Source organism: Streptomyces sp. NPDC006385, from assembly GCF_040612485.1.
In the GTDB taxonomy this organism is placed as follows: domain Bacteria; phylum Actinomycetota; class Actinomycetes; order Streptomycetales; family Streptomycetaceae; genus Streptomyces.
In genome coordinates this window covers 56790-113665 of the sequence record NZ_JBEXQG010000011.1, presented here as the reverse complement: position 1 = coordinate 113665, position 56876 = coordinate 56790, and the positions used below count along the sequence as shown (strand labels likewise).

Below are 56876 nucleotides of genomic sequence, written 5' to 3'. Positions count from 1 at the left end.
AGCGACGGGGTGATCGAGACGCGGGGGCGCAACGGCACGTTCGTGGCCGCCGCCGGCTCGGCCGCGGAGCGTCAGTTGGCGTCGGCCGCACAGGAGTACGTGGAGCGGGCGCGGCGCCTCGGACTCACGGAGGCTGACGCGTTGGCGGCCGTGCGGGATGCCCTGCGGGCGGCTTACGGGGGGTAGGGCGTCGGGGCGATGTGCCGTGTCGTTCGGCTGCGGCGCCGTTGTGGCTGGTCACGCGGTTCCCCGCGCCCCTGAAGGGGCGCTGCCGGCAGGGCTGTTCAGGCAGGCGCCAGGTGTCTCGGGGTGCGGGTCGGGCCCAGGCCCGCTCGCTGCGCTGCCCGCGCGAAGGTCATCGCGTCCTCCACTGCCGCCCCCGTCGGGTCGTTGTTGAAGTACGCGTACACGTCCTCGGCCTCGGACCACGTGTCCGCGATGCGGTGGGACCAGGTGTCCAGGGCCTGGCGGCCGTAGTGAGGCCAGCGCCGGGCGCGGCCCTGGTGGAAGCGGACGTAGCCCCAGTCGGTGGTCCGCCACAGCGGGGTCACGGGGCGGGACTCGACGTCGGCCCAGCACAGGGCCGCACCGCGCGCCTGAATCACCTCACGGATCTCCGGCGTCCACCAGCTGTCGTGCCGGGGCTCGACCGCGACCCGCGTACGGGACGGGAAGCACGCCAGGCAGACGTCCAGCAACTCGGCGTCCGCCTTCAGGGTCGGGGGGAGCTGCAGCAGGACCGGGCCCAGGCGGGCGCCCAGGCCCTGCGCGTGGCTCATCAGCCGGCTCACCGGCTCCTCGGGATCCCGTAGCCGCTTGATGTGGGTCAGGTAGCGGCTCGCCTTCACCGCCACCACGAAGTCCCCCGGCACCCGCTCCCGCCACGCCTCGAAGTTCTCCCGGGTCGGCAGGCGGTAGAAGGCGTTGTTGATCTCGACCGTGGCGAAGTGCCTCGTGTACTCCTCCAGCCACCGCCGCATGGGCACGTCGGCCGGGTACAGGACGTCCCGCCAGTCCCGGTACTGCCACCCCGAGGTGCCGACGTACAGCGTCATACGTCCATGAAAGCACCGCGGGCACCCGGCCGCCCGAACGGCGAGGCCAGCGAGGCGCCACAGGTCGAGGCGCTACAGGTACAGCCCGGAGTCCGCCCCTTCCCGCGGCTCCGGCAGCGACGTCGGGGACGTGCCCCGCTTCAGCGCGTACAGCTCCGCGAGGGTGGCGCCCTCACGGCCGACACCCTCCTCGGTGCCCAGCCAGCTCACCGCCTCCGCGCGCGTCAGCGGTCCCACCTCGATGCGCGCCAGACAGCGGCCGGGGCGGACGACGGCGGGGTGGAGGCGCTCCAGGTCCTCGTTGGTGGTGACGCCGACCAGGACGTTGCGGCCCTGGCCGAGCAGGCCGTCCGTCAGGTTCAGCAGCCGCGACAGCGCCTGGCCCGCCGTGTGCTTCGCCTCCCCGCGGATCAGCTCGTCGCAGTCCTCCAGGAGCAGCAGCCGCCAGCGGCCCTTCCCCGCCGCGTCCTCCTCGCCGATCGCGATGTCCATCAGATAGCCGACATCACTGAACAGCCGCTCCGGGTCCAGCACGCAGTCCACCTGGCACCAGTCCCGCCAGGAGCGGGCCAGTGTCCGCAGCGCCGACGTCTTGCCGGTGCCCGGCGGGCCGTGCAGCAGGAGCAGCCGGCCCGCGATGTCCTCCGGGGTCGTCTTCATCAGGCGGCCCATGGCGTCCGCCACCGGCGCGGTGTAGTTGGCCCGCACCTCGTCCCAGGTGCCCGCGGAGATCTGCCGGGTCGTGCGGTGCGGGCCGCGCCTGGGGGAGACGTACCAGAAGCCCATGGTCACGTTCTCCGGCTGCGGCTCGGGCTCGTCCGCCGCGCCGTCCGTCGCCTCGCCGAGCACGCGCTCCGCCAGCTCCTCGCTGGTCGCCGTCACCGTGACGTCGGCGCCCCGGTTCCAGCGGGAGATCAGCAGGGTCCAGCCGTCGCCCTCGGCCAGCGTCGCGCTGCGGTCGTCGTCGCGGGCGGCGCGCAACACCCGGGCTCCCGGCGGCAGGAGGGTCGCACCGGACCGGACGCGGTCGATGTTCACCGCGTGCGAGTACGGCTGCTCGCCCGTCGCGAAGCGGCCGAGGAACAGCGCGTCGACGACGTCGGACGGCGAGTCGCTGTCGTCGACGTTGAGCCGGATCGGCAGAGCGTCGTGTGGGTTCGCAGACATGCGGCCATGATCCGGCACGCGGCGGTCCCGTGCACCCGGTTTCCCCGGCACGTCCCGCCAACGGTCCATGTCCCCCCGTCCTCCGCGCCCCCTGCGTCCTGTTACAGGACTGTGTACCGCCGAAACCTGCCCGAGCCCACGCCACCCCCGTTACCGTTGTCCTTGATGGGACGTCATGGGTGGAATTCGGGGGCACGGCGGTGGCGGCTCACCGCGCTGCTCGGTGTGGGCGTGGCCGCTCTGGCCCTGGTGGTGACCCTGCTCAACACGCTTCCCGGCAACGGCGCGAGCACCGAGGGCACCACACGCGACGGCGACAAGGCGCACGGCACCCCGACCGCCCCGCCGGACGCCACGAAACCCGACGTGGGCTGGGGGTTCACCCACACCCAGTACAGCGCGGACGAGGGCGACGCCGCCGCCGTCGAGCGGGTCGAGAGCCGGCTCGCGGACGCCGGGGGACTGCCGCAGATCCAGCACATCATGGGCTGGGGCGCCGACAACCCCGAGCCGGTCGAGGGGCGTTACGACTTCGAGGCGATGGACCGCCGTATCGACTTCGTCCGCGCCTCCGGCAGCACCCCGGTCGTCACCCTGTGCTGCGCCCCCGACTGGATGAAGGGCGGCAAACCCGGCGTCGACGACACGGACTGGAGCCAGGCCGCCCTGGAGACGGCGCCCGAGCCCGAGCACTTCGAGGACTTCGCCGCGCTCGCCGTGACCGTCGCCAAACGCTACCCGGACGTACGGCACTTCATCGTCTGGAACGAGTTCAAGGGCTTCTGGAACGACGCCGAGGCCCGCTGGGACCACGAGGGCTACACCCGGCTGTACAACCTCGTGTACAGGGCGTTGAAGAAGGTCGACCCGGACATCATGGTCGGCGGGCCGTACCTCGTGATGGACAGCGTCGACCCGCGCGCCCAGGAGGCGTCCACAGCCCTGAAGGGCCCCTGGGGCGCCCTGGACCAGCGCATCGTCGACGCCTTCGGGTACTGGAACAGGCACAAGGCCGGCGCCGACTTCGTCGTGGTCGACGGCTCCAGCTACACCCGTGACGACGAACTGCTGCCCGACGAGTTCGCGGCCACCGACAAGTTCACCGCCGTCAGTCGGTGGGTGCGGCGTCAGACCGGTGACCTGCCGCTGTGGTGGGCCGAGTACTACGTCGAGCCCGCCGACGGCAACGACGACCGCCACGGCTGGTCCGAGGCCCGCCGCGTCGCCGTCCAGGCCGCCGGAATGATCGCCATGGCCAAGGGCGGCGCCTCCTCCGGCTTCTACTGGAATCCGCAGGAAGAGAAGGGCACCGACTGCCCGGGCTGTCTGTGGACGCCGACGGACACCGCGGCCGGCGGCGCGAAGCTGCCGATGTACGACCTGGTCTCACGGTTCGGCAAGGAGTTCGCGCCGGGGACCGACCACGAGACGGTGTCCGTCGCCGCCGCCGACCGGCCCGACGTCCGGGTCCTGGCCACGGACAGGGTGGTCCTGGTGGTCAACACGCTCGACCGGAAGACCAGCACGAAGGTCGACGGCAAGAAGTTCGACCTTCAGGCGTACGAGGTCAAGTGGCTCGAACGCCGAGCCACTTGACCCCTACTTGATCGTCAGGAACCGCTGCACCAGCGAAGCCAGCAGCACCGCCAGCAGCGGCAGCGAGAACCAGAAGCTGCTCTGCAGCCACCGCAGTTGCCGCACACCGGGCGCCACCGCGACCCGGACGATCTCGCGGACCATCAGCAGCAGGATCAGCGCGACCGCCGCGAGCCCCCCGACCACCGACCACGGCGTCCAGGTCACCTGCGGCCCGATCGGACCGGGATCGGCCTTCGGGACCTCGCCCGCCGGCTGCTTCCTGAGCGCGTACATCGTCACGTCGGCGTTGACGAAGACCTTCCTCAGCTCCTGCCGCCTGTCCAGGTTCTGGATCAGCCGCGACTCCCAGGTCGCCGAATAGCCCACGTCCATCCGGAGATAGGTGACCTGACCGCGGTTGATCATCAGGTAGGAGTTCGGGCCGGCGTCCTTCAGCGCCTTCACCAGCCCCGACACCAGCACCGGGTCGGCCGGCGCCAGAGTCGGCAGGTACTCCACCTTCTCCATGTCCCGTGAGCCCCACGGCATCGACGGCGTCACGACGTTGACCGGGTCGTCGCTCAGCCACAGCAGCCGCAGGCTCGGATCGTCATGGGCGTACACGTACTCCATGGCGGCGACCTCGCCGGGCCGGACCCGCTCGAACGGCTCGTTGCCCCACCGGGCCACCAGGAAGCCGCCCATGAGGACCAGGCCCGCCATCAGCGCGGCCAGCGGGGCGAGGCTCACCCGGTCCTTGTCGCGCTCCTTCGCGGTGACGCCCGTGCGCGGGAAGAGGGCGAGTCCGGCGAGCAGGGCCGCGCCCGGGAGGGCGAACATGAAGACCCGGAGTGCCATCTCACCGCCGTACGACTGCATGCCGAAGCCCAGGAACGGCACGAAGGTGAGGACGAGCAGCGAGCGCTCCCGGTAGTGGTGGAAGCGCCGGCGCCACCAGCCCCAGCAGGCCATGGCCATCACACCGCCGGCCAGCAGCACGCGGGTGTACAGCACGAGCTTGTGCGTCGAACTGCCGCCCTCGATCCGGCCGGAGACGGAGGACGACACATTGGAGCCGACGCCGCCGACCCCGCCGAAGAGTTCGTCGAAGTGCCCCGACCAGTACGGCTCGGCCAGGAAACCGATCCAGACCGTCACCATGACGCCGAACAGGATCGGCAGGCCCCGCAGTTCGGACTTGCCGATCAGGACGAGACCCGTCAGCACGCCCAGCATCACGAACGGCGTGAGCTGGTGGGCCGGGACGCTCGCCGCGAACAGCCCGATCACGATCACGAGCAGGACGGCCCGCTGCCGTCGGTCGGCCGGCTCGACCTCGACCTCGCCGGGCCGTCGCTTCGTCCAGATCACGCGCGGCGCCCGGAACCAGACCAGCAGGATCGCCGCGAACACCAGGTACAGCAGATAGGTGAAGCCCTGCGGCGAGAAGTAGTCCTGGCCCACCCAGCCGCTGAGCACGAACACCCAGATGCCGGTCCACTTGGCCCGCCAGCTCGCCCGCATCGAGCGCACCAGCAGGAACATCGGAACCAGGTACAGCAGTTGCATGGCCAGTGGCCACCAGCGGATGACCTCGGTGAGGTCGCCGACCCCGCACGCCTTCGCGGCGAACGCGGCCACCGCGAAGAAGCCCGGCCAGCTCCAGCGCGCGTCCAGGTCGGGCACGGCCGACCCGGTGCGGTCGATGTAGTCGAGGAAGCCGAGGTGCTGCCAGGCCGTCGCGAACCGCGGCTCGGTCTCGATCAGCGCGGGCAGGGAGTGCAGCGACACGACCGTCGCGAGCAGTGTGACCAGCAGCAACGCCTTGTGCTCCCGGCCCAGCCACAGCAGCGAGGCGAACACCACCGCCAGCAGCGCGGCCCCGACCAGCGTCGGCATCGGCAGCACCGAGATCAGCCCGAGCCCGCCCATGCCGTCCAGGTCGGCCTCGCCGAGCCGCAGCGCGGGCACCCAGTACAGCAGCAGCGCCGCGACCAGCAGACAGCCGAGGACGACCCCGAGCCGGGTGGGCAGCAGGCGCTCACGCCAGGTGGGCGAGGGCGCGACGGGCTGTCGTACGGCCTCTTCGTGCATCGGCGTTTCTTCCCGTACGACGGCCTCCTCGCGTTCCTCCGCCACGGCCCCGTCGAACGGCGCGTCCACCTCCGCCGGCCCCAGCGACGCCTCCGAGCCCGGCTCCCGTTCTTCGACCGGCAGCCCCACCTCGGGCTTGCGCGCCCAGGTCGGCCGGTGCTCCGGGCGGACGAGCGGCGTGCCCGTGGGGGGCGTGCCCGGTCCCGGACGGACGTCGGGCCGGCGTTCCAGATGGTCGAAGTCGACGTGGACGCCGAGGGCGAGGGTGTCGCTGTCGAGAGCCCAGGCGGACCCCCGCTTGCGCGCCCCCTCGGGCACCTCGCGTGCCCCCAGGTCGGCGAGATCACCGTCCGGGGCCGCGTCCTCGGGCACTTCGGACGCGGTGGCCCGAGCGGTCCGGTACAGCTTGGGCGCGGCGATCGCGACGATCACCGCGAGGGAGACGATCTCGGCGACCCCGGCACCGGTCAGCCCCATGCGGGGGAGCAGCAGCAGCGTCAGTCCGAGCACCAGGGCGCACAACAGGCCCTGCAGCCAGGCCAGTCCGGCGGTGCGGCTCTGGGCGCGCAGGACCGCGAAGTACGTCTCCATCACGACTCGCAGCAGCGCGCCGACGGCGAACCAGCGCAGCAACGGGGTGGCGGCGTCGGCGTAACCCTGGCCGAAGACGCCCAGGATCCAGGGAGCCCCGAAGAACAGGACCGTGCAGACCGGCACCATGATCCGCGCCATGCGCCGCAGCGCCGCCCGGGTGTTGGCCGCCAGCCGCCTCGGGTCGTGCGAGCCCTCGACCGTGAGGGAGGCGCCCATGTTGATGGCGAGCAGGTTGACCGTGCCGCCGATGGTGGCCGTGATGTAGAAGTAGGCGTTGTCCTCGGCGGAGACCTGCGCGGCCACGATCACGGGGATGAGATAGACCACGGCCAGCGAGAACAGCGACCCGGTGTAGTCGCCCGCCAGGAACCTCCCGATCTCCCTCAGGGACGGCGGGCGGGCGTGCTCCTCGGTCGCCGCCACATGGCGTGGCACCAGGCGCCGGAACACCAGCCAGCCCAGCGGCAGCACCGACACCGCGATCGCGGCCACCCACGACACGAAGACACCGGCGGTGGGGATCGCCACCGCGAAGGCCACCAGCAGACCCAGCTTGACCGCCGAGAACACCGTGTTGCCGACCGGCACCCACACCGCGCTGCGCAGCCCGGTCAGCACACCGTCCTGGAGCGTGAGCAGGTTCCAGGCGATGACGGCCACGACGAAGAAGATCCCGCCCGCCGCCCCGTGCAGGAACCGGTACGACGGCCCCCACAGGTCCAGCGTCAGCAGGAAGACGACCGCGGCCAGCGCCACCACCACGCAACTGCCCGCGTACGTCCGGAAGACGAGCCGGCCGCTCCCGCGTCCCGCCACCGGGATGAACCGCGCCAGCGCCCCCGTCAGCGCCACCGCCGTCAGCCCCGCGAGGAACTTCATCGCGGCGATGGCGGCGGAACCCTGGCCGACCGCGGACTCGGAGTAGTAGCGGGCCGCGGCCAACCAGAATCCGAGCCCCAGCACGGCGGAGATGCCGGTGTTGATCATCAGGGCGTAGGCGTTGCGGAACAGCTGACCGCCCCCGGGGGACCCGCCCATGCCGGGCAGGCGAAGCCGGCGCCCCGACTGCTCGGGCGCCGCCGCGTCGGTCGACGCGGGCTCGGTCGTGGTCGTCGTGTCAGACACGGGAACGCATGGCCTTCCGGCGGACCTGTCGTGCTCTGCGGACCAGGGCGTACCCCTTGGTGAGGGCACGGTCCCCGGCGAAGGCGCGGGCGATCGCACGCCCCTCGACCATCCGCCGGAACTCCTCGACACCGGTGGTGCGGCGCACGGTCAGACGGGTGAGGGCGTACGGCCCCTGCCGCCGCCGCGCGAGACCGTTGTTGACGGCGAGCGCCTGGGCGTACCCCGTCTCGCGCACCGCCTCGCGCACCCGGCGGCTGGAGTAGCCGTAGGGGTACGCGAACGACGCCGGGGCGGTGCCGAGCTGGTCCGAGATGATCTCCTTGCAGAGGATCAGCTCGGAGCGCAGCCTGCCGTCCGGGAGCTGGTCCAGCTGCGGATGCGTGTGGCTGTGGCCGCCGATCTCGACGTCCGCCTCGGCGAGTTCACGGACCTGGTCCCAGTCGAGCATGGTGTCCAGTCCGCCGCCCGTGTCGTGCGGGCCCTTCAGCCAGCCCGTCGAGACGAACACCGTGGCCGCGAAGCGGTGCTTGGCGAGCACGGGCAGGGCGTGCCGGTGCACGCCCTCGTAGCCGTCGTCGAAGGTGATCAGCACCGGCCGCTCGGGCAGCGGCCCGCCCGAGCGCCAGCGTGCGGCGAGATCGGCGGTGGTGACCGGGGTCAGACCCAGGTCGCCGATCAGCGCCATCTGCTCCGCGAACGCCTCCGGCGTCACCGACAGATCGCGGGTGGCGTCGTTCGGCGCGCTGGACACGGCGTGGTACATCAGGATCGGTACGCGCGGCTCGCTCATCTCGATCCCCCCTCGTTGTCCGCTTCCCCCTCCGTCGCCGCCACCGCGTACGTGACGCCGCCCCGGCGCGCCCGGACACTGCCCACCACGTACCCGCCGGCCGCCGTGAGCACCCCGGCGACGATCGCGCCCGCCCGCCCCGCACCGCCCGGCCGGGCCAGCAGGGCGTCCCGCAGCCCACGCGCCACCCCGGCCGGCAGGACCCGGGTGGTGTACCGGCGCTCGGACTCAAGTCCCTTGTCCGCGCCCACACTTCGGGCCACCAGCGCCTTCGACAGACCCTCGGCGTACGTCCGCGTGCGGAAGTACCGGAAGCGCTCACGCGCCTCGGGCACCCGGTGGTGGATCACCGCACGGTCGTCGATCAGCAGGACCGCGTCCGGCCGGGCCCGGGTGAGCCGGATGCACAGCTCCGTCTCCTCGCAGCCCAGCGGCAGCCGGTCGCCGTCCCGCCCGATGCCGCTGGCGAAACCGCCCGCGAAGTCGAACGCCGTACGCCGGAAGGAGGCGTTGCCCCCGAGGACGTTGCGCACCCTCACCCGGCCGTGTGGCAGGCCGCGGTAGGTGCAGCCGACCACCCAGTCGAACTCCTCCGGGAACCAGTCCGGTCGGCGCCCCGACGCCCAGATCGGCTCCGTGCGCCCGCCGACGGCCATCACGCGCGGGTCGGCGTACCCGGCCGCGAAGTGCCGCAGCCAGTCGCGCTCGGCCACGGCGTCGTCGTCGAGGAACGCGACGACCTCGCCGTAGGAGGCGGCGATGCCGGTGTTGCGGCCGGCGGACAGACCGCGAGGGCCCGCGTTGGCGAGCACCCGCACGTCCGTCGCTTCCTTGTACTCCTTGGCCAGCCGGTCCGAGAGCGCCTCGTTGTGGTCGACGACCAGCAGCGTCTCCAGGGCCGGATACGCCTGCGCCCGCACCGAGGAGACCGCCGCGAGGATGTCCTCCCAGCGGTCCTCGGTGTACACGCAGATCACGACGGAGATGTCGGGACCGCTCAAGACGCCTCTCCCCGGACCGAGTCGAGCATCGGCGAGCGGTGGGTCCGGCTGCGCAGGGCACGCCGGTTGGAGCGCTCCTTCAGAATCACCTTGAGCACCCGCAGCCCGTCCCGCACGGCCCGCAGATTGCTCGTGCCGTGGATGCGGAGGTACTCGTGGCTGGGTATCTCCTGCACCTTCAGTCCCGCCTTGACGACCCGGATGTTCATCAGGGTCTCCACCTCGAAGCCGGTGCAGTCGAGGTCGATCTTGTCCAGGCAGTGCCGCCAGAACGCGTTGTAGCCGTAGCAGAGGTCGGTGTAGCGGGCGCCGAACTTGCGGTTGACGGCCGTGCACAGCGCCCAGTTGCCGAGCTTGCGGATCGGCGTCATGTCGTCCGTGCCCCCGCCGTTGGCGAAGCGGGATCCCTTGGCGAAGTCGGCGCCCGAGACGAGGGCGGAGACGTACGACAGGATCTCGTTGCCGTCGGCCGAGCCGTCCGCGTCGACCATCACGATGATGTCGCCGGTGGCCGCCTCGAACCCGGTGATCAGGGCATCCCCCTTGCCCTTGCCGAGCTGCCGCACGACCTTGACGTCCGGCCACAGCTCACGGGCCACTTCGACGGTGTCGTCGGTGGAGTTGCCGTCCACCAGGACCACTTCGTGTATCCAGTCCGGCAGTGTCTTGAAGACGTACGGCAGGTTCTCCGCCTCGTTCATGGCCGGGATCACCACGCTCACCGGCGGCGCGATGGCCAGGTGCGAGGAGACGGGCCGGTACTTGCCGGCTGTGGACGGACCTTGGTCCGCGACCGCCGGGCGCAGAACAGAGCTCATGAGTCTGGTCCCTCTCGTCCGGTGGACCGCCCGCCCCTGGGCGGCCCGGCATTGTGTCCGGTTCGAAAGGGGGGTTCTCACTTCACGGCACGGATGAACGGATCTCCGTGCGCGCACCGTGAGCTGGCATGTGTGGCCGACCACCGGTAAAACCGGCAGCCGGTCGCGCGGCACGACTCGGCGACACGTGCGGACACCGTCACCGAGCACCCCCCTACCGCGCCCCGCGCCGGGACTGTCGCGGTCTTGAGCCCTCCCCTAGAGCCGCGTGCTGACAGTCCGATGCGGGTGAGATGTACGACGGTATTGATGATTGCGACTGTATGGCAAGAGCTGGAACGAGCTCTCACGTTTTTGTTGGTTTGACCGTAACCGGTCGGGTTGGACCGGCCGTTACCGGCGTCCCGAGCGGATCCTCCCCATCTGCTTGAGGAGCCGGTCCGCCGGTTCGAACAGCTCCGGCCGTGCCTGCACGGTGTTGCGCAGCGCCCGGACCGGGGCACGGCGTGCCCGGTGTCCGAACGCGACCGGGTGACGCCGGGTCACCCATCCCTCGGACACGCTCAGCTCGCGTGTCTTCAGGGAGTCCTTGTACTCCTTCTGGCCCCGGCCGAGATCGAGATAGGCGATGCCGTCGGCGGCGGCCGCCTCGGCCATGCGCAGATGCAGCACCAGCCCCGGGGAGTACTTCGAGAACTCCGGGTCGTAGGCCGGGAACCAGCAGGCCAGCACCCGCTCGGTGCGCAGCCCGAAGTGGGCGGCGATCGGCTTGCCGCCGGCGTACAGCACCGACAGGATCCCCGCGAACGGCTCGGAGCGGGTGTGGAACAGCTGCTGCACGAGCCGGGTGATCCACTCGTGCGCGAAGCGGTCGCTGCGCCCGGTCCTGCGGTACTGCGCGGACTTCCAGGCCATCAGCGTGAGCAGGGCGGCCGGGTCGCGCTCGTCGTGCACATACCGCACGTCGTCGTGCTCCCGGCCGAGCTTGCGTTCCCTGCCAAGGGTCTTCTTCGTGAACTTCGGTGATTTCTCGCGGAGTCGGCCGAGATACGCCTCGTACCCCTGGTCGACGTCCATGACCGGGGACGGGAACGTGCCGGTGGCCTCCGCCTCGAACGGCCCCTGGCCCTCCACCAGGTGGTCGAACTCCCACACGGCCAGTCCGCACGCCTTCAGCAGCTCGCGGGCGTCCCAGGTGAACCCGGGCCGGTGCACCAGCCCCTGGGCGTCCGAGAGGCCGAGGCCGACGGCCCGTCCGACCCCGGCCGCCGTTCTCTGGAACGGGAAGAACGCGGCCGGCTCGCCGCCCTCCCGTACGACCGCGATCCGCACGCCGCGCCGGCAGCGGCCGACCGCGAGCGCGAACTCGGGGGAGAGGAAGGGGTTGCCCAGCTCGGGCGAACCCTGGAGATGGGCCTTGGACTGCAAAGAGGTCCACGCCGCCCGGTCGGCGGAGCCGAGCTCGCCGGGGCGGTACACGCTGATGTCCACGTCAGTCAGTCCGCCTTCGCGTCGTACGGCCGCGCAGCCGCCGTACCAGGACCAGCAGGAGAAGGAGAGCACTGATCGCGGTCACCGCCACGATCCCGCCGCGTACCGACCACCGGTGCACGGCCAGCATGCCCTGGGCCACCAGCATGTTGACGACGACCGCGCCCGCGACGGCGGCGACGGTGCGGCCGAAGGGTTCCAGCCCGCGCAGCGCCGCGGCGATCGCCGCGGCCGGCGCCGCGAGCAGGAAGAACAACGTGAACGGGCCGCGCAGCGGCGAGCCCGAGTCGACCAGCGCGAGCACCGCGCCGAATCCCCCCGCAGCCGTCGCGGCGCCCGCGAGCAGCGGCGTCAGGTCCCTCCCCGGTCCTGGTCGCGGCCCTGGTCGCGCCCGCTCGGTGTCCTGAGACGAAGCTGTCTTGATACGTAAGGTCTGCATTGGCGACTTTGCCCCCCGAAGCGCCGGATGCCGGGCTTCAATGTCGCTCAGCGCCGTGTCGGCCGTCAAGATGCGAACGACCTCTTGACGCTGTTCGTGTCCGCGTTCGACGCAGGCGTTCCCCGGAGGCGGCGGGGCCTCCGGGGAACGGTGGTTCAGGTGGTGCGGGGGCAGGTCACGGCACGAGCTTCAGCAGCCGGTTCGGCGAGCCGGCGCCGGCGCCGGTGACCACGCCCGCGGTGGCGCCGGCCGTGAGCGCCGAGGCGACCTGGGCCGGGGTGGCGGAGGTGTGGCCCGCCAGGTACACCGCGGCCGCGCCCGCGACGTGCGGCGACGCCATGGACGTACCGGAGATGGTGTTGGTCGCCGTGTCCCCGGTGTACCAGCCCGCCGTGATCGAGGAGCCCGGCGCGAAGACGTCCAGGACCGAGCCGTAGTTGGAGAAGCTGGAGCGGGCGTCGGTGCTGGTGCTGGCGCCGACGGTGATCGCCTCGGTCACCCGGGCCGGGGAGTACGCGGAGGCGTTGACGCCGTTGTTGCCGGCCGCGACGGCGTAGGTCACGCCACTGGCGATGGAGTTGCGCACGGCCGTGTCCAGGGCGGCCGAGGCGCCGCCGCCGAGCGACATGTTGGCGACCGAGGGACCCGAGTGGTTCGCGGTCACCCAGTCGATGCCCGCGACCACGCCCGCCGTGGTGCCGCCACCGCTGTTGTTCAGCACCCGCACCGCCACGACCTTCGCCTTCTTGGCGACGCCGTAGGTGGCGCCCGCGACGGTGGAGGCCACATGGGTGCCGTGGCCGTTGCCGTCCTGGGCGGTGGTGTCGCCGTCCACCGCGTCGTAGCCGTACGAGGCACGGCCGCCGAAGTCGCGGTGCGTGATCCGGACGCCGGTGTCGATGACGTACACCGTCACGCCGCCGCCGGCGCTGTCCGGGTAGGTGTAGGTGCCCGAGAGCGGACGGGAGGTCTGGTCGATGCGGTCCAGGCCCCAGGGGGCGTTGGACTGCGTGGCGTCCACGTGGACGCGCTGGTTCTGCTCGACCGAGGCCACCGCCGGGTCGGCGGCGAGTCTCCTGGCCTCGGCGGCGGAGAGGGTGGCGGTGTAGCCGTTCAGCGCGGTGCTGAACGTCCTGGTCACCGAGCCGCCGTACTCCTTGATCAGGCTCTTGCCGGCGCTCGAAGCGGCCTTCAGGCGAGCGCTCTTCTTCAGTGTGACGATGTAGCTGTCCTTGATCGCCGTGGGGGAGCCGGCGGCCAGGACCGTGCCCTCGGCCGGGGCGGCCTGGGCGGGAAGGGCGGTGAGTCCGCCCACGAGGGCGGCGGCCGCCAGGCTGGATATCGCGGCGAACCTGAGCTTGCGGTTACGCAGTTGTGCCATGACGAGGGGGTCCTCCTCCAGGCGGCGCGCATCCGGGTGGGACGCGCGCGATGTGGGGGGTGCGCGCGTGCTCGCGCGCACGGCCCGGAACGTCGCGTTCCCGCTCCGGGTCGAGGTAAAGGATCTGTGGTCCCGCCGTGAAGAACAAGGTAGTTGACGAGTCATCAACAATGATGTCATGAACATGAAACAAAATCGACAGTCGATCCACAGGATGCGCCCCTGATCGCCCGGAAAGTCTTGGCATGGACACTTCCCGTCAACACGCGTAGTTGGTACGACGGTTATGGCAGAGATCCTGCTATAGGGAGGTTCCATGAGACGTTCCCGATTTACCGCATACGTCGCCTCGCTCCTCCTCGCCGTCGGCACCGTCCTGACCGGGACCGCCGCGGCGCAGGCCGCCGACACCGCCGCCACCGGCGGCTATGTGGCCCTCGGCGACTCGTACTCCTCCGGCCTGGGAGCGGGCAGCTACCTCACTTCCAGCGGCGACTGCAAGCGCAGCACGAGGGCGTACCCGTACCTGTGGGCCGCCGCGAACTCACCCTCGTCATTCGACTTCACGGCGTGCTCGGGCGCTCGAACGAGTGATGTGACCGCCAGTCAGCTCGGCCCGCTCAACTCCTCCACCTCACTCGTGTCCATCACGATCGGCGGCAACGACGCGGGCTTCGCCGACATCATGACGACCTGTGTGCTCCAGTCCGACAGCGCCTGCGTCTCACGGATCAACACCGCGAAGGCGTTCGTCGACTCGACGCTGCCCGGCAGGCTCGACTCCGTCTACTCCGCCATCCGGACCAGGGCCCCCTCCGCCCATGTGGTCGTGCTCGGCTACCCCCGCTTCTACAAGCTGGGCGTGTCCACGTGCCTCGGCCTGTCCGAGACCAAGCGGCGGGCGCTCAACGACGCGGCCGACTACATCGACGCCGCCACCGAGAAGCGCGCCCTGGACCACGGGTTCACCTTCGGTGACGTACGGCCCACCTTCACCGGGCACGAGATCTGCTCCGGCGACTCATGGATGCAGGCCGTCAACTGGCTCAACATCCCGGAGTCGTACCACCCGACGGCCGCGGGCCAGTCGGGTGGTTATCTGCCGGTCCTGAACAGCGTGGCCTGATCCACCGTCAGACCACTCGGATTCTCCTACGAGGTCGGCTCCTCGGCGGGCGATGGCGAGACCCCGTCCCCGTCCGTCGGGGTCTCCGTCACACAGGTCACCGAGAACGGCACCGAGTCGGACTTCGTCTCCACCGGGTCGCGCACCTCGACGCTGATCTCGTTCTCGAACGTCCCGCTCTCGTCGTACGTGGTCACGAACGCCTTGTCCTGCTTGGTCAGCCCGCCCCCTTCCGGGAACGACAGGGTCTTCCACCCCTGGTCCATGACCTCGCCGTCCTCGGACACCCAGCGGTAGCTGACCTCGGCCGGCAGCCGCCCCACCGTGAACGTCGCCGTGAAGGCCGGCGCCTCGCCGCTCGGCGGCGGACAGGAGCCGGAGTACTCCGTGTTCGCGCCCACCAGCGACACCCGCACGGACTGCGGCGGGGGAGCGGTCGTACGACTGCTGCTCGGGGTCGGGCTCGGCGTCGGGGTCGGGTCCCCGCCGGTGGTGTTCTCGTCCTCGGTCCCGGCCGGCGAAGTCCTGGCCTGCGTCGGGCCGGTGGCGCTCCCGCCTCCCTCGTTCCCGCCGCCGCCCTCGCGGTCGAGGAGGGCGTACGTCAGTCCCGCCACCGCCAGTGCGAGAGCGAGGGCGCCCGCGACCAGGACGGCGGCGGCGCGGCGGTCGCGGCGGGGCCGGTCGGGGGCGGTGTCCCGGGCGGGTCCGGCGGTCGGTGCGGGCCTGGTCGGTCCGGGCGGCGGGACGGGGGCCGTCGGGGCGGTCGGCGTCGGGTGGGCCGCGATCGTCGGCGGGTAGGGCGCGGCCCGGACGCCGCCCGCGCGCGGCGTCCCTCCCGCGCCGACGGTCCGCAGGTCCTGCTCGGCCCGGTCGGCCGGCAGCCGCTCGGCCGGGTCCTTGCGCAGCAGCCCCTCGATGACGGGGGTGAGCGGACCGGCCCGGCGCGGTGGGGGCAACTCCTCGTCGACGATCGCGCGCAGGGTGCTGAGCGGGGTGTCCTGGCGGAAGGGGGAGTTCCCCTCCACGGCCGCGTAGAGCAGGACGCCGAGGGACCACAGGTCGGACTCCGGGCCGGGAGTGCGGCCCAGGGCCCGCTCCGGGGCGAGGAACTCGGGCGAGCCGATGACCTCGCCGGTCATGGTCAGCGCGGAGCTGCCCTCGACCATGGCGATCCCGAAGTCGGTCAGGACCACTCGGCCGTCGTTCGACATCAGCACGTTGGCCGGTTTCACGTCCCGGTGCAGCACCCCGGCCTCGTGCGCGGCCCGCAGCGCGGACAGCACCTCGGCGCCGATGTGCGCGGCGCGCTGGGGGCTCAGCGGGCCCTCGGCGTCCAGGAGCTCGGCCAGCGAGATGCCGCGGACCAGCTCCATGACGATCCAGGGCCGGCCGTCCTGTGTCGCCACGTCGTACACCGTGACGACGTTGCGGTTGGCGACCCGCGCCGCCGCCCACGCCTCGCGCTCCAGCCGGGCGTACATCCGCTCGACCTCCGCAGCCGGCAGCCCGTGCGGCGCACGCACCTCCTTGACCGCGACCTCGCGGTGCAGCAGCTCGTCACGGGCCCGCCACACGGTCCCCATGCCGCCCTCGCCGAGCGGGGACAGGAGGCGGTAGCGGCCCGCGATCAGACGTTCACTGCCCGGTTCTTCGGACACGGGCGTCCCCCATTCGCCATCCGTGCGAATTCTCCACTCCGTCTTATTTCTCCCCAAAAGTAGCTCAGCCGAGTGCGGATGCCGCCCCCTTGAACACCAATCCGATCCCGAGGAGTACGACGAGGAACGCGGATCCCAGTGGTGCGGCCCTGCGCAGGAACGTCGTGATCGGGTGCGCGGTCCAGCGGGGGCGCTTGTCCAGCAGCCGGGCCGCGCCCGTACCCAGCTTGACGACGGCGTACCCGGCCGCGGTGAGGGTCAGGGCGAGCCCGACGCCGTATGCCACGACCAGCAGCAGCCCGAACCACGCCTTGCCGAGCGCCGCGGCGCCGACGAGCACGACGACCGCGGAGGGGCTGGGCACCATGCCGCCGGCGAAACCGAGGAGGATCGTGCCGCGGAGGGTGGGGGCGGTGGGGTGGGTGTGGGTGATGCCGCCGTGGGTGTGGGTCAGCAGGCCGTGGGAGTGGGAGTGGGAGGGGGAGTGGGAGTGGGAGTGCTGGTGGGTGGGGGTGTGGTGGTGCTGGGAAGCGTGGCTGGGCGCGGGCGCGTGGGGCGCCGTCGTGGTGTGCGTGTGCGCGGCGGCCAGAACCGGTTCCCGATCGCGTTCGGGGGTGTGGGTGTGGGTGTGGATGTGCTCGTGGTCGTGGGTGTGCTCGTGCCGGTGTGAGTGACCGTGCCCGCGGATGTGCCACGCCCTGCGGACCAGCGTCACCCCCGCCAGCGTCACCAGCACGCCGCTCGCGATGCCCAGCCAGGTGATGACCGACGGTGCCGCCGCCGATCCGGCCGTGACCAGGACGCCGAGGGCGACCACGCCCAGGGTGTGGGTGACCGTCACCGAGGCGGCCAGAGGCAGGACGTCCTTCATGCGGGCCTGACCGCCGCGGGCCGTCGCGACCGCGGCCATGATCGTCTTTCCGTGGCCGGGGGCGAGCGCGTGCATCGCGCCGAGGAAGACCGCGATGACCAGGGCGAGGGCGGCGAAACCGACGGTGAGGTCCTGGCGGGAGACCAGGCCGTCCAGGGCACGGGTCCAGCGGTCGGCGCCGCGCGGCAGGACGGAGGCGGCGGGGGCGTCCTGCTCCGCCTCGGCGAGGGCCGGTCCGCCGGGGCGCACACGCAGGGACGCGTTCCTGGTGTCGGCGGGGGAGGAGAGCAACTCCTCGGGGTACTCGGTCAGTTCGTGGGAGATCGACTCCTTCGGCACATCCGAGGCGGCGAGGGTCGTCCGGTCGCCGCGCGCCGTGATCTCCCGCCATCCGGGGCCCGCTTCCGCCCCCGCGCCCCGGAAGCCGAGGGCGACCGTGGCGTCCTCGGGCAGCGGCGCCGTCAGCCCGCACTCCACGCGGAGTGTGTCGAGCCCGGCCTGACCGGGCCGCACGCGCGCGTGGCTGCTGTTCAGCGTCAGTGCGACCGTACGGCCGTCCACGGTGACCTCGCTGTCCCGCGCGGCGTCCTCGCACCGTTGCCGGGCCCACGCCACCATGCCCGCCTTCTCGATGTCGGGCCGGGCCTGGGTCGCCGGGATCTCGGCGAGGTCCTCGACATGGTGGACGCGCAGTTCGCCGGGGGCGGCGACGAGGCCGTCGTAGCGGTTGACGGTGAAGTTGCCGAGCGGGTGTGCGCTCGCGGCGGGGGCGGCGAACAGCGCGAGCGCGCAGGTCGTCGTGAGGACGGCCGCGGCTGAGGCGAGCAGTCGACGGGGCGTCACTTGGCCGCCTCCAGGTCCTTCAGGGCCGCACGGGCTTCCCGGGCGCCCAGCGGTGAGAAGCCGGGGTTCAGCTTCAGGGCGGCTCGGAGGTGCTCGCGGGCCTCCTCGGCGTTGCCGTTGGCACGCTCGATCATCCCGCGGTGGTGGAGGAACGCGGCGTTGCGGTAGCCGGTGGCCGTGGCCTCGCGGGCGTACTCCAGGGCTTCCTCGTCCTTGCCGTTGACGTGCAGCGCCCAGGCCAGGGCGTCCGCGGTGTGCACGGTGTGGCGGCGGTTCCACTCGGCGCGGGCGGCGCGCAGGGCGGCGGCCCTGTCGCCGTGGTCGGCGGCCGCGAGGGCGGTGTCGAGGTCGGCGTTGACACCGCCCGCGCGGGCGAGGGCCGTCCAGGCGTCGACGAGGGCGTACTGGTCGTCGGCCTCGCCCTGGTCGCCGGCCGCCTCGTACAGCTCGCCGAGTGCGACGAGCGGGCCGGGCAGGGGGTGGCGGGAGACGACGTCCTTCAGGCCCTCGATCGCGCCGGCCCTGTCGCCGCTCGCGGCTTGCGCGCGGGCGCGGCCTTCGAGGGCGGGGACGTGGTTCTCGTCGGCGGCGAGGGCGCGGGCGTAGTGGGTGAGGGCGGTCTCGTAGTCGCCCTGGTTCCAGGCGAGTTGGCCGAGCTGGGTGGCGACGTAGGCGATGTCGCCGGGGGAGGCGGCGGAGGAGAGTGCCTGTTCCAGCACCCGCCGGGCCGTGTCGACGTCGCCGCGCAGCTCGCGCACGTACGCGTAGCGCGTGAAGACCGGGATGCCCGGGCGGCGGTCGTCCGCGGTGTCGGCGGCCTCGGCGGCGTCGGCGTAGCGGCCGAGTTCGACGAGGGCGTCGATACGGGTGCACAGGGCGCGTTCGCTGTAGGGGTTCACCTTCAGGGCCTGGTCGGCGTACTTCAGGGCGTCCCCGAAGTCGTGCCGGGCGGCGGCCAGGGCGGCGCGGCCGGCCAGGGCCTGGTCGTTGCCGCCGGCCAGCTCCAGCGAGCGCTTGAAGGCCCGCTCAGCTTGGGGGTAGCGGGAGGGGTCGCCCTTGGTGCGGGCCTGTTCCACGTAGGCGAGACCGAGGGTGGACCAGCTGCCGAAGTCCCTCGGCTGGTCGCGGAGATGGGCCTGGAGGGCGGTGATGCCCGCGTCGAGGTCGCCGCTCGCGAGCAGTCCCGGGGCCACGGCGGCCGATGCGGGGATGACGTGCTGGGTGCCGTTGTCGCGGACGGCGCCGAGGGCGAGGGAACCGGCGGTGAGAGCGACGGCCAGCAGGGCGGCGCACCCGGCGAGGTGGAGGGCGCGTCGGCGGCGTCCGGCCGCGGCGGCCCGTCGTACGGCGGCGATGCGCTGTTCAGCGGGTTTCTCGCCCCCGCCGCCCATGCCCGTCCCCTCCTCCAGGGGCTCCGCCTCTTCGACCCCGCCGGGCGGCTCCGCCCCCTGGACCCCGATCGGCCTGAACGGCCTCCTCCTCCAACGCGTCCGGACGGGCTGAAGGAGGCCGCCCGGCGTCGAGAGCTCGCCCCGCCGTTCCTGCCCCCTCGCGGCACTCACCCGCCGCACGGCGGCGATGCGCTCATCGGCAGCGGACTCCCCTTTCTCCGGCTCGCTGTCGCTCGTGCGCGGGGCCATTCCCTCTCCTCGATCGCCTTGCTGTTGACGGAAGTTGTCGCGTCCGACGGCGCGGCCCGCGCCGTGGGGGATGAGTTCTACGCGGGCCGCGCCAGCTCTGTGGGGGCCGAAGGCCCTAGGGCCGGTTGCGAAAGTGGCGCCTGCCGCGCGACGCAACAGGCCCTAGTACGCCCGGTCCCGCATCCGGCGCCACCACATCAGGGCCCCGCCGATCAGCAGGATGCCCAGCGCGCCGGCGCCCGCCGATCCGGCGATCAGGGTCATGTCGTCGGTGCCGCCGGAGGCACCGGCCGGCTGCAGCGCGTCGCCGATCTGGCTGCGGACGTCCGTCGTGCCGTCCGTGCCCTTGGCGAGCGGGCCGCGCGAACCCTCCGTCGGCAGGGCGAGGTACGGGAATGCCTTCTCGAACTCCTTGTCGTTCTTGTCGACCGCGTCGCCCAAGTCGTTCTTCGCTCCCAGCAGTTCACCCTCGACGACCTGGAGCGAGGCGTCGATCACGTCGTCGGTGAGGCGACGGCCGTTCGGGAAGCCCGCGTTGTCGCCGTCGAGGACGCCGAGCCGCTTGGGTTCCGCGGCCGGCTTGATCGAGGTGTTCAGGCGGAGCATCTCGGACGGCGTGACGTGCGGCGGCTGGTTGAGGTCCTTCACGCCCTTGAGGAAGACGTCGACCAGGTCGTCGCGCGGCTCGGCGGGCGCCGGGATCTTGTAGATCGCCTCGATGAGCTTCGGCAGCTCGGGGTTGGTGACGTTCTTCAGGAACTGGGCGTCGTCCCCGGGCGCGGACGCGTTGAACGTGTCCTTGTCCTTGAGGGGGTTCACGACCTCGTTCACCAGCGGGCTGCCCAGACGCGAGACCTGCTGGAAGTGGCCCTGGGCGTTCTTGCGCTGGGTCGTCGACCAGATGCCGACGATCGGCTGCTCCGCCGACTCGGCGATCATGTGGTTCGGGACCTGGAGGGCTATGGAATTGACGTTGTAGCCCTTGAGCGTGTCGTTGCCGACCTCGGAGAGGTTCCCGCCGTACAGCAGGTCGAAGACCCGCAGGTCCAGGAAGAACGGGTCGTCGGCCTGCCCGGCGAACGCCGTGGCGTCGCCCGCGAGCTTGTGGACGGCCTGTTCGCGCAGCTTGGCGTAGTCCGGCATCGACGCCTTGCCGACGTTCGACGGCGCCACCGGGACGTCGTTGGCGATCTTCGTCTTCGACAGCAGCTGCTGGTCCTTGAGCTTGAGCAGCTCGATGTCGTAGGTCTGCGTGATGTTGAGGTCGGCGTCGTCCAGGCTCTCGACCGGACCCGTGTTGTACAGGAACGTCTTCTTGTTCTTGACGTGCGTGTCGAAGGTGAAGCGGTAGAGCAGGTCGCCCTGCGCGTCACCGTTGTTGTCGATGTGGAGGTCGTACTGGGCGTCCTCGGCGAACGTGAAGAAGTTCGGTCCGCCGGCCGGCTCCTCGAACGGGATCCAGTTCGCGATGATCGTCGTCGTGTCCGGCTTGTCCGGGCTGACGAACGCGTACACGTCCGTGTTGTCGTACTGCGGGGTCCCCGAGATCAGCGGGGCCTCCCGGTGGCTGGAGGCGGCGGCCGCCCCCGGTTCCAGCGCGGTCACGCCGGCGGCTGCGAGCCCTCCGGCGGCCAGCGCACCACATACGAGGGTCACGAGTCCCCTGCGTCCCGCACCGCTCCTGGAATTAGGTGTCATGCCGTCCGTCCTCAGTGCCAACTTGCCTGACGCACCCGATTCGGAGCCGTCGCCAGGGTGGATTGGTCGAATCCCAAGCGTTCTTACGGCGGAACCGCGAAGTTGTTTCATCGGCGGGACACCCGCGTTTTCGGGCCCCTGATCCGTAACCCCATCCGGAGGTGTGTGCCGTGCGAATACCTCGTGGGACGGGACGGCCGGGATGCGGTCTTGCTGGAGGGGGAGACGAGTTGGAGGCGGACGAGCTGCTGGTGCTCGTGGCGGGCGGCGACCAGAACGCGTTCGAGCGGCTGTACGGGCTGGTGTCCGGGCCGGTGTACGGGCTCGTGCGGCGCGTGCTGCGCGACCCCGCCCAGTCGGAGGAGGTGGCCCAGGAAGTGCTGCTCGAACTGTGGCGGTCCGCCCCGAAGTTCGACCCCGGACGGGGCAGCGCCCTGTCCTGGGTCCTCACCCTCGCCCATCGCCGCGCAGTCGACCGGGTGCGCAGCGCCCGCGCGGCCGGCGAGCGGGAACAGCGCGAGGCGCTCCGTGCGAACCACCCGGCCTTCGACCATGTCGCCGAGGAGGTCGAGGCAGGTCTCGAACGCGAGTGGGTGCGCCGCTGCCTGGACCGGCTCACCGCGTTACAGCGCCAGTCGGTCACCCTCGCCTACTACGAGGGCTACACCTACCGTGAAGTGGCCGAGCGGCTCTCCCTGCCGCTGGGCACGGTCAAGACCCGTATGCGCGACGGACTCACCCAGCTGCGCAAATGCCTGGGAGGTGTCGCGTGAGCTTCGTCGGCCGCCTTCTGCGGCGCGAGGATCTGCACTCCCTCGCCGCCCCCTACGCCCTCGACGCCCTGGAACCCGTCGAGCGGCTGCGCTTCGAGAAGCATCTGAAGACCTGCGCCGGCTGTGCGGCCGAGGTGCGGGTCCTGGCCGAGGACGCCGTCCGCCTCGCCTGGTCGACGGCCGCCCCGGCGCCGGCCGCGATGCGCGACCGGGTCCTGGCCGCCGTACGCACCACCCCGCAGGAGCCCGCCGGGCGGGAGCAGGCACGCGCGCGTGCCACTCAGTTGCCGCCGCACGTGTGGGGCACCCAGCCGCCGCCGCGCACCCGTGCGCGCGGGGCACGCCCCTTGCTCGTGCCGTTCGCCACGGTCACGGCCGCCGCGGCCCTCGTCGTCGCCTCCCTGTTCGCCGTCCAGGCCGACCGGACGCAGGATCAACTGGACGCCCAACGGGCCCGGGCAAGTGAGATCGCTAACGTTCTCGCCGCCCCCGACGCCCGCGCGACCGCCGGTGAGGACGCGCAGGGCCGCACGATCGGAGTGGTCGCCTCCGCGTCCAAGGGGCGGGCGATCGTCACTCTGAGCGGATACGGCGAGTTGCCGAACGGTCGAGTGCACCAGCTCTGGCTCATGCGCCCCGACGCACAACCGCGCTCCCTCGGGCTCCTCGACGGCGACACGCCCTTGATCGCCTCCGGTCTCGACACATCCGCGACGTCACTGGCTGTGACCGTCGAGCCGGACGGAGGCTCGCCGCAACCCACCAGCCAGCCACTTGTCCAACTCGCCCTGAAATCGGTTGGATTCGGAGAGTAATCGCAGACGAGTTGTCAACACCCTTACGGGGAAGGTGAATCCTGAGACCGCGATACACGAGTGCCCGGCCCAGGCGATAGGGTTAACCTGCCCGGGCCGGGTGGACTCGTACGGGTGGGGAGTGACATGGAACAGATAACAGTGCGCAGCAGGGCCAGGGTCCCTGCGATCACCTGCGGGAGCAGCGCGACCAGTTCGCGCCTCGACCGCCATCTGTCGGTGCTGGCGGGTCCCGCCGTGCCGCAGACGGAGGCGGCCGAGGCGACCTCGCTGATGCGTGAACTGACCACGCGTGACACCACGCAGACTCGCAGCGACCGCGGTGCACGGGTTCGCCGCGTCTCGCTCTTCGCCCCCCTGCGTCGGCTGCGCCGTTCGCTGTTCGGCGGGCGCTGAGTCGCACCGGCGCTCCTGGAGCGACTACGAGGCCCGCGCTCGGTAGGTCACTTCCGCCCCGGCGCCGTATCGCGCTGTCGCCGTCCGTCATCCCCACGGCAGACAGCGGCGCCCCGGAGTACCGCCCGAGCGCGGGCACATCCCCCCGGCTCCCCCCGTCCCGATCCCGCTCATCGGCCACGACCCGCGCCTGACACCTTCGCCGTGCACGGCTGTCGCCGGACGACCGTCACCACTCGGCGACCGTCACCACTCGACGACCGCGCACGGCGACGCGCTCACCCGCCGCTCACCGCTCGCCACGCGCGTACCGGCGTACGGCGAGCGGCGCGAACACCGCGAGCAGTACCGCGCACCACATCCCGACCCAGGTCGTCGCGAACCGGAACAGCGGCAACAGGCCCAAGGCGTCGGCCGCTTCGAGCGCGGACCCCTCGATCCGCCAGCCCACCGCGAGCCCCACCAGCAGGAACGGCACCGTCCCCGCGGCCGTCACGACCAGGTCGGCGGCCGCCTGCCCGAGCGGCACCGCCGCCCGGCTCACCGATCGATCTGGAAGCGGTGTTCAGACGGGCGCTGGAACGGGTGCTGGACGCCTTCGACCCCGACCGGCGTCAGATCAGCGCGAGTTGCCCTTCCGGGCCCTCCTCGGGTCCGTCCAGCACCGACGCCGGCCTGCGGGCCGGCTCCGGGACCGGCAGGACTCCGGCCTCACGGAGGTCGGTCGCCGTGATGGTGGACGTCAGCTCCTGGTCCAGTGGCCGGGGCTCGGCCAGCAGCGCCAGGACCGTGATCAGCTCCAGCAGTTCCGATGTCCACGCCTGCGGCCAGGTCGCCGGGCGGATCGCGGCCAGGGTGCCCGGCTCCGGCTCCGTGACGCGGGCGGTGAACCACTGCTCCAGCACCTTGACGCCGCCCACCTCGAAGTCCCATGCCTCCGGTGGGACCGGTGCGATACGGCCCTCGTCCAGCAACAGGGCTTCCTCGTCCCGGTCGTACGCGAGTGTGAGGGGACGGGAGGGGAGTGGCGCCCGGACGTACGGGCGGCGGCCGCCCGGCAGCTTGGGACGGTCGCCGTCGCGGCGCATCAGCCACAGCGCGCGGTGACCCGACTCCACAGCGAGGGCCCAGAGTTCGGGGTCGTCGGTGAGGGGGACGGTGAGGTCCGGGCGTGCGGTCACCAGCGTCCAGGCGAGGACGTCCAGCGGCTCGACCGGTCCGCCGAGCCGGTCCCGCAGGTGCTCCATGAGACCCGGCGCCAGGTTGGGCTCCGTGCCGCCCGGGCGGCGGTAGAGGGGGCGGACGCGGCCCGGGCGGAGCAGCGGCAGCAGGGAGGTCGCCAGCAGGGCGGAACCTGGCGCCTCCAGGACGAAGACCTGGTGCTCGTCCGCCACCCGCCACAACTCCGGGCGCGCGGCGTCGATCAGGCGGTGGTCCGGGATCAGCCACTGCTCGTCGAACGGGGCGCACAGGACACGCACCGGCTCCGGGCAGGGCCCCGAGGCGCGGACCAGTTTCTCCGTGCGGGTGGACTGGCCGGGCAGCTGACCGACCGCCGAGTGCAGGGTGCGCGAGCGCGTCGGCTCCAGCAGGGCCTCCCGGCCCGGACCGTCGGCCTTCACGAAGGCGTCCCAGCGGGCCTTCAGGGACGCGGCGTCGGGACCCGTCGGCCACCCCCGGCCGAGCCGCGGCGGTGCGACGGACCACGGCATGAGGTCCGCCAGCGGCGGAGCGTCGTCGTGCGTCACGCTGGGCATCGTACGACGTGTCGAGCGCCCCGAGGGGCGCGGGTCTGTGCCGATATGCGGCTCCACGCGTGGGTGCGACCGGCCCCCACCGACTCGCGGGTTCAGCACCGCGCCGCCGGCGGAGCGCTCACGTGGCGTCCAGGGTCACCGTGAAGGAGAAGCGGTCACCGCGGTAGTGGATGACCGCCGCGTCCAGCACCTGCCCGGCCATGTCGTACGTCACGCCCGTGTAGTGCAGGATCGGGCTCAGCAGCGGGACTTGGAGCAGCCGCGCCGTCTCCGGGTCCGCGAGGCGGGCCTCCACGGTGTCCGTGATGCGGCCGATGTCCGCCCCGACGACGTCCCGCAGCACCTTGGTCATCGGCCAGCGGACCAGGTCGTCCAGGTCGATGCGGGCGGCGAGTTCGGGGCGGACGTAGTTGCGGGCGTGGTTGGTGGGCTCGCCCGTCTTCTCGTCGCTGCGCAGGCGGTGGTACGTCGCCAGCTCGTCGACGTCCGGGAAGTACTCGGCGAGTTCGGCCGGCACCGGCGCCTTGCCGTGGTCCAGCAGTTCGGTGGCCATGCCGGACTGCTGGGCCACGATCGCGTCCACCGAGCCGAGCAGTCGCACGGGGGTGCCCCGGCGGGCGTCCGGCTCGATGAACGTGCCGCGTCTGCGGTGGCGCGTGATCAGGCCCTCGTCCTCCAGCTCCTTCAGCGCCTGCCGCATGGTCAGCACGCTCACCCCGTAGTGCCCGGCCAACTGCTCCTCGGTGGGCAGCCGAAGCGGGTCCTGGGGTGAGCGGCCGAGGATCGAGGCGCGCAGCGACTGCGACACCTGGTACCAGAGCGGCAGCTTGCGGTTCAGGACGATCGAGTCCGGGGCGAAGGAGGTCACGGGCCATCCGTACCGGTCGGGAATGCTCAGTGCAAGGGGCGGAAGTGCCGCTCCAGGCCCTGCCAGACGTCGTCGTAGCGCTGTTGCAGGTGTTCCGCCCGGGCCGCGTGCGGGGTGAGCGTCACCGGCCAGCGCGTCTCGAACATGAAGGCGAGTCCGTCGTCGACCTTCTGCGGCCTCAGCTCGGCGGCGCTCGCCTTGTCGAACGTCTCCCGGTCCGGACCGTGCGCCGACATCATGTTGTGCAGCGAGCCGCCGCCGGGCACGAAGCCCTCCGCCTTCGCGTCGTAGGCGCCCTCGATGAGGCCCATGTACTCGCTCATCACGTTCCGGTGGAAGTACGGCGGCCGGAAGGTGTCCTCGCCCACCAGCCAGCGCGGCGCGAACACCACGAAGTCGACGCCGGCCAGCCCCGGGGTGTCCGAGGGAGAGGTCAGGACCGTGAAGATCGACGGGTCCGGGTGGTCGTACGAGATGGTGCCGAGCACATTGAAACGGCGCAGGTCGTAGACGTACGGCACGTGGTTGCCGTGCCAGGCGACCACGTCGAGCGGGGAGTGGTCGTAGGTCGCGGTCCAGAGGTTGCCGCAGAACTTGTTGACCACCTCCACCGGGCCCTCGACGTCCTCGTACGCGGCGACCGGCGCCATGAAGTCCCGGGCGTTCGCGAGGCCGTTGGCGCCGATCGGACCCAGGTCGGGGAGGTGGAAGGGCGCCCCGTAGTTCTCGCACACATAACCCCGGGCGGAGTCGTCCAGCAGCTCCACACGGAAGCGCACCCCACGTGGAATCAGCGCCACATGTCCGGGCTCCCCATGCAGCGGTCCGAACTCCGTGCGCAGCAGCAGTCCGCCGCGCTCCGGGACGATCAGCAGCTCGCCGTCGGCGTCGCTGAAGACGCGGTCCATCGAGGCGTTGGCGTGGTAGAGGTGCACGGCCATGCCGGTGCGCTGGGTCGCGTCGCCGTTGCCGCCCAGGGTCCACAGGCCGGCGAGGAAGTCGGTCCCCGGCGCCGGCTCGGGCAGGGGGTTCCAGCGCAGGCGGTTGGGGTCCGGGACGGATTCCGTGAAGGGGGCCGTGCGGATCCCGCCGTTGTCCATGCGCGTGAACGCCGGATGCGCGGCCGACGGGCGGATGCGGTACAGCCACGAGCGGCGGTTGTGTGCCCTCGGTTCGGTGAACGCCGTTCCGCTCAGCTGCTCGGCGTAGAGCCCCAGCGGTGCGCGCTGTGGTGAGTTGCGGCCCTGGGGGAGGGTGCCCGGTACCGCCTCCGAACTGTGCTCGTTGCCGAAACCGGAGAGGTAGGTCAGCCCTTCCGCGGTCTTCCGCGCGTCCCCGCTCATGATCACTCCCTTGAGATCTGATTCCTATGCATCACCGTAGGATTGCGTTTTCGCGGACGCAAGAGATCGGCCGGACCTCATCCGGCGGGACGACCGGAACCGGACTCGACCCGACTCCAGGGGATCCGACTGTCGGAGGGGTGTTCTAGTCTCCCGGGCATGTCGTGGACGCGGACGCCTCTCACCGCGCTCGCGGTCTGTGTCCTGCTGCTGACCGGAACCGTGGGCTGCGGCTCCGGCGCTGCCCGGGAGCGGGGGGCCAGTGGAGTGCCGCCGTCCCCGGTGGGCAGGGTCCTCGACGACACGGACGGCGACGGGCGGCGCCATCGCGAGGCGGATGAGGGCCACGCGCGGCAGGTGGGCATCGAGGTGCAACCGCCGGCCGGCGCGCAGCCCCGGGCCATGGCCAGGCCCGTCCCGCGCGGCACGCACCACGTCACCGTCCAGCTGCACGCCGACGACGGCACGGTGTGGGCGGTGGACGGCACGCCCGTCGAGAGCACGGCCGACCTCACGGCGTCGGGGGCGGAGACGACCGTGACGCCGACGTCGACCACTTCCGCCGCAGCGCTGAGCGAACCGGGCGCCCGTCCCCGTATCGAGGGCCGAGGTTCACCCGACCGAGCCGGAAAGGCATCATGAACAGCGTGCCCCACCCCGCATCGCTACGCCGGGCGCCCGTGCAGCGGCGCAGTGCCGAACGGCTCACCCGGATCCTCGACGCCTGTGCCGACCTCCTCGACGAGGTCGGCTACGACGACCTGAGCACCCGGGCCGTCGCCCAGCGTGCCGGCGTCCCCATCGGCTCGGTCTACCGCTTCTTCGGCAACAAGCGTCAGATGGCCGACGCCCTCGCGCAGCGCAACCTCGAGCGCTACACCGCCCGCGTCACCGAGCGCCTGGAGCGGACCGGCGACGGAGGCTGGCGCGCGGCCATGGACGCGGTGCTGGACGAGTACCTCGCCATGAAGCGCACCGCGCCCGGCTTCTCGCTCGTCGACTTCGGCAACCAGATCCCGGTCGGCACCCGCGGCGAACCCAACCACCGTGTCGCCGACCGCCTCACCGAACTGCTCTCCGGCTACCTCGGCCGCGAGCCGGACGGCGATCTGCGCCGCACCTTCCTCATCGCCGTCGAGACCGCCGACACCCTGGTCCACCTCGCCTTCCGGATGGCGCCGGAAGGGGATGAGCGGATCATCGCGGAGGCTCGGGAGCTGCTGCGGGCGTATCTGGCTCGGGTGCTGGACTGACGGCGTCACGGCGACGGGTTCGGTCCGGCGGGGTTCGGTCCGGCGGGGTGCGGGGTGCGGGGTGCGGGGTGCGGGCGTCTGGGGACGGCTGTCTGCGCCGGGCGGCCCACCGCGGACGAGGGCTCCCCACCCTCCCTACCGGTCGGTATGCTCGACTGTGAGTCCGCGCGTCATCGCCGCCGCCACCCCTGGAGGGCCCGTGTCCCGCACCGCACTGCGCATCTGCCCCCTGTGCGAGGCCACCTGCGGCCTGACCCTCACCATCGAGGGGACCCGCGTCACGGGCGCCCGCGGTGACCGCGACGACGTGTTCAGCAAGGGGTTCATCTGCCCCAAGGGCGCCTCCTTCGGCGCCGTCGACGGCGACCCCGACCGGCTGCGCACCCCCCTCGTGCGCACGGACGGCGAGCTGCGCGAGGCCACCTGGGAGGAGGCGTTCGACGCGGTGGCCGCGGGGATCCGCCCGGTCGTCGAGCGGTACGGGCCGAACTCGGTGGGCATCGTGCTCGGCAACCCCAACGTGCACACCATGGCCGGCGCCCTCTACCCGCCGGTGCTCATCGCCGGGCTGCGCACCCGCAGCCTCTTCACCGCGTCCACGGTCGACCAGATGCCCAAGCACGTCTCCAGCGGACTGCTCTACGGCGACGCCAACGCGATCCCCGTACCCGACCTCGACCACACCGACCACCTGCTGCTGATCGGCGCCAACCCGCTGGAGTCCAACGGCAGTCTGTGCACCGCACCCGACTTCCCCGGCAGGCTCAAGGCGCTCAAGGCGCGCGGCGGCACCCTCACCGTCATCGACCCGCGCCGCACCCGCACCGCCCGACTCGCCGACCGGCACATCGCCATCCGGCCCGGGACGGACGCCCTGCTCCTCGCGGCGATGGCGTACACGCTGTTCGAGGAAGACCTCGTCGACTTCGAGGACCTCGCGCCCCTGGTGGACGGAGTCGACGAACTCCGCGCGGCGATCGGCGAGTTCACCCCCGAAGCGGTCGCCGACGCCTGCGACGTGGACGCCGGCACGATCCGTGCCCTCGCCCGTGACCTCGCCGCCGCGCCCACCGCCGCCGTCTACGCCCGCATCGGCAGCTGCACCGTCCCGCACGGCACCCTGGCCAGCTGGCTCGTCGACGTCCTCAACGTCCTCACCGGCAACCTCGACCGGCCCGGCGGCGCCCTCTTCCCGCAGGCGGCCACCGACAGGACGCCCCGCCCGGCAGGGCCCGGCCACGGCTTCGCGCTCGGGCGCTGGCACTCCCGGGTGAGCCGGCACCCCGAGGCCAAGGGCGAGCTGCCGCTCTCCGCGCTCGCCGAGGAGATCGACACGGTCACCGACGAGGGCGAGCCGATCCGGGCCCTCGTCGCCGTCGCGGCCAATCCCGTCCTGTCGGCCCCCGACGGCGACCGGCTCGACAAGGCGCTCGGCTCGCTCGACTTCATGGTCAGCGTCGACCCGTACCTCAACGAGACCTCGCGCCACGCCCACGTCGTGCTGCCCCCGCCCCCGCCCGCGCAGAGCCCGCACCACGACTTCGCCTTCAACACCCTCGCCGTGCGCAACCAGGTCCGCTACACCCGCCCCGCCGTCCCGCTGGAGCCGGGCAGGATGGCCGAGACGGAGATCCTGGCCCGGCTGATCCTGGCCGCCACCGGCATGCATGGCGCCGACCCGTCCGCCGTGGACGCGATGGTCATCGACCAGACCCTCGGCAAGGCGGTCAAGGAGCCGCACTCACCCGTGCACGGCCGGGACCCCCGCGAACTCGCCGCGCGGCTCACCGGCGTCGGCGGCCCCGAGCGGCGGCTCGACATGATGCTGCGCCTCGGCCCCTACGGCGACGGCTTCGGCGTACGCCCGGACGGCCTGACCCTGGAGAAGCTGCTGGCCCATCCGCACGGCATCGACCTCGGGCCGCTCGCGCCGCGGCTGCCGCAGCCGCTGAAGACCGTCAGCGGCAAGGTGGAGCTGCTGCCGCGGCCCATCGCCGACGATCTGCCCCGGCTCAGGGCGGCCCTGCGCGAGCGACCCGACGGGCTCGTCCTCGTCGGCCGCCGCCATCTGCGCTCCAACAACAGCTGGATGCACAACGTGCCCGCCCTCACCGGCGGCTCCAACCGCTGCACCCTGCACATCCACCCCGAGGACGCCGAGCGCCTCGGCGTGCGGGACGGGGCGGCCGTACGCCTGAAGGGCGCCGGGGGAGAGGTGACCGCCCCCGCCGAGGTCACCGACGGCGTGCGCCCCGGTGTGGTGAGCCTGCCGCACGGCTGGGGTCATGACCGCCCCGGCACCCGCCTCGGCCACGCCGCCGCCGACCCCGGGGTCAACGTCAACCAGCTCCTCGACGGCAGCCTGCTCGACCCGCTGTCGGGCAACGCGGTGCTCAACGGAGTGCCCGTCGAGGTCGCGCCCGTGAGCTGAAAAGGCTCCGTCCGTGAGCCGCAAAAGCTCCCCCTGTGACCGAAAATGATCAGCCGCTGACCTGAGCAAAGCTCTGACCTGGAGTTTTGCGCTTATTGCTCGCACGTCAACGTCTTGTTAACGCTGCTTGACGGGACCTAACGTCATCGCACCGCCGGCCCTGGTGGGTCGTTCAAGGGCGAACGTTAGGTATCCACTCATGCTGACCATCCTTGGCTTCGCCATGATCGCGACCTTCCTGGTCCTGATCATGATGAAGAAGATGTCGCCGATCGCGGCGCTCGTGCTGATCCCGGCACTGTTCTGCGTCTTCGTCGGGAAGGGCGCCAAGCTCGGTGACTACGTCATCGACGGCGTCACCAGCCTCGCCCCCACCGCGGCGATGCTCATGTTCGCGATCGTCTACTTCGGTGTGATGATCGATGTCGGTCTCTTCGACCCGATCGTGCGCGGCATCCTGAAGTTCGCGAAGGCCGACCCGATGCGGATCGTCGTCGGTACGGCGATCCTCGCCGCGATCGTCTCCCTGGACGGCGACGGCTCGACCACCTTCATGATCACCGTCTCGGCGATGTACCCGCTGTACAAGCGCCTGAAGATGAGCCTGGTCGTGATGACCGGTGTCGCCGCGATGGCCAACGGCGTGATGAACACCCTGCCCTGGGGCGGCCCGACCGCCCGTGCCGCCACCGCGCTCAAGCTCGACGCCAGCGACATCTTCGTCCCGATGATCCCGGCCCTGGCCGTCGGCCTGCTGGGCGTCTTCGTCCTCTCGTACTTCCTCGGCCTGCGCGAGCGCAAGCGCCTGGGCGTGCTGACGCTGGACGAGGTCCTGGTGGAGCAGAAGGTCGAGGAGAAGGTCGAGGAGAAGGAGGCCGAGACGGTGCTGGTCGGCGCCGGTTCCGGTGCGGGGTCCGGTGCCTCCGGCACGGGCAAGGGCGCCGCGGTCACCGGCGGGTCCGGCTCCGGCACCGACGCCGAGGACGCCGAGGACGCCGAGGACGGCGACGCGGAGCGCTTCCAGGTCCTCGACCCGAACCGGCCCACCCTGCGCCCCAAGCTCTACTGGTTCAACGCGCTGCTGACCGTCACCCTGCTGACCGCGATGATCATGGAGTGGCTGCCGATCCCGGTGCTGTTCCTGCTCGGCGCCGCGCTCGCGCTCACCGTGAACTTCCCGCACATCCCCGACCAGAAGGCCCGCCTGGCCGCCCACGCCGACAACGTCCTCAACGTCTCCGGCATGGTCTTCGCCGCCGCCGTCTTCACCGGCGTCCTCCAGGGCACCGGCATGGTGGACCACATGGCCAGGTGGATGGTGGACGTCATCCCCGAGGGCATGGGCCCGCACATGGCGCTCGTCACCGGCGTCCTGAGCCTCCCGCTCACCTACTTCATGTCGAACGACGGCTTCTACTTCGGCGTCCTCCCGGTCCTCGCGGAGGCCGGCGCGGCACACGGCGTCTCCCCGCTGGAGATGGCCCGCGCCTCTCTGGTCGGCCAGCCGCTGCACATGTCGAGCCCGCTCGTCCCGGCCGTCTACGTCCTGGTCGGCATGGCCAAGGTCGAGTTCGGCGACCACACCCGCTTCGTGGTGAAGTGGGCGGCGCTCACCTGCCTCCTCATCCTCGCGGCAGGAATGATCTTCGGAATCATCTGACCCCGACCCCCTTTCTGGGAGGACACGACCATGGCGCCCGGTGGGAACCGCGGCTGGCTGCTCCGCCTCGTCATCGCCTTCAGCTTCGCGCAGGGGGCGGTGTCGATGGCCAGGCCCGCCGTCTCCTACCGGGCGCTCGCGCTGGGCGCCGACGAGCGGGCGATCGGCGTCATCGCGGGGGTGTACGCCCTGCTCCCGCTGTTCGTCGCCGTCCCGCTGGGCCGCCGCACCGATCACGGCCGGTGCGCGCCCCTGCTGCCCGTCGGAGTCGTCCTGATCTCCGGCGGCTGTGCGCTGAGCGGCCTCGCGAACTCCCTGTGGGCCATGGCGATCTGGAGCGGGGTGATGGGCCTCGGCCACCTCTGCTTCGTCATCGGCGCCCAGTCGCTCGTCGCCCGCCAGTCCGCCCCGCACGAACAGGACCGCAACTTCGGCCACTTCACCATCGGCGCCTCCCTCGGCCAGCTGGTCGGCCCGATCGCGGCGGGCACGCTGATCGGCGGCCGGGACATGGCGGGCACCAGCGCACTCGCGCTGCTGGTGGCGGGTGCGGGCGGCGCGGTCGCGCTCACGTCGCTGTGGCGCATAGAGAGCCGTACGACGTCCGAGTCCGGCGGGGAACAAGGCGAACGCGTCCCCGTACGGCGCATCCTGCGCGCCCGCGGAGTGCCCGCCGGCATCTTCATCAGCCTCGCCGTGCTGTCCGCGACCGACATCCTCACCGCCTATCTCCCGGTGGTCGGCGAGCACCGGGGCATCGCGCCGTCGGTGATCGGCCTGCTGCTCAGCCTGCGCGCGGCGGCCACCATCGCCTGCCGCCTGGTCCTCACCCCCCTGCTGCGGCTGCTCGGCCGCACCCTGCTGCTGACGGTGACGTGTCTGCTGGCGGCCATGCTGTGCGCGGGCGTCGCGCTGCCGGTGCCGGTGTGGGCGCTGGCCCTGATGCTGGCGGTGCTCGGCTTCTGCCTCGGCGTCGGCCAGCCGCTGTCCATGACCACGGTCGTCCAGGCGGCCCCCGAGGGCGCCCGCTCCACCGCCCTCGCCCTGCGGCTGACCGGCAACCGCCTCGGCCAGGTCGCGGCGCCCGCGTCGGCGGGCCTGGTCGCGGGCGTCGCGGGGGTGGCGGCGCCGTTCCTGATGCTGGGGGCGCTGCTGCTGCTGTCGGCGGGCATTGCCGTGCGGACGCCGAAGCGGCCCGAAGGGCCCGGAACCGCCCCGCGAGAGCGGCCGAAGCGCTCCGGATTCCGCCGGACGAGCGATCTTTGACGACGCGCCGGGGCCCGGTACGGCGAGTCGCAGTGCATGTGAAGGAGAGTCAGGCGAAGGAGCGATTTGTATGAAAATCGTCTGAATCAGAGGAGCGCGCATGCCGACCCTGACACCCTCACGTACGTTCCGCGCCCGCGCGGGCGCCACTGTCGTCCTCACCGCCCTAGCCGCGGCGGGGGCGTCGTGGGTGGCGGCGCCGACCGCGTCGGCCCAGGCGAACGGCGACATCAGGATCCACAGCGAGGGCATGCCCTACGGCACCCCGGATGACGAGGCGGTGGTCTGCAGGTTCTACCTCGACGCCGTCAACTTCGACACTCTCCCCTCGATCGAGTACACGATCACGCCGCAGCCCCCGCTGCCCAGCGCCGCTACCGTCACCGGCACGATCCAGCTCGCAGGGGGCGCCGGTCACACCGACTTGCTGGGGCTGGCGGACGGGCAGTACATGATCACCTGGACCGTGGACGTCACCAACACCAAGAGAAAGCTTTTCCGCGTCAAGTGCGGCGACAAGCGGGAGGGAAGGCACGGTCCGGAGGGGCGCATCGAGGACCACCGGCACAACGACGAGGGATGGGGACGTGGCGACCACGGCCCGAAGGGAGGCGTGCACGCGGGCGGCGGCGGTCTCGTCGACACGGCGGCGGCGTACGCGCCGGTGACCGCCGCGGCGGTCGTGGGTGGGGTCGCCGTCGGCGGCGTCGTGTACGTCCGGAGGAACCGCCGGCAGACCGATGGTGCCGCGTAGGCGCAGACGCAGGCCCTGGCACCGGACCCGCGCCTATCGCCTCACCAGGACGGCCCTGCTCGCGGTCGTCCTGGTGACGGTGGTGGCCCGGTGCGAGGGAGACGGCGACGTGACCGCGCCGGGAGGACCCGACGGCCCGGACACGGTGGCGGCCGGCCGGGCCCACGCCGCCCCCTCCACCCGCCCCACACCCCCGCCCCGCCCGCTGCCGCGCTCCCGGCCGACCTCCCTGCGCATCCCGTCCCTGGGCATCGACGCACCGATCATCGGCATCGGGCTCACCAAGGAACGGGAACTGGAGACACCGCCGATCGACAAGCCCAAGCTCGTCGGCTGGTACCGGGGCGGCGCCACGCCCGGCGAGCAGGGCGCCGCCATCGCGGTGGGGCACCGCGACACCCGAACCGGCCCCGCCGTCTTCGCCGGGCTCGCCTCCGTGAAACGCGGCAAGCAGATCGAGGCGCGGCGCGCGGACGGCCGTACCGCCGTCTACACCGTGGACCGGGTGAAGGTCTTCGACAAGGCGAGCTTCCCCGACAAGGAGGTCTACGGCCCGACCCGGCGCCCGGAGATCCGCGTGATCACCTGCGGTGGACTCTTCGACCGGCGGTCGGGCTACACCAGCAACGTGGTGGTCTTCGCCCACCTGACCGCGACGAAGTGACCGATGTATTCCCCACGGCGGGCACAATCCGTTAACTTCCGTGACTCACAGGCCCCGTTCGACCCGCACGGGGCCTTCGGACACACGGAGCAGCGGCGCTCCGGACGGCCCCCGGGGGCAGCAGCCATGACACGCGCCATCTCCCTGCACGACGTGAGCAAGTCATACACACGAGGCATCCGCGTCGTGGACCGGTTCTCGCTGGACATAGAGCCCGGCGAGTTCCTCGTCCTCCTCGGGCCCTCCGGGTGCGGCAAGTCCACCGTGCTCAGAATGATCGCCGGCCTGGAGGAGATCGACGAGGGCGAACTGCTGCTGGACGGCGAGTACGCCAACGACCTGCTGCCCGCCGCGCGGCACATGGCGATGGTCTTCCAGAACTTCGCCCTCTATCCGAACATGACCAGCCGCGACAACATCGGCTTCCCGCTGCGCATCGAGTCGCCCGGCGCGGACCACCGCCCTCGGGTGGACGCCACCGCCCGCATGCTGGGCATCGAGGATCTCCTCGACCGCTTCCCCGGCCAGCTCTCCGGCGGCGAACGGCAGCGCGTCGCCATGGGCCGGGCCATCGCCCGCCACCCCACCGCGTTCCTGATGGACGAACCGCTGTCCAACCTCGACGCCAAGCTGCGCAACCATCTGCGCGCCGAAATCTCCGGCCTCACCCGGACGTTGGGCGTCACCACGGTGTACGTCACCCACGACCAGGCCGAGGCGATGTCGCTCGGCGACCGGGTCGCCGTCATGCGCGGCGGCGTCCTCCAGCAGGTCGGCACCCCGCGCTCGGTGTACGCCCTGCCCCGCAACGTCTTCGTCGCCGCGTTCATCGGCACCCCGCGCATCAACCTCCTGCGCGGAGTCGTACGCGCCCCGCTCGACGGCGCGATGACCATCAGCCTCGGCAAGCAGTACCTCCGCCTGCCCGAACCCCTCTGCTTGGACCACCAGTTGCTCCGCGTCCAGCAGGGCCGCGAGGTCATCGTGGGCCTGCGCTCCGAGGCCGTGCGCATCGCCGAGCCGGCGGCCGCGCGCCCCGGTGAGGTGCCGATCAGCGGGCTGGTCGAGCATGTGGAGTTCCAGGGCCACGAGATCCTCGTCCACTTCAACACCGGTTCCCGCCCCGCCCTCGTACCCGACCTCGAGGCGCCGCGCCCCGCCGCACGGTCCACGAGGCGCCGCCGGCGTGCGGGTGGCCGGGACGGCACGGTCCTGGACCGCCTCAGGGACCGCGCGGGCGCCCTGCGGGCCGGCCCCGTGGTGGTCCTCGACCACCCGACCGACACCGGCACCGACTCCGCCCCGCCCGAGGGCCGCCTGCCCGGAGACCTCATCGTCCGCACGACCCCCGACTTCGAACTCCGACACGGCATGCACGTCCCCCTCCTCGTCGACCTGGCCCACCTGTTCGTCTTCGACCAAGACGGCGACCGCATCTGCCCGGCACCGGCTCGGCTTCCGGACTTGGGGGAGTGAGGCTCGCGCGAGCTCTGCGTGGCCCGGGTGGGAGGGGTCCGGGTGTGGCTCGCCTGTTCGGAGGAGTGAAGCCGGAGCGGTATGGCTAGGTATGGCGCATGAATCTGCGCCTCACCCGAACCCGGGCCGTACTCAGCACTGTTGGGCTTCTGCTGGCCGTCGGGGCACCGACGGCGTACGCCACCCTCGACGACGGCGGCACCTCCACGTCGGCGGCGTCCTCGGCACCGTCCCGGGGGGAGCCGTACGTCGAGACGCGGCTCCTCTTCGGCACCGCGCGCCCGGACGGTGGGCCGGCGGTCACCGACAAGCAGTTCATGGCGTTCGTCGACAAGGAGGTCACGCCGGACTTCCCGGACGGGCTGACCGTGCAGACCGGGCGCGGGCAGTGGCGGGACGCGAGCGGGACGATCGAGAAGGAGCGGTCGTACGAGCTGATGCTGCTGTACCCGGTGGACACGGCCGGGAGGAGTGACCGCAAGATCGAGGAGATCCGCCGTGCCTACGAGAAGGACTTCGGGCAGGAATCGGTGGGGAGGGTGGACGACAGGGTCGAGGTCGACTTCTGACGGCCTTCGGACGTCTGTGGAACGGCCTGCTGATCCATCTCCTGTCTCGCGGGGGCGTCTGGCGCTCAAAAACTATCGCCGCTAGTTTATGAGTCGGACGACGACAGCCTCACGACGAGGCGCCCCGCCCGGGAGGAAGCGCGATGAAGGCACACGACGGCATGTACATCGACGGCGCCTGGCGCCCCGCCACCGGCCGGGACGTGATCGAGGTGGTGAACCCGGCCGACGAGCAGGTCATCGGCCGGGTCCCGGCCGGCACCGCCGCCGACGTCGACACCGCCGTGCGCGCCGCCCGCGCAGCCCTCCCGGGCTGGGCCGCGACCCCGCCCGCCGAACGGGCCGCGCGGCTGGCCGCCCTGCGGGACGTCCTGCGGGCCCGCGAGGACGAGATCGCCGAGACGGTCACCGCCGAACTCGGCTCGCCCCTGAAGTTCTCCCAGGCGGTGCACGCCGCCGTGCCGATCGCGGTCGCGGGCTCGTACGCCGAGCTGGCGGCGACGTACTCCTTCGAGGAGAAGGTCGGCAACTCGACCGTGTACCACGAGCCCATCGGCGTCGTCGGCGCGATCACGCCCTGGAACTACCCGCTCCACCAGATCGTCGCCAAGGCGGCCCCGGCGCTGGCGGCGGGTTGCACGGTGGTCCTGAAGCCGGCCGAGGACACCCCGCTGGTGGCCCAGCTGTTCGCCGACGCGGTGCACGAAGCCGACGTCCCCGCGGGCGTCTTCAACCTGGTCACCGGCCTCGGCCCGGTGGCCGGCCAGGCGCTCGCCGAGCACCCGGACGTCGACCTGGTCTCCTTCACCGGCTCCACCGCCGTCGGCCGGCAGATCGCCGCGGTGGCCGGCTCGGCGATCAAGAAGGTCGCCCTGGAGCTGGGCGGCAAGTCCGCCAACGTCATCCTGCCCAGCGCCGACCTGGCCAAGGCGGTCAACGTCGGCGTCGCCAACGTCATGTCCAACTCCGGGCAGACGTGCAGCGCCTGGACGCGGATGCTGGTGCACCGGGGCCAGTACGACGAGGCCGTGGAGCTGGCCGCGGCCGCCGCCGCGAAGTACGGCGAGCGCATCGGCCCGGTGGTCAGCGCCAAGCAGCAGGCGCGGGTGCTCGGTTACATCAAGAAGGGCGTGGCCGAGGGCGCGCGGCTGGTCGCGGGCAGCCCCGAACCGCCGCGCCGGCAGGGCTACTTCGTCGCGCCGGCCGTCTTCGCCGACGTGACACCCGAGATGACCGTCGCGCAGGAGGAGATCTTCGGCCCCGTCCTGTCGATCCTGCGGTACGAGGACGAGGCGGACGCGCTGCGCATCGCCAACGGCACGGTCTACGGCCTCGCGGGCGCCGTCTGGGCGGGCGACGAGGCGGAGGCGGTGGCCTTCGCGCGCCGTATGGACACCGGCCAGGTCGACATCAACGGCGGCCGCTTCAACCCGCTCGCCCCCTTCGGCGGCTACAAGCAGTCGGGCGTCGGCCGCGAGCTCGGCGCGCACGGCCTGGCCGAGTACCTCCAGACCAAGTCCCTCCAGTTCTGAGCCAGCGCAAGGGAGCCACCCCTCATGGCCGTCCGTGCCGCCGTCCTGCCCGCCATCGGTGCCCCGCTGGAGGTCACCGAGATCGACCTGCCCGACCCCGGGCCCGGCCAGGTCCGCGTCCGCCTCGCCGCCGCCGGTGTCTGCCACTCCGACCTGTCCCTGTCCGACGGCACCATGCGCGTCCCGGTCCCCGCGATCCTGGGTCACGAGGGCGCCGGCACGGTCGTCGCGGTCGGTGAGGGCGTCACCCACCTCTCGCCCGGCGCCGACGTCGTCCTCAACTGGGCGCCGTCCTGCGGTGGTTGCCACGCCTGCTCGCTCGGCGAGGTCTGGCTGTGCGCCAACGCGCTGAACGGCGCCGCGAACGTCCACGCCCGTACGGTGGACGGCACCGACCTCCACCCCGGCCTGAACGTCGCCGCGTTCGCCGAGGAGACGGTCGTGCCGGCCGGCTGCGTCCTGCCGCTCCCGGACGGTGTCCCGCTCACCGACGCCGCCCTGCTGGGCTGCGCCGTCCTCACCGGCTACGGCGCCGTGCACCACTCGGCGGGGGTCCGGCCGGGGGAGACGGTCGCGGTGTTCGGGGTCGGCGGCGTGGGACTGGCCGCCCTCCAGTCGGCCCGGATCGCGGGCGCGGCGCAGATCGTGGCCGTCGACGTCTCGCCCGAGAAGGAGGAACTGGCGCGCGCGGCGGGAGCCACCGACTACGTGGTCGCCTCCGAGAACACCGCCCGCGCGATCCGGGGCCTGACGGACAAGCAGGGCGTGGACGTGGCCGTCGAGTGCGTGGGCCGCGCGACCACGATCCGCACGGCCTGGGACTCCACCCGCCGCGGCGGCCGCACCACGGTCGTGGGCATCGGCGGCAAGGACCAGCAGGTCACCTTCAACGCCCTGGAGATCTTCCACTGGGGCCGCACCCTCTCCGGCTGCGTCTACGGCGACTCCGACCCGGCACGGGACCTTCCGGTGCTGGCCGAGCACGTACGCGCGGGCCGCCTGGACCTGGGTGCGCTGGTGACGGAGCGGATCGCCCTGGAGGGCATCCCGGCGGCGTTCGAGAACATGCTGGCGGGCAAGGGCGGCAGGGCGCTGGTGGTGTTCTAGCCGCGCGCTCCGCACGCCCCGGCCGCCGAGCGAGGCCGGGGCCTTCGCCGTGCCCGGCCCGCCTTCCGTGCTCTGTGCAGGCAAACTCCTGCCGCTCGAACCGTTGACGAGCATACCGTCCGGTCAGTACGTTCCCCGGAACCCGAGCCACCCCCCGTTCGGTCCCCGCACCCCCCGGAGTGTGCACGCATGGACACGGCGCCTTCCGCCCAGCCGCTCACCCCTACCGCTCCCGCCGTCGGCAACCGCCGCCGCGTGGCCACCGCCGCGGCTCTCGCCTCGGCCGTCGAGTGGTACGACTACTTCGTCTTCGGCATCGCCGCTGCCCTGGTCCTCGGCGACCTGTACTTCCCGGCCGGCAGCCCCACCGCGGGAGTGCTCGCCTCCTTCGCCACCTTCGCCGTCGGCTTCCTGGCCCGCCCCCTCGGCGGCATCGTCGCCGGACAGCTCGGCGACAAGCGCGGCCGCAAGCCGATGCTGGTCCTCGCGCTCACCCTCATGGGCCTCGCCACCACCGGCATCGGCCTGCTCCCGACGTACGACACGATCGGCGTCGCCGCCCCGATCCTGCTGGTCGCCTTCCGTGTGATGCAGGGCATCGCCGTCGGCGCCCAGTGGGGCGGCGCGATGCTGATGGCCACCGAGTACGCCCCCGAGGGCAAGCGGGGCATCTACGGCAGCTTCGTCCAACTCGGCGTCCCCATCGGCGTGGTGACCGCCAACACGGTGTTCCTGCTGGCCGGAGCGTTCACGACCGACGCCGCGTTCGCGGCCTGGGGCTGGCGGGTGCCGTTCCTCGTCGGCCTGTTCGTCCTCGTGCTCGCCTGGTACATCCACACACGCGTCGAGGAGACCCCCGAATTCCGGGAGGCGGAGAAGAAGCTGGCCGAGCAGGAGAAGGCCGAGCAGTCCTCCCCGCTGCGCGCGATCCTCAAGGACCACCTCGGCACGGTGCTCCTGGCCGGCGGCTCCTTCGCCGTGAACACCGCCACCTTCTACATCATCATCACCGGCGTGCTCGACTACACGACGCGCGAACTCGGTATGAAGCGGAGCGCCGTCCTCACCGTCTCGCTGTGCATCAGCCTCACCCAGCTCGTGCTGATCCCGGCCGCCGCCGCGCTCTCCGACAAGATCGGCCGCATCCGGATCTACGCGCTCGGCGCGGCCGGCATCGCCCTGTGGGCCGTACCGATGTTCCTGCTGATCGACACCGGCTCGCTGCTGTGGCTGGCGGTCGGCACGTTCGTCACGAGCTGCTTCCTCAGCATCATGTACGGCCCCCAGGCGGCCCTCTTCGCCGAGCTGTTCACGCCCGAGATGCGCTACACCGGCGCCTCCCTCGGCTACCAGATCGCGGCCGTGCTCGGCGGCGGCCTCGCCCCGTTCGTCATGGTGCTGCTGCTGGAGGCCACGGGCACCTCGATGGCGGTGTCCGGCTACATCATCGGCCTCGCGGTGATCGCCCTGCTGTCCATCAAGGTCCTTGCGGACAGGGCGCGTTCACGCTGACTCCCGGGCCTGCTCGGGTTGTGGCGCGGCCGCCACGACCCGAGCGGACCGCGTCCGGGACCGCGACACGGCGACCCCCGCCAGGCATAGCGCGCCGCCCGCCAGGGTGAGCGGCCCCGGCACCTCGCCCAGCGCCAGCCACGACATCAGCACGACCAGCGCGGGCACCGCGTACGTGGTCGCGCCCATGCTGCTGGCGGTCGTACGGGCCAGGGCGTACGCCCAGGTGGTGAAGGCGAGCGCCAGCGAGAAGACGCCCAGGTAGACCATGTTGAGCGTCGCGGAGACGGAGGCGTGGGCCGCCTCGCTGATCAACTGCCCGGTGAACGGCAGGCACAAGGCCGCGCCGACCAGACACCCGTACGTCGTCACCTGCAGGGCGCTCGCATGGCCGAGCGCCGGCTTCTGGGCCACGACGCCGCCCGCGTACCCGACGGCGGCGAGCAGGCACAGCACCACCCCGAGCACCGAGGAACCGCCCTCGCCCGACATCGACAGACCCACGGTCACCGCACCCGCGAACGACACCGCCATCCCGGCCAGCAGCCGCGGCGGCATCGGGTCACCGAGCAGCCGGGCGCCCAGCAGCGCTATGAGGATGGGCCCGATGTTCACGACGAGAGCCGCCGTACCGGCGTCCACCTGCTGCTCGCCCCAGTTCAGCACGACGCTGTAGAAGCCGAACCACAGCAGGCCCGATATCGCGATCCCGGGCCAGGCCGCCCTGGGAGGCAGCCCCTCCCGGCGGACGAGGCAGATGCCGCCCAGCACCACGGCGCCGACGAGCAGCCGCCCGAGCGCCAGCGCGCCCGGCGAGTACTCCTCACCCGCGCTGCGGATGGAGACGAAGGCGGAGGCCCAGAGGATGACGCTGACGGTGGCGGCGCCGGCGGCGAGGAGTTCGGTGCGGCGGGGGTTCATCATGCTCCAGAGGCTAGGGAAGCAGGGGTTCGGAAGCTCGCGGATTTCGGCCCGGGTGCCGGCGACGCCCCAAGGGGCGCGGGGAACCGCGCGACTAGCCCCCACCCACCCGCACCCGGCACACCACAGAGCCCCCCACCCCCTGAGCCACCCCCGGAGCCCCCCAGCTCACCGCAGTGCCCCGCCCTCGATACCGAGCAGCTCCCGCAGCGCCCGCTCCCCCGACGGAGTCACTTTCACCGCCCGCTCCGAGCCGATGCGTACGCACCAGCCCTCGCCGAAGGCGTGCCGGCACAGGGCCGCGCCCGCGACGCCCGCGAGATGGGGTCGGCGTTCGGTCCAGTCGAGGCAGGCGCGGGCCAAGGGGCGGCGACTGGAACGGTCGAGGGCGATGCCGGCGGAGTCGAACCAGCCGAGGCCCGCGTCCGTGAGCGCGAACCCCGTGTCCTGAACGAGCAGCCCGCGCACGGTCAGCGCATCGGTGACCGCGATACCGAGCCGCCCGGCCAGATGGTCGTAGCAGGTGCGCCCCCGCGCCATGGCGGACCCCGCGCTGGACTCCCGTAGATTCCGCGGCCGTACCACGGCATCCGGCGCGACCTGCGCGGCCAGATCCTCCACCAGCTGGGCGACCCGCGCGTCGGCCAGCCGTACGTACCGGTGCCGCCCCTGCCGCTCCTCGGTGAGCAGTCCGCCCGCGACGAGCTTGCCCAGGTGCTCGCTCAGCGTCGACGCGGCGACCCCGGCGTGCCGAGCCAGCTCACCGGCGGTCCACGCCCGCCCGTCGAGCAGCGCCAGCAGACAGGCGGCCCGGGTCTCGTCGGCGATGAGTCCGGCGAGCCGGGCCAGCTGCGGTACCTGGGGGTCCCTGGTGGTCATGCGTCCCAGCATGGGGCACGGACACTTCGGCGCCCGCCGAAACGTGGCCAGGGCCTGTTGCGAAAGCGGCGCCTGCCGCGCGGCGTCCTAGGTGGCCCGCCCGAGCCGCTCGTACTGCCGTGCCAGCCCGTCCAGCAGTGCCGTCAGCCCCGTCTCGAAGGCCCGTTCGTCGATCTTCTCCTGCTGCTCGGCGAGGAGGTGCGCCTGTCCGAGGTGGGGGTAGTCGGCGGGGTCGTACGCGCTCGCGTCGTCCACGAAGCCCCCGGCGAACGAGCCGAGCGCCGAGCCCATGATGAAGTACCGCATCAGCGCGCCGATGGACGTGGCCTGCGCCGGCGGCCAGCCCGCCTCGACCATCGCGCCGTAGACGGCGTCGGCGAGCCGCAGCGCGGCCGGGCGGCGGCCGGGACCGCGGGCGAGGACGGGGACGATGTTCGGGTGGTCGCGCAGGGCCGCCCGGTAGGAGACGGCCCAGTCGTGCAGCGCGGTCCGCCAGTTCCGGCCGTCCTCGAACATCGACAGGTCGACCTGGCCGCTCACCGAGTCGGCGACCGCCTCCAGGATCTCGTCCTTCGTACGGAAGTGGTTGTAGAGGGACGGCCCGCTCACGCCCAGTTCGGCGGCGAGCCGGCGGGTGGAGACGGCCGACAGGCCCTCGGCGTCGACGAGTTCACGCGCTGTCGCGACGATCCGGTCGTAGCTGAGGAGGGGCTTGCGCGGTCGGGCCATGGCGCACATAGTAGGGCTGCCGAACGGAAACTAGCAGTGCTAATTTAGCACTGCGGCTTTCGATGTACGGCTCTCAGTGGCCGCCGTCTGTGGGGTGACTCGGCATGAACCTGGAGCTCAGCGAGGAGCAGACCGCCGTCCGGCAGCTCGCCCGTGCCTTCGTCGACCGCGAGATCGCCCCGAACGCCGTCGCGTGGGACCGTGCCGAGGAAGTGGACCGCGCCATCGTCAAGAAGCTCGGCGAGGTCGGCTTCCTGGGCCTGACCATCGACGAGGAGTACGGCGGCTCGGGCGGCGACCACCTCGCGTACTGCCTGGTCACGGAGGAGCTGGGCCGGGGTGACTCCTCGGTGCGCGGCATCGTGTCGGTCTCCCTCGGGCTGGTCGCCAAGACCGTCGCGGCGTGGGGGAGCGAGGAGCAGAAGCACCGCTGGCTGCCGGGGCTCACCTCCGGCGAGTACGTCGGCTGCTTCGGTCTCACCGAGCCCGGCACCGGCTCCGACGCGGGCAACCTCACCACGCGGGCGGTCCGGGACGGCGACGACTACGTCCTCGACGGCACCAAGATGTTCATCACCAACGGCACATGGGCCGACGTCGTCCTGATCTTCGCCCGCTCCACCGACGCGCCCGGCCACAAGGGCGTCTCCGCCTTCCTGGTCCCCGCCGACACCCCCGGCCTGACCCGCCGCACCATCCACGGCAAGCTCGGCCTGCGCGGCCAGGCCACCGCCGAGCTGGCGCTTCGGGACGTACGGGTGCCGGCGGCGGCCATGCTGGGGGAGGAGGGCAAGGGCTTCTCGGTCGCGATGTCGGCCCTGGCCAAGGGGCGGATGTCGGTCGCCGCGGGGTGTGTCGGGATAGCGCAGGCCGCCCTGGACGCGGCCGTCCGCTACGCCGGGGAGCGCGAGCAGTTCGGCGGGCCCATCGCCCAGCACCAGCTCGTGCAGGAGCTGATCAGTGACATCGCCGTGGACGTGGACGCGGCACGGCTGCTGACCTGGCGGGTCGCCGACCTGATCGACCGCGGGCTGCCCTTCGCCGTCGAGTCCTCCAAGGCCAAGCTGTTCGCCTCGGAGGCCGCCGTCCGCGCCGCCAACAACGCCCTCCAGGTCTTCGGCGGTTACGGCTACATCGACGAGTACCCGGCGGGCAAGCTGCTGCGTGACGCCCGAGTGATGACCCTCTACGAGGGCACCAGCCAGATCCAGAAGCTGCTCATCGGGCGGGCCTTGACGGGGGTCTCGGCGTTCTGAGTACCCGGATGAGTACTTCGGCGGATGTGGTCGTCACCGCGACCGCCGACCCTGTTCCCCATGAGTGACACACCGGTCAAGCAGGTCAAGCAGCAGAGTACGGCGGCCTTCTACGGCCAGGCCGTCGCGTCCTTCGCGGTCGCCATGGCCGCCACCGGCATCGGCATCTACCGGCTGAACGCCGACGCCTGGGTGCGCGGCTTTCTCGCGATCGCCGTCCTCTACCTGGTGACCTCGGCGTTCACCCTCGCCAAGGTCATCCGGGACCGACAGGAGGCCTGAGCCACGAGCATCGCGCGGCCGGCTCGTGCGGGCCCCCTCCGACCGCCTCGCTAAGCGCTCGCTCAGTATCGGCGGTATGGTGGTGGCTCTGTCTTCGAGAGGGGCGAGTGAACGATGGGTACGGCGGAGGAGACGGCCGGCGGCGAGACGTCGGCGTGGGGTGAGGTCACGCCCGACGCGGCCCGGCGACTGCTGATCGCCGCCGTGGAGGCCTTCGCCGAGCGCGGCTACCACGCCACCACGACCCGCGACATCGCGGGCCGCGCCGGCATGAGCCCGGCCGCGCTCTACATCCACTACAAGACCAAGGAAGAACTGCTGCACCGCATCAGCAGGATCGGCCACGAGAAGGCGCTGGAGATCCTGCGGACGGCGGCCCGTCGCGAGGGCACCCCGGCCGAGCGGCTCGCCGACGCCGTGAGCTCCTTCGTCCGCTGGCACGCCGGGGGGCGTACCACCGCGCGGGTCGTGCAGTACGAGCTGGACTCGCTCGGCGCGGACGCCCGGGCCGAGATCCTCGCGCTGCGTCGGCAGTGCGACGCCGAGGTGCGCGGGATCATCGAGGACGGCGTGGCGGCCGGCGACTTCGACGTGCTGGACGTGAAGGGCACCACCCTCGCCGTCCTCTCGCTCTGCATCGACGTTGCCCGCTGGTTCAACGTCGACGGCCCCTGGACACCCGACGAGGTCGGCGCGCTGTACGCCGACCTCGTGCTGCGGATGGTGGGAGCGAAGTAGGACCGGCCGGCGTCTCGGGGGCCGCCCGGCGTCTTCGAGCTCAGCGGCGTCCCGGCTGCTCAGCGGCTCGGCTACAGGTAGTACCGCGAGACGGACTCGGCGACGCACACCGGCTTGTCCCCGCCCTCGCGCTCCACGGTGAAGGCGACGGTGACCTGGATGCCGCCCGTCACGTCCTCGACGCCGGTGATGGTGGCGGTGGCGCGCAGCCGCGATCCGACCGGTACCGGGGCCGGGAAACGGACCTTGTTCGTCCCGTAGTTGACGCCCATCTTCACGCCGTCGACCTGGATGAGCCGGGGCCCGAACAGCGGAAGCAGCGACAGCGTCAGGTACCCGTGGGCGATGGTGGTCCCGAAGGGTCCGGCGGCGGCCTTCTCGGGGTCGACGTGGATCCACTGGTGATCACCCGTGGCCTCCGCGAACAGATCGATCCGCTTCTGGTCGACCTCCAGCCAGTCCGTGTACCCCAACTGCTCTCCCACCGCCGCCTTCAGGTCGTCGGCGGACGTGAAGATCCTCGGCTCTGCCATGTCCTGGCCTCTCGCGTCGCGTTGTCCGGATGAGCTATGTCTAAGCAACTGCTTAGCATGCTATCGGGTGGAGTGCCTGTCAACGGACCGGGGCCGTGACGCGGTGGGTAAGTTTGAGGGCGTGCCCCAGATCCCCGAGAAGATTCACGAGCTCACCGTCGGACAGCTCTCCGCCCGCAGCGGCGCCGCCGTGTCCGCCCTGCACTTCTACGAGTCCAAGGGCCTGATCAGCAGCCGCCGCACCTCCGGCAACCAGCGCCGCTACACCCGTGACACCCTGCGCCGGGTCGCCTTCGTGCGGGCCGCGCAACGCGTCGGCATCCCCCTGGCCACGATCCGCGAGGCCCTCGCCGAACTCCCCGAGGAGCGCACCCCCACCCATGAGGACTGGGCGCGCCTGTCGGAGGCGTGGCGCTCGGAACTGGACGAACGCATCAAGCAACTGAACCGTCTGCGGGACCACTTGACCGACTGCATCGGCTGCGGCTGCCTCTCCCTGGACAGCTGCGTCCTGTCCAACCCGGACGACGCCTTCGGCGAGCGGCTCACGGGGTCGCGGCTGATGGCGGAGCCGGGGGGTCGGCAGAAGGGGGGACCGGGCAGGGCCGGGCGGCGGGGGCAGGAGGCCGGGGACCGCTGCTGACACGCTGCGCTGGCTTGGCCGTCGGTCGCCTATGAGCTCGGGCCCTCGGAACCGTTGGCGGCTGCGGGTTGTGGGCGGCCGATCGCGCAGTTCCCCGCGCCCCTGGGGCGCTGCAGGGCCATCGGCCGCCCGGCCGTCACTCGTACTCCGTCCCGCCCTTCCGCGTCAGATACGCCGGACTGACAGCCTTGGCGATCGCCCGCCCGCCCGTCACCGCGCTGTACCGCTCGACAACCGGCCGTATCACCACACCCTCCCGCAGATGCAGCTCCCGCCCCGAGACCGTCTCCCGCCCCGTGGCGACCTCCAGCACCCGCTCGATGTCATACGGCCCCTCGAACAGCCGCGGCACCAAAGGCAGTTCCCCGCGCAGTACCTCCGCCGCGTCCAGCCACCGGACGCGGCCGTCGATCTCCGCGGACACGTCGAACACGGCGTACCCCAACGTCTCCCGGCGCCCGTCGGCCCCGTACGTCAGGTCCTGCACCCCCGCCCCGAACACCTCCCCGAAGATCCCGACCCGCCGCGCCCCCGACCGCTCGGCCACCCGAGCCGCGACCTCGGCGACGCCGTGCCCCCGCACCGCCCGCCAGTACAGGTTGCGCGGGTCCTCCCGCAGCGCCAGTGACTTCGCCCCGAAACCCTTGGAGGACACGTACACCCGGTCCTCGTCGGCGACATACGTCAGCAGGCACGCCGACCCGTGCAACTTCTCGGTCAGCACCACCGGCTCGCCCGGTGTGAAGATGTCCGGGTACCGCTGGATGTTCTCGATGTCCACCCAGGGCAGCAGATCCGGCGCCGCCTCCACCTCACCGTTCATCGTGGGCGGGATCGGCGGCACCCATTTGGTGATCCCGAGCACCGCGGCGAAGTCGGTGCCCTCCGCCGCCGCCCGCGCCAGATCGACGTCGGCCAGCACCTTCGGCCGGCACACGATCCCCTGCGACAACTCACCGCGCAGCCGCACCGCCTTGACCCGGTCCGCCCTGCTCCCGGCCAGCCGCCCGGTCAGCCCCAGCTCCTCGATCAGCGCGGCCGGCAGCACGGACTGCTCGGGGATGTACACGGCCGCGTCACCCGTGCGGTACGTGCCCTTGGCGACGACCGCCCGGTACAGGCCCACCTGGGCCAGCTCCAGCGCGTCGGCGTTCGGATGGTCGTGGACGGTCAGCACTTCGGCGGTGACGCGCAGCGTCGACATCGGGGACTCCTCGGTCTTCCTCAGGTGGGTCTCATCGCCCCCGACTATCCGGACGGCAAAGGGCTGGAGCGACCGGATTAGCGGCTGGTATCGTCGCGATCTTCGGCCGGCGGCTGCGGTGCACAGTCGCGCGCGGAGTCATGACGGGACGCACTCCCATGCCCTCACCTGCCCTTGCCGCCGCTCTCGCGGACATCGACACGGTCTTCAACGGGTTCGCCAGCCCCACGGAGATCGGCTGTCAGCGGTGCTTCCACCCGGACGAGACGGCGTACCTGCGCACGCCGTACACCCGCGTGCCGCCTGATCTGGTCGGCAGGTTCGTCTTCAAGGTCCCTGGCCACTTCGAGGACCACGCCGCAGTGATGCGGCGCCTGCTGCCGCAGGCCGCGCACGCGATGGCCGAGGGCACGCTGGACGGCATCGGCTGGGGGCACCATGGGTTGAGCCGGGTCGACTGGCGTGCCTGGCCCGCCGAGCAGGCGGCCGCCGTCGAGGCGTTCGTGTACGCCTGGTGGCAGGACGTCCTCGCGACGCCCGAGCCGCCGTACCCCGTTGCCGATGTGTTCGAGACCTGCGCCATGATCCTCGGAACCATGACTCCCCTGCTCGACCGTTGGGACAGTCACGCCGTGGCCGACGCCCATCTCGCGACCTGCGCGGCGACGTGGCTGTACGACCTGGACTCCGACGCCTCACCGTTCACCTGGTGGGACCACGACGACGCCCCCGTCATCGCGCAACTCCAGTCCTGGCTCACCCGGCACGCCCCCGCCCGCCTTCGCGCCCAAGGCGAGCCCGACCTGGCCGCACGCACCGAACTCCTCGCCCTGCCCTACGACGACCGCTGGGCCCACCCGTACTGGACCAGCCCCTCGGCCACCAACTGAGCGTTGGAGGCGGCCCGTTCCCCGTCCGGCAGGACCAGCGTGTCCTCCAGGCCGATGCGCGTCGCCAGCCCCAGCCGCCCCGCCAGCCGCAGCACCGGCCACGCGCCTGCGTCCTCCCCATGCAGCAGCACCGGGCGGCCGAACGCCGCCCCCAGGTCTGCGAGCAGCGCACCGGCCGTCACCTCGGCCGTCTCGGCGGACGTGTCCGTCACCTCCGCCAGCACGCGCAGCACCCTCGGCCCCGACGGCGAGGCGGCGAACCGCGCCGCCCCGTCCGTGCCGGACCAGATGCCGGCCTCGACGCCCACGCCCCGTTCCAGCAGCGCGGCCGCCACCTCTTCGGCGCCCCGCTCATGCCAGTTGACGGAGGCGTGGTCCGGCAGCACCGTCCAACTCCGCACGCGCGCCACCCGGGCCACCGGGTCGGGTTCGGCCCAGGCGCCCGTGGTCACCCCGACCGGCACCGACACCCGGGCGCGTATCGCCCGGAGCACCGGCGCGAGCACGCGCGGCGACAGACTGTCCTGTCCGCAGGGGGTCTTGGGATGGACATGGATGTCCGTGGCCCCGGCCGCGACGGCCTCGGCCGCGGACTCGGCCAGCGCCTCCGGCGAGAGCGGCACCGCGGCACCGTCGCCCGCTCCTCGGGGCCCGTTCAGACACACCTGGATCATGTCTCGATGGTGCCGGACGCCACTGACAACGGCGGACGGGAGAACCGAGAGAACAGCGAACCGCTGACAGGAGGGGATGCGTGACAGGAGGGGGTGCGGCATCCCCGGCGCACCCCCGTCGTACTAGGCGGACATGAGCAACCGCCGCTCGCGCCGCGACGCCGCCAGCGCTTCGGGCGTGAGAACCGGACGCGGCACCACGATTCCGCAGTCCGTGCAGACCGGGCCCGACGACGGTTCATGGGCCAGGTCGTACTTCCAGATCAGCCGCTCCCCGCCGCACACCGGGCACTCCGCACCCGGTTCCCGCTCCAGCGCGGAGATCAGCCGGCGCAGCACCTCGGCCAGTGGTTCACGCGGGTGCACCCGGGGGTCGTCGCACCAGGCGACTCCGAAGCCGCCCCAGGTCAGCCGGTGCCAGTCGTCCACACTGCCCGGCCTGCGCAGTCCGTCGTACTTCTCCTTCTTGCGCCGCTCGGCGAACCCGACCTCATAGGCCAGCCACACCGAACGCGCCTCTTCCAGCTCGTCCAACGCGGCCACGAGCCGCGCCGGATCGGGGGAGCGGTCCTCCGGACCGAATCCCGCCCGGGAGCACAAGTGGTCCCAGGTCGCCCTGTGCCCGTAAGGAGCGAACCGCTCAAGGCACTTACGCAGCGAGTAGCGCCGCAGCGCCAGATCGCACCGCGGGTCGCGCACCTGTCTCGCCAGACTCCGGAAACCGGCCATCGCCCTGCACCTCCGTCACACCTGCACCTGTACTTCGGTCACTTCGGCGTTGCCGTACGGACTTCGTACGACGTTGACGAATAGACGTATCGACAGGCGATTCGGCTCCATCCGATTTCCGATGACCTCGATAGCGGACCCTGCGGACCTTGCGGACTCCAAAAAGTGACGCATGTTCATCTTCAATCCCGGGGATACCGCCGGTAACATCCCGGCCCAGCCTCGTCGGTAGGAGCTGCCATGCCACGGCGCACCACGCGCAACGCCCTGGACACACTGAGAACTCCCGGTCGATTCCCCGGGTTCCTGAAGACCGCGTCCATATGCACTCTGATTGCCGGTCTTTTGTCGCCGCTTTCCCAAGCGGCCGTCGCCCCCGAGGCAGCGGCGGCCGAGGCGACGGCCGCGATCGACCACTGCGGGAACCAGTGCTCGGACATCCTGCCGCCGGGCCAGAACGGCAACGCCACCCTCGCCCAGATCCTGCTCAACCAAAGCTTCGGCAGCATGCCCGAACACGCCTCGGACCAGCTGGGCCCCTACGCCAACCTCGCCAAGGGCTACTCCGGCCTCACCAACGCGACGATCAACTCCTTCTTCAACGACGCCTCGTTCGGCGTTCCACCCGACCAGGTCGCCTCCACCGTGAAGCCGGCCGGCCGCACCGACGTGACGATCGTCCGGGACAAGAAGACGGGCGTACCGCACATCACCGGTACCACCAGGTACGGCACCGAGTTCGGCGCCGGCTACGCGGCCGCCCAGGACCGGCTGTGGCTGATGGACGTCTTCCGGCACGTCGGGCGCGGACAGCTGACCTCCTTCGCCGGCGGCGCGCCCTCCAACCAGGGCCTTGAACAGCAGTTCTGGCGCCATGCCCCCTACACCGAGGCCGATCTCCAGGCCCAGATCGACAACGCCGTCGCCTCGAACGGCGAACGCGGGCAGCTGGCCCTCGCCGACGCGAAGGCCTACCTCGACGGCATCAACGCCTACATCGACGCCTCCGACAGCGGCCGCTACTTCCCCGGCGAGTACGTCCTGACCGGCCACAAGGACTCCATCACCAACGCCGGGAAGATCGAGCACTTCAAGATCACCGACATGGTCGCGCTGGGCTCCGTCATCGGCGCCCTGTTCGGCTCCGGAGGCGGCGGCGAGGTCAACAACGCGATCTCCCTGCTGGCCGCCCAGGAGAAGCACGGCGTGGTCGAGGGCACCAAGCTCTGGGAGTCGTTCCGCGAGCGCAACGACCCCGAGGCGGTCGTCACCGTCCACGACAAGAGCTTCCCGTACGCCACCAAGCCCGCCGACCCCCAGGGAGAGGCCCTGCCCGACGCCGGCTCGGTGACCGAGGAACAGCTCGTGTACGACCGTACGGGCAGCGCGGCCGGCTCCGCCGCGGCCGGCGCCTCGACCACGGCGGCCAAGGCGGCCATGACCTCGGCCAAGCGGGGCATGTCCAACGCCCTCGTGGTCAGCGGCGAGCACACCGCCAGCGGTCACCCGGTGGCCGTCTTCGGACCACAGACCGGCTACTTCGCGCCCCAACTGCTGCTGCTCCAGGAGATCCAGGGCCCGGGCATCAGCGCCCGCGGCGCCTCCTTCGCGGGCCTGAGCATGTACGTCGAGCTCGGCCGCGGCCAGGACTACGCGTGGAGCGCCACCACCTCCGGCCAGGACATCATCGACACCTACGCCGTCGAGCTCTGCCAGGACGACCACCACTACCTGTACCGCGGCACCTGCACGGCGATGGAGAAGGTCGAGCAGAAGAACGCCTGGAAGCCGACGACCGCCGACAGCACCCCGGCGGGCTCGTACACCATGCGGGTCTGGCGCACGAAGTACGGCCCCGTCACGCACCGCGCGACCGTCGACGGCAAGAAGGTCGCCTACACCACCCTGCGCTCGTCCTTCATGCACGAGGCCGACTCGATCATCGGCTTCCAGATGCTGAACGACCCGGGCTACGTCCAGGGCCCGGAGGACTTCCAGAAGGCGGTGCAGCACATCAACTACACCTTCAACTGGTTCTACGTCGACTCCGAGCACGCCGCCTACTACAACAGCGGCGACAATCCGGTCCGGGCGGCCGGTGTGGACGCGGAGTTCCCGGTGTGGGCCCGGCCGGCGTACGAATGGCGGGGCTGGGACCCGGCGACGAACACGGCGCGGTACACCCCGCCCGCCGAGCACCCCAACTCCATCGACCAGGACTACTACATCTCCTGGAACAACAAGCAGGCCAAGGACTACACCACCGCACCCTGGGGCGACGGCTCGGTCCACCGCGGCAACCTGCTGGAGAACCGGGTGAAGAAGCTGGTCGCCGCGGGCGGCGTGACCCGGGCCTCGCTGGTGAAGGCGATGGCCGACGCGGGGCTCGCCGACCTGCGGGCCGAGGACGTGGTGCCGGACCTGCTGAAGGTGGTCAACAGCTCGCCGGTCACCGACCCCACGGCCAAGGCGGCGGCCGACAGGCTCCAGGCGTGGGTCTCCGCGGGCGCCAGGCGCACCGAGACGTCGGCCGGTTCGAAGCAGTACGCCCACGCCGACGCGATCCGCATCCTGGACGCGTGGTGGCCGCTGCTGGTCAAGGCCGAGTTCGAACCAGGTCTCGGCAGCGAGCTGTACAGGGCCATGACCGCCAACCTGCCCATCGACGAGTCCCCGTCGGCCGGCCACGGCGCGACCGGCTCGCACGCCGGCAGCTCCTTCCAGTACGGCTGGTGGAGCTACGTCGACAAGGACATCCGGGCCGTGCTCGGTGAGCCGGTGCGGGGCCCGCTCGACCGGAAGTACTGCGGCGGCGGCAGCCTCGGCGCCTGCCGGGACATCCTGGTCAGCACCCTGAAGGAGGCGGCCGGCCGGACCGCGGCCCAGGTCTACCCCGGCGACGACCAGTGCTCGGCGGGCGACCAGTGGTGCGCCGACTCGATCGTCCAGCGCACCCTGGGCGGCATCAAGCACGGCAAGATCAGCTGGCAGAACCGGCCGACGTACCAGCAGGTCGTGGAGTTCCCGTCACATCGGTGACGGTCAGCGGCGGCGGGTCAGTGGATACGGCCCGCCGCCAGCACCAACTGCGCGAGCTCCCGGTGCAGGATGTCGCTGTGCGCACCCGTCGGCGGCCCGCCGCGCCTGACGACCGCCGCCGCGTCGACGTTCACACATCCCGAGGCCGGCAGGGTCGCCCGCAGCGCGTCGGCCAGCTTGAACGACCGCGTCCCCGGCACCGCCTGCACCCCGTCGTGTCCCATCGCGCCCCACTTGGCCCCCAGCATCCGCCCGATGTCCAGGGCGGCGACCCCGCGCGCGTCCCCCGCCATGCGGGAGGCCAGCGGATAGATCGTGGACAGGGCAGTGTCGTGCCGCGAGTGGCAGCACACCAGCGGCCCATCGACGCGGTTGTGCTGACCCTCCAGCACACCACCCGCACGGGCGTCGTGCGGCAGGCGGGAGGCGAACGCGTAGTGCGAGAAGGCGCCTTGGAGCAGCGTCACGGACTTCACCGCGCGCACGCCCTTCGGCAGCCCGCGCAACGCGAACGACACCAGCCGCGCGCCGAAGCTGTGCCCGACGAGATGCACCCGCACGTCGGGCGCACGCGTGGCCAACTGCCCAATCACCCTGCCGAGCCCACGCTCACCGACCGTCCCCGCGCGCCGCTTCATGGCGTAGTACGTCGCCTGCCGCAGCAACTCGTGGGCGCCCTCCCACGGGTTCGGCAACGAGAACGAGGCCGCGCCGTCCGGCGGTCCGTCCGGCGTTTCGAGATACGTCAGCGCCCGCGCGAACTCCTCGCACACCGCCACCACCGGCCCCGAGAGCATCTCCGGCGGACTCTGCGGCACGCCCTCCGCCAGCGTGTCCGCCGCGAACAGTGCCTGCGGCCCCGGCGGCACGACCTCCACCAGTATCCGCACCAGCCGCCCGAACTCCGCCAACTCGGGCTCCTCGCGCGGTTGCTGGTCCAGCAGCCGCGCGATCTGCTCGATCACGGTCGCCCGTCCGGGAAACGTCTCCAGCAGCGCGCGCCGGGTGTCCTTGTCGAGCGTCGGCCGGCGCGGCATCTCGGCCGCCACGGCCCGCGGAAAGTCCGGGATCGGCTCGTCCGAGAACCGCATGGACGGCCAGACCACGCCCACGTACCCGATCCTCGCCGCCGGAGCGAGCCGGGGGATCGGTGCGAAGAAACGGTCGTAGAGTCTGGTCGCCCCGGAACGGTCGCTGTTCCAGCCGTGCGCGAAGACGATCAGGTCACGGACATCGTGCTGTGCCACCCCGGCGAGCAGCCGGTCCCGCCTCCCGGCGTCCGGGTCCCCGTCCGCGTCGAACGTCAGCTCCCAGTAGGGACGCACGCTCACTGCCGGCTTCGCCATCCCAGGCCCCCTCGTCCCCTGTGGTAGTGGTGCGATACGGGCGCATCGTCCTGCTACCGGGCGGGATTGGCCATACGTGCGTCACTCATCCGGGGCGCACATGAGAGGCGCTCATTTGTACAGCAGGTACTTCCCGCGCATCCGCCGGAACGCCGTCAGCTCCTGCTGCCAGTCCGCCGCCACCTCGTCGGCGCTCGCGCCCGCGTCGATCATGGTGCGCACCCGGGTGGAGCCGGTGAGCTTGTCGATCCAGTTGTCCGAGCGCCAACCGAAGCCGCTCCAGACCTCCTTGGCCGTCACCAGCAGCGCGATCCCGGTGCGGACGGGGTCGTAGGCCGCCCGGTCGTGCACATGGATCTGCACGCCGCCGACGGTCTTGCCCTGGAACTTGGAGAAGGTGGGCGCGAAGTACGCCTCCCTGAAGTGCACGCCCGGCAGTTCGAGTCGGTTGGCCGCCGCGGCCCAGCGGCCGTCGATGCCCTCCGCGCCGAGCAGTTCGAACGGCCGCGTCGTCCCGCGCCCCTCCGACAGGTTCGTGCCCTCGAAGAGACAGGTCCCCGAGTACACGAGCGCGGTCTGCGGCGTCGGCATGTTCGGGCTCGGCGGGACCCAGGGCAGCTCCGAGGCGTCGTAGAAGTCCGACCGCCGCCAGCCCGTCATCCGTACGGTCTCCAGCGGCACCGGCGCGGTCAGGAACTCGCCGTTGAACAGCCGTGCCAGTTCCGCGACCGTCATGCCGTGCGCCTGCGAGATGGGCTGCCTGCCGACGAAGGTCGCGAACTCCTTGTGCAGGACCGGCCCCAGGGCGGACCGCCCGGTGACCGGGTTCGGCCGGTCCAGCACGACGAAGCGCTTGCCCGCCAGCCGGGCCGCCTCCATGCAGTCGTAGAGCGTCCAGATGTAGGTGTAGAAGCGCGCGCCCACGTCCTGGATGTCGAAGACGACGGTGTCCACACCGGACGCGGTGAAGATGTCGGCGAGGGGGCGGCCGCTCTTGAGGTACGTGTCGTAGACCGGCAGGCCGGTCGCGGGGTCGTCGTAGCGGCCTTCGGAGCCGCCCGCCTGGGCGGTGCCCCGGAAGCCGTGTTCGGGGCCGAAGACGGCGATGAGGTCCACGCGGTCGTCGGCGTGCATGACGTCGACGATGTGGCGGACGTCGCGGGTGACGCCGGTGGGGTTGGTGACGATGCCGGTGCGCTGGCCGCGCAGGGCTCGGTATCCGGTCGCGGCGAGGTTCTCGAAGCCTGTGCGCGGATGCCCGCGGTGCCGGGGCCGCCCGGCCGCGGAGGCGGGGGAGGCCGTGGTGACCGCTGCTGCCGTTGACGCCGCGAGTAGGGCTCGTCTGGATAGGCGCATGGAGGGCACGGTATTGGTCGCGCGGGATGGGGGGAAGGTGGGGCGTGACCGCACCCCTTCCTTGATACATACCGACCGGTTAGTCTGGCGAAGCCGGGAGAGCCGCAGT

General features: G+C 71.8%; 49 protein-coding genes and 1 pseudogene (1 of these 50 only partly in view). 24 read left to right on the top strand and 26 right to left on the bottom strand.

The features are described 5' to 3' along the window. On the top strand, positions 1 to 186 hold the 3' portion of the coding sequence (locus ABZ078_RS11715; protein WP_356574124.1) for a GntR family transcriptional regulator. Its footprint begins 183 nt before the window's first position; the window shows 186 of its 369 coding nt (coding positions 184–369); its start codon lies off the left edge, out of view; the stop codon is at positions 184 to 186. Between the two features lie 98 nt (positions 187 to 284). On the opposite strand, the gene ABZ078_RS11710 is transcribed toward ABZ078_RS11715, so the two are convergent. Then, positions 285 to 1055, bottom strand: coding sequence for a DUF72 domain-containing protein (locus ABZ078_RS11710; protein ID WP_356574122.1), 771 nt, complete (start codon positions 1053 to 1055; stop codon positions 285 to 287). 72 nt (positions 1056 to 1127) lie between these two features. Further along, positions 1128 to 2222: a DUF5925 domain-containing protein gene (locus ABZ078_RS11705; protein ID WP_356574120.1), complete on the bottom strand. Its 1095-nt coding sequence runs from the start codon at positions 2220 to 2222 to the stop codon at positions 1128 to 1130. A 165-nt stretch (positions 2223 to 2387) separates the two neighbouring features. On the opposite strand from ABZ078_RS11705, the gene ABZ078_RS11700 reads away from it, so the two are divergent. Continuing rightward, positions 2388 to 3818: a xylan 1,4-beta-xylosidase gene (locus ABZ078_RS11700; RefSeq protein ID WP_356574118.1), complete on the top strand. Its 1431-nt coding sequence runs from the start codon at positions 2388 to 2390 to the stop codon at positions 3816 to 3818. A gap of 3 nt (positions 3819 to 3821) precedes the next feature. On the opposite strand, the gene ABZ078_RS11695 is transcribed toward ABZ078_RS11700, so the two are convergent. From ABZ078_RS11695 to ABZ078_RS11665, 7 genes are all read right to left on the bottom strand, one after another. After that, entirely contained in the window at positions 3822 to 7613 is a 3792-nt protein-coding gene (locus tag ABZ078_RS11695) for a lipopolysaccharide biosynthesis protein (RefSeq protein ID WP_356574116.1), read from the bottom strand. Then, a complete protein-coding gene (locus ABZ078_RS11690; RefSeq protein ID WP_356574114.1) occupies positions 7606 to 8406 on the bottom strand; it encodes a polysaccharide deacetylase family protein in 801 nt (266 codons plus the stop codon). The genes ABZ078_RS11695 and ABZ078_RS11690 overlap by 8 nt, the downstream gene beginning before the upstream one ends. Further along, on the bottom strand, positions 8403 to 9407 hold the full coding sequence (locus ABZ078_RS11685; RefSeq protein WP_356574112.1) for a glycosyltransferase family 2 protein: 1005 nt from the start codon (positions 9405 to 9407) through the stop codon (positions 8403 to 8405). The genes ABZ078_RS11690 and ABZ078_RS11685 overlap by 4 nt, the downstream gene beginning before the upstream one ends. After that, positions 9404 to 10225, bottom strand: coding sequence for a glycosyltransferase family 2 protein (locus ABZ078_RS11680; protein WP_356574110.1), 822 nt, complete (start codon positions 10223 to 10225; stop codon positions 9404 to 9406). The genes ABZ078_RS11685 and ABZ078_RS11680 overlap by 4 nt, the downstream gene beginning before the upstream one ends. A 393-nt stretch (positions 10226 to 10618) precedes the next feature. Next, positions 10619 to 11716, bottom strand: a complete 1098-nt coding sequence (locus tag ABZ078_RS11675; RefSeq protein ID WP_356574108.1) for a GNAT family N-acetyltransferase — start codon at positions 11714 to 11716, stop codon at positions 10619 to 10621. A 1-nt stretch (position 11717) separates the two neighbouring features. Continuing rightward, positions 11718 to 12155, bottom strand: coding sequence for a hypothetical protein (locus ABZ078_RS11670; RefSeq protein WP_356574107.1), 438 nt, complete (start codon positions 12153 to 12155; stop codon positions 11718 to 11720). A 175-nt stretch (positions 12156 to 12330) separates the two neighbouring features. After that, positions 12331 to 13536 (bottom strand): S8 family peptidase, encoded by a 1206-nt coding sequence (locus ABZ078_RS11665; protein WP_356574105.1) that lies wholly within the window; start codon positions 13534 to 13536, stop codon positions 12331 to 12333. A gap of 316 nt (positions 13537 to 13852) precedes the next feature. Here ABZ078_RS11665 and ABZ078_RS11660 point away from each other — a divergent pair, with 316 nt between their 5' ends. Next, positions 13853 to 14662 carry an SGNH/GDSL hydrolase family protein gene (locus ABZ078_RS11660; RefSeq protein ID WP_356574103.1) on the top strand — a complete coding sequence of 270 codons (810 nt, stop codon included), beginning with the start codon at positions 13853 to 13855 and terminating at the stop codon, positions 14660 to 14662. Positions 14663 to 14688: 26 nt separating this feature from the next. Here the strand turns inward: ABZ078_RS11660 and ABZ078_RS11655 are convergent, their stop codons facing one another. The 4 genes from ABZ078_RS11655 to ABZ078_RS11640 form a co-directional block, all read right to left on the bottom strand. Further along, the gene (locus ABZ078_RS11655) at positions 14689 to 16320 is read right to left on the bottom strand and encodes a serine/threonine-protein kinase (RefSeq protein ID WP_356574101.1); all 1632 of its coding nucleotides are present in this window, start codon (positions 16318 to 16320) and stop codon (positions 14689 to 14691) included. Positions 16321 to 16384: 64 nt separating this feature from the next. Next, the gene (locus tag ABZ078_RS11650) at positions 16385 to 18034 is read right to left on the bottom strand and encodes a nickel transporter (RefSeq protein WP_356574099.1); all 1650 of its coding nucleotides are present in this window, start codon (positions 18032 to 18034) and stop codon (positions 16385 to 16387) included. After that, positions 18031 to 19674 carry a tetratricopeptide repeat protein gene (locus tag ABZ078_RS11645; RefSeq protein WP_356574097.1) on the bottom strand — a complete coding sequence of 548 codons (1644 nt, stop codon included), beginning with the start codon at positions 19672 to 19674 and terminating at the stop codon, positions 18031 to 18033. Before ABZ078_RS11645 ends, ABZ078_RS11650 begins: the two co-directional genes overlap by 4 nt. Positions 19675 to 19836: 162 nt before the next feature. Beyond that, positions 19837 to 21372, bottom strand: a complete 1536-nt coding sequence (locus ABZ078_RS11640) for a DUF4331 domain-containing protein (RefSeq protein WP_356574095.1) — start codon at positions 21370 to 21372, stop codon at positions 19837 to 19839. 230 nt (positions 21373 to 21602) lie between these two features. On the opposite strand from ABZ078_RS11640, the gene ABZ078_RS11635 reads away from it, so the two are divergent. From ABZ078_RS11635 to ABZ078_RS11625, 3 genes are all read left to right on the top strand, one after another. Continuing rightward, positions 21603 to 22145, top strand: a complete 543-nt coding sequence (locus ABZ078_RS11635; RefSeq protein ID WP_356574093.1) for a sigma-70 family RNA polymerase sigma factor — start codon at positions 21603 to 21605, stop codon at positions 22143 to 22145. Continuing rightward, positions 22142 to 22960, top strand: coding sequence for an anti-sigma factor (locus ABZ078_RS11630; protein ID WP_356574091.1), 819 nt, complete (start codon positions 22142 to 22144; stop codon positions 22958 to 22960). The genes ABZ078_RS11635 and ABZ078_RS11630 overlap by 4 nt, the downstream gene beginning before the upstream one ends. 126 nt (positions 22961 to 23086) lie before the next feature. Continuing rightward, positions 23087 to 23356 (top strand): hypothetical protein, encoded by a 270-nt coding sequence (locus tag ABZ078_RS11625; RefSeq protein ID WP_356574089.1) that lies wholly within the window; start codon positions 23087 to 23089, stop codon positions 23354 to 23356. A gap of 289 nt (positions 23357 to 23645) precedes the next feature. On the opposite strand, the pseudogene ABZ078_RS11620 reads toward ABZ078_RS11625, so the two are convergent. From ABZ078_RS11620 to hmgA, 4 genes and pseudogenes are all read right to left on the bottom strand, one after another. Beyond that, positions 23646 to 23897 (bottom strand): annotated as a pseudogene (locus ABZ078_RS11620) (hypothetical protein); the annotation flags it as partial. A 73-nt stretch (positions 23898 to 23970) separates the two neighbouring features. Beyond that, entirely contained in the window at positions 23971 to 25113 is a 1143-nt protein-coding gene (locus tag ABZ078_RS11615) for a type ISP restriction/modification enzyme (RefSeq protein WP_356574087.1), read from the bottom strand. Positions 25114 to 25231: 118 nt separating this feature from the next. Further along, the gene (locus tag ABZ078_RS11610; RefSeq protein WP_356574085.1) at positions 25232 to 25981 is read right to left on the bottom strand and encodes a GntR family transcriptional regulator; all 750 of its coding nucleotides are present in this window, start codon (positions 25979 to 25981) and stop codon (positions 25232 to 25234) included. 26 nt (positions 25982 to 26007) lie between these two features. Continuing rightward, positions 26008 to 27324 carry a homogentisate 1,2-dioxygenase gene (gene hmgA / locus ABZ078_RS11605; RefSeq protein ID WP_356574083.1) on the bottom strand — a complete coding sequence of 439 codons (1317 nt, stop codon included), beginning with the start codon at positions 27322 to 27324 and terminating at the stop codon, positions 26008 to 26010. Between the two features lie 159 nt (positions 27325 to 27483). Between hmgA and ABZ078_RS11600 the strand changes: the two genes are divergently transcribed. The 12 genes from ABZ078_RS11600 to ABZ078_RS11545 all read left to right on the top strand — a co-directional run bounded on the left by ABZ078_RS11600 (position 27484) and on the right by ABZ078_RS11545 (position 41548). After that, positions 27484 to 27966: a hypothetical protein gene (locus ABZ078_RS11600; RefSeq protein ID WP_356574081.1), complete on the top strand. Its 483-nt coding sequence runs from the start codon at positions 27484 to 27486 to the stop codon at positions 27964 to 27966. Beyond that, on the top strand, positions 27963 to 28577 hold the full coding sequence (locus ABZ078_RS11595; RefSeq protein ID WP_356574079.1) for a TetR/AcrR family transcriptional regulator: 615 nt from the start codon (positions 27963 to 27965) through the stop codon (positions 28575 to 28577). Before ABZ078_RS11600 ends, ABZ078_RS11595 begins: the two co-directional genes overlap by 4 nt. 199 nt (positions 28578 to 28776) lie before the next feature. Continuing rightward, the gene (locus tag ABZ078_RS11590; RefSeq protein WP_356574077.1) at positions 28777 to 31008 is read left to right on the top strand and encodes a molybdopterin oxidoreductase family protein; all 2232 of its coding nucleotides are present in this window, start codon (positions 28777 to 28779) and stop codon (positions 31006 to 31008) included. Between the two features lie 163 nt (positions 31009 to 31171). Next, the gene (locus ABZ078_RS11585; protein WP_356574075.1) at positions 31172 to 32668 is read left to right on the top strand and encodes a citrate:proton symporter; all 1497 of its coding nucleotides are present in this window, start codon (positions 31172 to 31174) and stop codon (positions 32666 to 32668) included. A 30-nt stretch (positions 32669 to 32698) separates the two neighbouring features. After that, positions 32699 to 33934, top strand: a complete 1236-nt coding sequence (locus tag ABZ078_RS11580) for an MFS transporter (RefSeq protein ID WP_356574073.1) — start codon at positions 32699 to 32701, stop codon at positions 33932 to 33934. Positions 33935 to 34034: 100 nt separating this feature from the next. After that, complete coding sequence (locus tag ABZ078_RS11575) at positions 34035 to 34688, top strand: hypothetical protein (protein WP_356574071.1); 654 nt, start codon at positions 34035 to 34037, stop codon at positions 34686 to 34688. Next, positions 34675 to 35352 (top strand): class F sortase, encoded by a 678-nt coding sequence (locus tag ABZ078_RS11570; protein WP_356574069.1) that lies wholly within the window; start codon positions 34675 to 34677, stop codon positions 35350 to 35352. Before ABZ078_RS11575 ends, ABZ078_RS11570 begins: the two co-directional genes overlap by 14 nt. A 126-nt stretch (positions 35353 to 35478) precedes the next feature. After that, on the top strand, positions 35479 to 36828 hold the full coding sequence (locus tag ABZ078_RS11565) for an ABC transporter ATP-binding protein (RefSeq protein ID WP_356574067.1): 1350 nt from the start codon (positions 35479 to 35481) through the stop codon (positions 36826 to 36828). A gap of 98 nt (positions 36829 to 36926) precedes the next feature. After that, the gene (locus ABZ078_RS11560; protein ID WP_356574065.1) at positions 36927 to 37397 is read left to right on the top strand and encodes a DUF3574 domain-containing protein; all 471 of its coding nucleotides are present in this window, start codon (positions 36927 to 36929) and stop codon (positions 37395 to 37397) included. Positions 37398 to 37540: 143 nt separating this feature from the next. Then, on the top strand, positions 37541 to 38929 hold the full coding sequence (locus tag ABZ078_RS11555; RefSeq protein WP_356574063.1) for an aldehyde dehydrogenase family protein: 1389 nt from the start codon (positions 37541 to 37543) through the stop codon (positions 38927 to 38929). 24 nt (positions 38930 to 38953) lie between these two features. After that, the gene (locus ABZ078_RS11550; RefSeq protein WP_356574061.1) at positions 38954 to 40036 is read left to right on the top strand and encodes a Zn-dependent alcohol dehydrogenase; all 1083 of its coding nucleotides are present in this window, start codon (positions 38954 to 38956) and stop codon (positions 40034 to 40036) included. Positions 40037 to 40225: 189 nt separating this feature from the next. After that, on the top strand, positions 40226 to 41548 hold the full coding sequence (locus tag ABZ078_RS11545; protein WP_356574059.1) for an MFS transporter: 1323 nt from the start codon (positions 40226 to 40228) through the stop codon (positions 41546 to 41548). On the opposite strand, the gene ABZ078_RS11540 is transcribed toward ABZ078_RS11545, so the two are convergent. From ABZ078_RS11540 to ABZ078_RS11530, 3 genes are all read right to left on the bottom strand, one after another. Further along, positions 41540 to 42469 carry a DMT family transporter gene (locus ABZ078_RS11540; protein ID WP_356574245.1) on the bottom strand — a complete coding sequence of 310 codons (930 nt, stop codon included), beginning with the start codon at positions 42467 to 42469 and terminating at the stop codon, positions 41540 to 41542. The genes ABZ078_RS11545 and ABZ078_RS11540 overlap by 9 nt on opposite strands. Positions 42470 to 42637: 168 nt before the next feature. Next, entirely contained in the window at positions 42638 to 43360 is a 723-nt protein-coding gene (locus ABZ078_RS11535) for a winged helix-turn-helix domain-containing protein (RefSeq protein ID WP_356574057.1), read from the bottom strand. A 75-nt stretch (positions 43361 to 43435) separates the two neighbouring features. Continuing rightward, positions 43436 to 44077, bottom strand: a complete 642-nt coding sequence (locus ABZ078_RS11530) for a TetR/AcrR family transcriptional regulator (RefSeq protein WP_356574055.1) — start codon at positions 44075 to 44077, stop codon at positions 43436 to 43438. A 104-nt stretch (positions 44078 to 44181) separates the two neighbouring features. Here ABZ078_RS11530 and ABZ078_RS11525 point away from each other — a divergent pair, with 104 nt between their 5' ends. From ABZ078_RS11525 to ABZ078_RS11515, 3 genes are all read left to right on the top strand, one after another. Beyond that, positions 44182 to 45333 carry an acyl-CoA dehydrogenase family protein gene (locus tag ABZ078_RS11525; RefSeq protein ID WP_356574053.1) on the top strand — a complete coding sequence of 384 codons (1152 nt, stop codon included), beginning with the start codon at positions 44182 to 44184 and terminating at the stop codon, positions 45331 to 45333. A 60-nt stretch (positions 45334 to 45393) separates the two neighbouring features. Beyond that, complete coding sequence (locus ABZ078_RS11520) at positions 45394 to 45615, top strand: YiaA/YiaB family inner membrane protein (protein WP_356574051.1); 222 nt, start codon at positions 45394 to 45396, stop codon at positions 45613 to 45615. A 114-nt stretch (positions 45616 to 45729) separates the two neighbouring features. Next, positions 45730 to 46353 carry a TetR/AcrR family transcriptional regulator gene (locus tag ABZ078_RS11515; protein WP_356574049.1) on the top strand — a complete coding sequence of 208 codons (624 nt, stop codon included), beginning with the start codon at positions 45730 to 45732 and terminating at the stop codon, positions 46351 to 46353. A gap of 71 nt (positions 46354 to 46424) precedes the next feature. On the opposite strand, the gene ABZ078_RS11510 is transcribed toward ABZ078_RS11515, so the two are convergent. Next, on the bottom strand, positions 46425 to 46886 hold the full coding sequence (locus tag ABZ078_RS11510) for a MaoC family dehydratase (protein WP_356574047.1): 462 nt from the start codon (positions 46884 to 46886) through the stop codon (positions 46425 to 46427). Between the two features lie 121 nt (positions 46887 to 47007). Here ABZ078_RS11510 and soxR point away from each other — a divergent pair, with 121 nt between their 5' ends. Then, a complete protein-coding gene (soxR, locus tag ABZ078_RS11505) occupies positions 47008 to 47529 on the top strand; it encodes a redox-sensitive transcriptional activator SoxR (RefSeq protein WP_356574045.1) in 522 nt (173 codons plus the stop codon). A 136-nt stretch (positions 47530 to 47665) separates the two neighbouring features. Here soxR and ABZ078_RS11500 read toward each other — a convergent pair whose 3' ends face one another. Next, positions 47666 to 48733 (bottom strand): RNA ligase (ATP), encoded by a 1068-nt coding sequence (locus tag ABZ078_RS11500; RefSeq protein ID WP_356574043.1) that lies wholly within the window; start codon positions 48731 to 48733, stop codon positions 47666 to 47668. A 140-nt stretch (positions 48734 to 48873) separates the two neighbouring features. Here ABZ078_RS11500 and ABZ078_RS11495 point away from each other — a divergent pair, with 140 nt between their 5' ends. Then, a complete protein-coding gene (locus tag ABZ078_RS11495; RefSeq protein WP_356574041.1) occupies positions 48874 to 49623 on the top strand; it encodes a hypothetical protein in 750 nt (249 codons plus the stop codon). Here ABZ078_RS11495 and ABZ078_RS11490 read toward each other — a convergent pair. Further along, positions 49569 to 50297, bottom strand: a complete 729-nt coding sequence (locus ABZ078_RS11490; RefSeq protein WP_356574039.1) for a 3-keto-5-aminohexanoate cleavage protein — start codon at positions 50295 to 50297, stop codon at positions 49569 to 49571. The genes ABZ078_RS11495 and ABZ078_RS11490 overlap by 55 nt on opposite strands. A gap of 123 nt (positions 50298 to 50420) precedes the next feature. Continuing rightward, positions 50421 to 51026 (bottom strand): hypothetical protein, encoded by a 606-nt coding sequence (locus ABZ078_RS11485; RefSeq protein ID WP_356574037.1) that lies wholly within the window; start codon positions 51024 to 51026, stop codon positions 50421 to 50423. A 240-nt stretch (positions 51027 to 51266) separates the two neighbouring features. Here ABZ078_RS11485 and ABZ078_RS11480 point away from each other — a divergent pair, with 240 nt between their 5' ends. Continuing rightward, on the top strand, positions 51267 to 54065 hold the full coding sequence (locus ABZ078_RS11480; protein ID WP_356574035.1) for a penicillin acylase family protein: 2799 nt from the start codon (positions 51267 to 51269) through the stop codon (positions 54063 to 54065). A gap of 17 nt (positions 54066 to 54082) precedes the next feature. Here ABZ078_RS11480 and ABZ078_RS11475 read toward each other — a convergent pair whose 3' ends face one another. Both ABZ078_RS11475 and ABZ078_RS11470 read right to left on the bottom strand, forming a co-directional pair. After that, complete coding sequence (locus ABZ078_RS11475) at positions 54083 to 55411, bottom strand: serine-threonine protein kinase (RefSeq protein WP_356574033.1); 1329 nt, start codon at positions 55409 to 55411, stop codon at positions 54083 to 54085. Positions 55412 to 55522: 111 nt separating this feature from the next. After that, positions 55523 to 56767: a DUF1343 domain-containing protein gene (locus ABZ078_RS11470; protein WP_356574032.1), complete on the bottom strand. Its 1245-nt coding sequence runs from the start codon at positions 56765 to 56767 to the stop codon at positions 55523 to 55525. Positions 56768 to 56876 lie beyond the last annotated feature (109 nt).

Coding starts and splice junctions, on each gene's coding strand:
- ABZ078_RS11515 (WP_356574049.1), top strand. CDS start 45,730: ATGGGTACGGCGGAGGAGACGGCCGGCGGCGAGACGTCGGCGTGGGGT.
- ABZ078_RS11575 (WP_356574071.1), top strand. CDS start 34,035: ATGCCGACCCTGACACCCTCACGTACGTTCCGCGCCCGCGCGGGCGCC.
- ABZ078_RS11500 (WP_356574043.1), bottom strand. CDS start 48,733: ATGTCGACGCTGCGCGTCACCGCCGAAGTGCTGACCGTCCACGACCAT.
- ABZ078_RS11540 (WP_356574245.1), bottom strand. CDS start 42,469: ATGAACCCCCGCCGCACCGAACTCCTCGCCGCCGGCGCCGCCACCGTC.
- ABZ078_RS11680 (WP_356574110.1), bottom strand. CDS start 10,225: ATGAGCTCTGTTCTGCGCCCGGCGGTCGCGGACCAAGGTCCGTCCACA.
- ABZ078_RS11665 (WP_356574105.1), bottom strand. CDS start 13,536: ATGGCACAACTGCGTAACCGCAAGCTCAGGTTCGCCGCGATATCCAGC.
- ABZ078_RS11510 (WP_356574047.1), bottom strand. CDS start 46,886: ATGGCAGAGCCGAGGATCTTCACGTCCGCCGACGACCTGAAGGCGGCG.
- ABZ078_RS11710 (WP_356574122.1), bottom strand. CDS start 1,055: ATGACGCTGTACGTCGGCACCTCGGGGTGGCAGTACCGGGACTGGCGG.
- ABZ078_RS11700 (WP_356574118.1), top strand. CDS start 2,388: ATGGGACGTCATGGGTGGAATTCGGGGGCACGGCGGTGGCGGCTCACC.
- ABZ078_RS11495 (WP_356574041.1), top strand. CDS start 48,874: ATGACGGGACGCACTCCCATGCCCTCACCTGCCCTTGCCGCCGCTCTC.
- ABZ078_RS11470 (WP_356574032.1), bottom strand. CDS start 56,767: ATGCGCCTATCCAGACGAGCCCTACTCGCGGCGTCAACGGCAGCAGCG.
- ABZ078_RS11535 (WP_356574057.1), bottom strand. CDS start 43,360: ATGCTGGGACGCATGACCACCAGGGACCCCCAGGTACCGCAGCTGGCC.
- ABZ078_RS11645 (WP_356574097.1), bottom strand. CDS start 19,674: ATGGCCCCGCGCACGAGCGACAGCGAGCCGGAGAAAGGGGAGTCCGCT.
- ABZ078_RS11640 (WP_356574095.1), bottom strand. CDS start 21,372: ATGACACCTAATTCCAGGAGCGGTGCGGGACGCAGGGGACTCGTGACC.
- ABZ078_RS11615 (WP_356574087.1), bottom strand. CDS start 25,113: ATGCCCAGCGTGACGCACGACGACGCTCCGCCGCTGGCGGACCTCATG.
- ABZ078_RS11595 (WP_356574079.1), top strand. CDS start 27,963: ATGAACAGCGTGCCCCACCCCGCATCGCTACGCCGGGCGCCCGTGCAG.
- ABZ078_RS11490 (WP_356574039.1), bottom strand. CDS start 50,297: ATGATCCAGGTGTGTCTGAACGGGCCCCGAGGAGCGGGCGACGGTGCC.
- ABZ078_RS11690 (WP_356574114.1), bottom strand. CDS start 8,406: ATGAGCGAGCCGCGCGTACCGATCCTGATGTACCACGCCGTGTCCAGC.
- ABZ078_RS11550 (WP_356574061.1), top strand. CDS start 38,954: ATGGCCGTCCGTGCCGCCGTCCTGCCCGCCATCGGTGCCCCGCTGGAG.
- ABZ078_RS11670 (WP_356574107.1), bottom strand. CDS start 12,155: ATGCAGACCTTACGTATCAAGACAGCTTCGTCTCAGGACACCGAGCGG.
- ABZ078_RS11525 (WP_356574053.1), top strand. CDS start 44,182: ATGAACCTGGAGCTCAGCGAGGAGCAGACCGCCGTCCGGCAGCTCGCC.
- ABZ078_RS11570 (WP_356574069.1), top strand. CDS start 34,675: ATGGTGCCGCGTAGGCGCAGACGCAGGCCCTGGCACCGGACCCGCGCC.
- ABZ078_RS11580 (WP_356574073.1), top strand. CDS start 32,699: ATGGCGCCCGGTGGGAACCGCGGCTGGCTGCTCCGCCTCGTCATCGCC.
- ABZ078_RS11475 (WP_356574033.1), bottom strand. CDS start 55,411: ATGGCGAAGCCGGCAGTGAGCGTGCGTCCCTACTGGGAGCTGACGTTC.
- hmgA (WP_356574083.1), bottom strand. CDS start 27,324: ATGAGCGGGGACGCGCGGAAGACCGCGGAAGGGCTGACCTACCTCTCC.
- ABZ078_RS11530 (WP_356574055.1), bottom strand. CDS start 44,077: ATGGCCCGACCGCGCAAGCCCCTCCTCAGCTACGACCGGATCGTCGCG.
- ABZ078_RS11485 (WP_356574037.1), bottom strand. CDS start 51,026: ATGGCCGGTTTCCGGAGTCTGGCGAGACAGGTGCGCGACCCGCGGTGC.
- ABZ078_RS11600 (WP_356574081.1), top strand. CDS start 27,484: ATGTCGTGGACGCGGACGCCTCTCACCGCGCTCGCGGTCTGTGTCCTG.
- ABZ078_RS11480 (WP_356574035.1), top strand. CDS start 51,267: ATGCCACGGCGCACCACGCGCAACGCCCTGGACACACTGAGAACTCCC.
- ABZ078_RS11565 (WP_356574067.1), top strand. CDS start 35,479: ATGACACGCGCCATCTCCCTGCACGACGTGAGCAAGTCATACACACGA.
- ABZ078_RS11660 (WP_356574103.1), top strand. CDS start 13,853: ATGAGACGTTCCCGATTTACCGCATACGTCGCCTCGCTCCTCCTCGCC.
- ABZ078_RS11625 (WP_356574089.1), top strand. CDS start 23,087: ATGGAACAGATAACAGTGCGCAGCAGGGCCAGGGTCCCTGCGATCACC.
- ABZ078_RS11555 (WP_356574063.1), top strand. CDS start 37,541: ATGAAGGCACACGACGGCATGTACATCGACGGCGCCTGGCGCCCCGCC.
- ABZ078_RS11520 (WP_356574051.1), top strand. CDS start 45,394: ATGAGTGACACACCGGTCAAGCAGGTCAAGCAGCAGAGTACGGCGGCC.
- ABZ078_RS11705 (WP_356574120.1), bottom strand. CDS start 2,222: ATGTCTGCGAACCCACACGACGCTCTGCCGATCCGGCTCAACGTCGAC.
- ABZ078_RS11560 (WP_356574065.1), top strand. CDS start 36,927: ATGAATCTGCGCCTCACCCGAACCCGGGCCGTACTCAGCACTGTTGGG.
- ABZ078_RS11545 (WP_356574059.1), top strand. CDS start 40,226: ATGGACACGGCGCCTTCCGCCCAGCCGCTCACCCCTACCGCTCCCGCC.